Annotated in this window: 43 protein-coding genes, 6 tRNA genes and 1 other RNA gene (1 of these 50 only partly in view); 29 read left to right on the top strand and 21 right to left on the bottom strand. The window is 41.2% G+C overall.

Features of this window, described 5'->3' with window-relative positions; all coding sequences use genetic code 11:
* Positions 1-198 precede the first annotated feature (198 nt).
* From QXF67_00885 to QXF67_00875, 3 genes are all read left to right on the top strand, one after another.
* Complete coding sequence (locus QXF67_00885) at positions 199-5,745, top strand: PEGA domain-containing protein (GenBank protein ID MEM3060072.1); 5,547 nt, start codon at positions 199-201, stop codon at positions 5,743-5,745.
* 96 nt (positions 5,746-5,841) lie between these two features.
* A complete protein-coding gene (locus QXF67_00880; protein ID MEM3060071.1) occupies positions 5,842-6,660 on the top strand; it encodes a segregation/condensation protein A in 819 nt (272 codons plus the stop codon).
* Complete coding sequence (locus tag QXF67_00875) at positions 6,638-7,090, top strand: SMC-Scp complex subunit ScpB (protein MEM3060070.1); 453 nt, start codon at positions 6,638-6,640, stop codon at positions 7,088-7,090. Before QXF67_00880 ends, QXF67_00875 begins: the two co-directional genes overlap by 23 nt.
* Here the strand turns inward: QXF67_00875 and hisS are convergent.
* Together hisS and trxA are read right to left on the bottom strand one after the other, a co-directional pair.
* Entirely contained in the window at positions 7,065-8,333 is a 1,269-nt protein-coding gene (hisS, locus tag QXF67_00870) for a histidine--tRNA ligase (GenBank protein MEM3060069.1), read from the bottom strand. The genes QXF67_00875 and hisS overlap by 26 nt on opposite strands.
* A gap of 10 nt (positions 8,334-8,343) precedes the next feature.
* Positions 8,344-8,661, bottom strand: a complete 318-nt coding sequence (gene trxA, locus QXF67_00865) for a thioredoxin (GenBank protein MEM3060068.1) — start codon at positions 8,659-8,661, stop codon at positions 8,344-8,346.
* Between the two features lie 280 nt (positions 8,662-8,941).
* Here trxA and QXF67_00860 point away from each other — a divergent pair, with 280 nt between their 5' ends.
* From QXF67_00860 to QXF67_00845, 4 genes are all read left to right on the top strand, one after another.
* Positions 8,942-10,345 (top strand): cation:proton antiporter, encoded by a 1,404-nt coding sequence (locus tag QXF67_00860; GenBank protein ID MEM3060067.1) that lies wholly within the window; start codon positions 8,942-8,944, stop codon positions 10,343-10,345.
* A 21-nt stretch (positions 10,346-10,366) separates the two neighbouring features.
* Complete coding sequence (locus tag QXF67_00855; GenBank protein MEM3060066.1) at positions 10,367-10,924, top strand: HD domain-containing protein; 558 nt, start codon at positions 10,367-10,369, stop codon at positions 10,922-10,924.
* A gap of 70 nt (positions 10,925-10,994) precedes the next feature.
* Positions 10,995-11,465 (top strand): 50S ribosomal protein L11, encoded by a 471-nt coding sequence (locus tag QXF67_00850; protein MEM3060065.1) that lies wholly within the window; start codon positions 10,995-10,997, stop codon positions 11,463-11,465.
* Between the two features lie 5 nt (positions 11,466-11,470).
* Positions 11,471-13,102 carry a PQQ-binding-like beta-propeller repeat protein gene (locus QXF67_00845; GenBank protein ID MEM3060064.1) on the top strand — a complete coding sequence of 544 codons (1,632 nt, stop codon included), beginning with the start codon at positions 11,471-11,473 and terminating at the stop codon, positions 13,100-13,102.
* Positions 13,103-13,133: 31 nt separating this feature from the next.
* On the opposite strand, the gene QXF67_00840 is transcribed toward QXF67_00845, so the two are convergent.
* The 3 genes from QXF67_00840 to ftsZ (QXF67_00830) all read right to left on the bottom strand — a co-directional run bounded on the left by QXF67_00840 (position 13,134) and on the right by ftsZ (QXF67_00830) (position 15,005).
* Positions 13,134-13,583: a transcription elongation factor Spt5 gene (locus QXF67_00840; GenBank protein MEM3060063.1), complete on the bottom strand. Its 450-nt coding sequence runs from the start codon at positions 13,581-13,583 to the stop codon at positions 13,134-13,136.
* 64 nt (positions 13,584-13,647) lie between these two features.
* A complete protein-coding gene (locus tag QXF67_00835; GenBank protein ID MEM3060062.1) occupies positions 13,648-13,812 on the bottom strand; it encodes a protein translocase SEC61 complex subunit gamma in 165 nt (54 codons plus the stop codon).
* An 80-nt stretch (positions 13,813-13,892) separates the two neighbouring features.
* Entirely contained in the window at positions 13,893-15,005 is a 1,113-nt protein-coding gene (ftsZ, locus tag QXF67_00830) for a cell division protein FtsZ (protein MEM3060061.1), read from the bottom strand.
* Positions 15,006-15,100: 95 nt separating this feature from the next.
* Here ftsZ (QXF67_00830) and QXF67_00825 point away from each other — a divergent pair, with 95 nt between their 5' ends.
* A complete protein-coding gene (locus tag QXF67_00825) occupies positions 15,101-16,174 on the top strand; it encodes a tyrosine--tRNA ligase (GenBank protein ID MEM3060060.1) in 1,074 nt (357 codons plus the stop codon).
* On the opposite strand, the gene speB is transcribed toward QXF67_00825, so the two are convergent.
* The gene (gene speB, locus QXF67_00820) at positions 16,156-17,034 is read right to left on the bottom strand and encodes an agmatinase (protein MEM3060059.1); all 879 of its coding nucleotides are present in this window, start codon (positions 17,032-17,034) and stop codon (positions 16,156-16,158) included. The genes QXF67_00825 and speB overlap by 19 nt on opposite strands.
* 88 nt (positions 17,035-17,122) lie before the next feature.
* Between speB and QXF67_00815 the strand changes: the two genes are divergently transcribed.
* A complete protein-coding gene (locus tag QXF67_00815; GenBank protein ID MEM3060058.1) occupies positions 17,123-17,500 on the top strand; it encodes a DUF4870 domain-containing protein in 378 nt (125 codons plus the stop codon).
* 16 nt (positions 17,501-17,516) lie between these two features.
* Here the strand turns inward: QXF67_00815 and QXF67_00810 are convergent, their stop codons facing one another.
* Positions 17,517-17,927, bottom strand: a complete 411-nt coding sequence (locus tag QXF67_00810; GenBank protein MEM3060057.1) for a hypothetical protein — start codon at positions 17,925-17,927, stop codon at positions 17,517-17,519.
* A gap of 61 nt (positions 17,928-17,988) precedes the next feature.
* On the opposite strand from QXF67_00810, the gene QXF67_00805 reads away from it, so the two are divergent.
* The 9 genes from QXF67_00805 to prf1 all read left to right on the top strand — a co-directional run bounded on the left by QXF67_00805 (position 17,989) and on the right by prf1 (position 32,484).
* Positions 17,989-19,176 carry a glycosyltransferase family 4 protein gene (locus QXF67_00805; GenBank protein ID MEM3060056.1) on the top strand — a complete coding sequence of 396 codons (1,188 nt, stop codon included), beginning with the start codon at positions 17,989-17,991 and terminating at the stop codon, positions 19,174-19,176.
* Between the two features lie 37 nt (positions 19,177-19,213).
* Entirely contained in the window at positions 19,214-20,404 is a 1,191-nt protein-coding gene (locus QXF67_00800) for a glycoside hydrolase family 57 protein (protein MEM3060055.1), read from the top strand.
* Between the two features lie 262 nt (positions 20,405-20,666).
* Positions 20,667-23,375, top strand: a complete 2,709-nt coding sequence (locus QXF67_00795) for an AAA family ATPase (GenBank protein MEM3060054.1) — start codon at positions 20,667-20,669, stop codon at positions 23,373-23,375.
* Positions 23,376-23,682: 307 nt separating this feature from the next.
* Complete coding sequence (locus QXF67_00790) at positions 23,683-26,373, top strand: S-layer protein (protein ID MEM3060053.1); 2,691 nt, start codon at positions 23,683-23,685, stop codon at positions 26,371-26,373.
* A 142-nt stretch (positions 26,374-26,515) separates the two neighbouring features.
* A complete protein-coding gene (locus QXF67_00785; protein MEM3060052.1) occupies positions 26,516-28,576 on the top strand; it encodes a hypothetical protein in 2,061 nt (686 codons plus the stop codon).
* A 48-nt stretch (positions 28,577-28,624) separates the two neighbouring features.
* Positions 28,625-29,092: a hypothetical protein gene (locus QXF67_00780; GenBank protein ID MEM3060051.1), complete on the top strand. Its 468-nt coding sequence runs from the start codon at positions 28,625-28,627 to the stop codon at positions 29,090-29,092.
* Between the two features lie 5 nt (positions 29,093-29,097).
* Entirely contained in the window at positions 29,098-30,366 is a 1,269-nt protein-coding gene (locus QXF67_00775) for an argininosuccinate synthase (GenBank protein ID MEM3060050.1), read from the top strand.
* Positions 30,367-30,564: 198 nt separating this feature from the next.
* Positions 30,565-31,251 (top strand): carbonic anhydrase, encoded by a 687-nt coding sequence (locus QXF67_00770; GenBank protein ID MEM3060049.1) that lies wholly within the window; start codon positions 30,565-30,567, stop codon positions 31,249-31,251.
* A gap of 27 nt (positions 31,252-31,278) precedes the next feature.
* Entirely contained in the window at positions 31,279-32,484 is a 1,206-nt protein-coding gene (gene prf1 / locus QXF67_00765; protein ID MEM3060048.1) for a peptide chain release factor aRF-1, read from the top strand.
* Here prf1 and QXF67_00760 read toward each other — a convergent pair.
* Both QXF67_00760 and QXF67_00755 read right to left on the bottom strand, forming a co-directional pair.
* Complete coding sequence (locus tag QXF67_00760; protein ID MEM3060047.1) at positions 32,481-34,250, bottom strand: S16 family serine protease; 1,770 nt, start codon at positions 34,248-34,250, stop codon at positions 32,481-32,483. The genes prf1 and QXF67_00760 overlap by 4 nt on opposite strands.
* Before the next feature lie 20 nt (positions 34,251-34,270).
* Positions 34,271-34,413 (bottom strand) — tRNA-Gly (locus QXF67_00755).
* Positions 34,414-34,469: 56 nt separating this feature from the next.
* Between QXF67_00755 and QXF67_00750 the strand changes: the two genes are divergently transcribed.
* Positions 34,470-35,528, top strand: a complete 1,059-nt coding sequence (locus QXF67_00750) for an ADP-dependent glucokinase/phosphofructokinase (protein MEM3060046.1) — start codon at positions 34,470-34,472, stop codon at positions 35,526-35,528.
* Between the two features lie 57 nt (positions 35,529-35,585).
* Here the strand turns inward: QXF67_00750 and QXF67_00745 are convergent.
* The 3 genes from QXF67_00745 to QXF67_00735 form a co-directional block, all read right to left on the bottom strand.
* Positions 35,586-35,659, bottom strand: a tRNA-Gly gene (locus QXF67_00745).
* 35 nt (positions 35,660-35,694) lie between these two features.
* Positions 35,695-35,768 (bottom strand) — tRNA-Gly (locus QXF67_00740).
* 87 nt (positions 35,769-35,855) lie between these two features.
* Positions 35,856-35,929: transfer RNA gene (locus tag QXF67_00735), tRNA-Phe, on the bottom strand.
* Positions 35,930-35,988: 59 nt separating this feature from the next.
* Between QXF67_00735 and QXF67_00730 the strand changes: the two genes are divergently transcribed.
* From QXF67_00730 to QXF67_00705, 6 genes are all read left to right on the top strand, one after another.
* Positions 35,989-37,707: a glycosyltransferase family 39 protein gene (locus tag QXF67_00730; GenBank protein MEM3060045.1), complete on the top strand. Its 1,719-nt coding sequence runs from the start codon at positions 35,989-35,991 to the stop codon at positions 37,705-37,707.
* A gap of 35 nt (positions 37,708-37,742) precedes the next feature.
* A complete protein-coding gene (locus tag QXF67_00725; GenBank protein ID MEM3060044.1) occupies positions 37,743-38,552 on the top strand; it encodes a hypothetical protein in 810 nt (269 codons plus the stop codon).
* 10 nt (positions 38,553-38,562) lie between these two features.
* A complete protein-coding gene (locus QXF67_00720; protein ID MEM3060043.1) occupies positions 38,563-40,137 on the top strand; it encodes an ATP-binding protein in 1,575 nt (524 codons plus the stop codon).
* Positions 40,138-40,164: 27 nt separating this feature from the next.
* On the top strand, positions 40,165-40,629 hold the full coding sequence (locus QXF67_00715; GenBank protein ID MEM3060042.1) for a hypothetical protein: 465 nt from the start codon (positions 40,165-40,167) through the stop codon (positions 40,627-40,629).
* Between the two features lie 132 nt (positions 40,630-40,761).
* Positions 40,762-41,373, top strand: a complete 612-nt coding sequence (locus tag QXF67_00710) for a hypothetical protein (GenBank protein MEM3060041.1) — start codon at positions 40,762-40,764, stop codon at positions 41,371-41,373.
* A gap of 41 nt (positions 41,374-41,414) precedes the next feature.
* On the top strand, positions 41,415-43,952 hold the full coding sequence (locus QXF67_00705; protein ID MEM3060040.1) for a hypothetical protein: 2,538 nt from the start codon (positions 41,415-41,417) through the stop codon (positions 43,950-43,952).
* Between the two features lie 14 nt (positions 43,953-43,966).
* Here the strand turns inward: QXF67_00705 and QXF67_00700 are convergent, their stop codons facing one another.
* Both QXF67_00700 and QXF67_00695 read right to left on the bottom strand, forming a co-directional pair.
* Positions 43,967-45,109 carry a glycosyltransferase gene (locus tag QXF67_00700; protein MEM3060039.1) on the bottom strand — a complete coding sequence of 381 codons (1,143 nt, stop codon included), beginning with the start codon at positions 45,107-45,109 and terminating at the stop codon, positions 43,967-43,969.
* Positions 45,110-45,114: 5 nt separating this feature from the next.
* Positions 45,115-46,899: a DUF2070 family protein gene (locus QXF67_00695; GenBank protein ID MEM3060038.1), complete on the bottom strand. Its 1,785-nt coding sequence runs from the start codon at positions 46,897-46,899 to the stop codon at positions 45,115-45,117.
* 57 nt (positions 46,900-46,956) lie between these two features.
* Here QXF67_00695 and QXF67_00690 point away from each other — a divergent pair, with 57 nt between their 5' ends.
* Positions 46,957-47,580 carry an NMD3-related protein gene (locus QXF67_00690; protein MEM3060037.1) on the top strand — a complete coding sequence of 208 codons (624 nt, stop codon included), beginning with the start codon at positions 46,957-46,959 and terminating at the stop codon, positions 47,578-47,580.
* Here QXF67_00690 and QXF67_00685 read toward each other — a convergent pair.
* The 4 genes from QXF67_00685 to topA form a co-directional block, all read right to left on the bottom strand.
* Positions 47,570-48,565 (bottom strand): lysylphosphatidylglycerol synthase transmembrane domain-containing protein, encoded by a 996-nt coding sequence (locus QXF67_00685; GenBank protein MEM3060036.1) that lies wholly within the window; start codon positions 48,563-48,565, stop codon positions 47,570-47,572. The genes QXF67_00690 and QXF67_00685 overlap by 11 nt on opposite strands.
* Before the next feature lie 41 nt (positions 48,566-48,606).
* Positions 48,607-48,712: transfer RNA gene (locus QXF67_00680), tRNA-His, on the bottom strand.
* An 84-nt stretch (positions 48,713-48,796) separates the two neighbouring features.
* Positions 48,797-49,453, bottom strand: a complete 657-nt coding sequence (locus tag QXF67_00675) for a hypothetical protein (protein MEM3060035.1) — start codon at positions 49,451-49,453, stop codon at positions 48,797-48,799.
* A gap of 46 nt (positions 49,454-49,499) precedes the next feature.
* The gene (topA, locus tag QXF67_00670; GenBank protein ID MEM3060034.1) at positions 49,500-51,542 is read right to left on the bottom strand and encodes a DNA topoisomerase I; all 2,043 of its coding nucleotides are present in this window, start codon (positions 51,540-51,542) and stop codon (positions 49,500-49,502) included.
* 54 nt (positions 51,543-51,596) lie between these two features.
* On the opposite strand from topA, the gene truD reads away from it, so the two are divergent.
* Positions 51,597-52,814: a tRNA pseudouridine(13) synthase TruD gene (truD, locus tag QXF67_00665; GenBank protein MEM3060033.1), complete on the top strand. Its 1,218-nt coding sequence runs from the start codon at positions 51,597-51,599 to the stop codon at positions 52,812-52,814.
* 71 nt (positions 52,815-52,885) lie between these two features.
* Here the strand turns inward: truD and ftsZ (QXF67_00660) are convergent, their stop codons facing one another.
* Positions 52,886-53,935, bottom strand: coding sequence for a cell division protein FtsZ (gene ftsZ, locus QXF67_00660; protein ID MEM3060032.1), 1,050 nt, complete (start codon positions 53,933-53,935; stop codon positions 52,886-52,888).
* A 132-nt stretch (positions 53,936-54,067) separates the two neighbouring features.
* Here ftsZ (QXF67_00660) and ffs point away from each other — a divergent pair.
* An RNA gene (ffs, locus tag QXF67_00655) (signal recognition particle sRNA) lies at positions 54,068-54,341 on the top strand.
* A gap of 64 nt (positions 54,342-54,405) precedes the next feature.
* Here ffs and QXF67_00650 read toward each other — a convergent pair.
* Positions 54,406-54,520, bottom strand: a tRNA-Ser gene (locus tag QXF67_00650).
* 90 nt (positions 54,521-54,610) lie between these two features.
* On the opposite strand from QXF67_00650, the gene mgtA reads away from it, so the two are divergent.
* A complete protein-coding gene (mgtA, locus tag QXF67_00645; protein MEM3060031.1) occupies positions 54,611-57,184 on the top strand; it encodes a magnesium-translocating P-type ATPase in 2,574 nt (857 codons plus the stop codon).
* Here the strand turns inward: mgtA and QXF67_00640 are convergent.
* A protein-coding gene (locus QXF67_00640) for a carboxypeptidase regulatory-like domain-containing protein (protein ID MEM3060030.1) crosses the window boundary here: on the bottom strand, positions 57,147-57,556 show its 3' portion. 1,888 nt of this gene lie beyond the right edge of the window; the window shows 410 of its 2,298 coding nt (coding positions 1,889-2,298); its start codon lies beyond the right edge, outside the window; its stop codon occupies positions 57,147-57,149. The genes mgtA and QXF67_00640 overlap by 38 nt on opposite strands.

Raw genomic sequence — 57,556 nt, 5'->3', positions numbered from 1 at the left:
GGCTGGGGAGATTATGGAAGCGGCTATCCACTGTCAGCCTCAACTCAGGGAGGAAACTGGACAGGATATGGCCAGGACTGGGGACCAAGAGCTTCCTCACAAGCAGCACCACCATCATTGACCCCCTTATATCCGGAGAATAACTCCCTTTTCATAGACACCACACTTATCAACTTCACATTTTATGTTGAAAATCCAGTGGGTGAAGTCTCTTGCGCAGTAATCATAAACGGAACCACTTATAATGAATCCACTCCAGCGCAGCACAATTCAAATCTTACAATATGGCGAAATCTCCCAAATGGCAATTATTCATGGCAACCTTATTGCAACAATTCATTCAGTCTCTCCTCAACCGGAGCGCAATCCATATTTTCAATAAACATATCCGGTGGCCAGATTCCTGAAATAAGCAATCTGACTTGTTCCAATGAAACCGGCATATACAAAAACTGCACGGAATTTGTCTATGGTGAAAAAATTGTAAATATCTCTTTAAGTTGTACTGACCCTAACAACAACATAGTACGCGCAAGCTATCTATTGACAAATGAACCAGACACAATTGCTTTGATCAACACATCAAATGCAACAGTCGTTGTTCTAACTGACTGGATTGCCGAGGTAAATCATACTATAAACGATTCGGGCGACTTCAATCTTACAGCTTCATGCATAGATGAATATGGAAACACAGCAAATATAACTAACAATTGGAGCATACCTTGGGGACACCTAGCGGCAAGCGTTGTTTCACATTCATCAAATGCGAGTGTTGTTCAAGGCGAATTCTTTACCTTTACTGCTCGTGTAACTTGCCTTGGCGGGGAATGCGGTGGAGTTGAAGCGACCCTTGATCCAATAGAACTACCGCTGTTTGGAAATATAACTATACTTGATGACATATCAGAGCTTGCAAGTAATCTAATCCACCAGCTAAAGACGCCGGAAGATGAAAGAAAAGAAGGCTTTGTGATACTAAACGTGATTGGCGAAGAGGTAAATATAAGCAAAAAAGAAACACAAGATCAAAACCACATACAAAATATATCAGCAGAAAACCAACAGATAAAATATGGAAGTATCTTGGTTTACTCAACTCCTGAGAACGCAACCATCTATCTAAATGAAAGTCCGATTGGCGTGACTCCGCTTGTTATTGGAAACCTCTCAGAAGCAAATTACTCGCTAAGATTAGAAAAAAGCGGATTTGCTTCCTATTATCTTCCATCAGTTGAAGTTATCTTAGGTCAGAATACTTCCATAAACGTAAATCTCCAAATACTCAAGTCCACTGAGAATGTTTCTCAGCAACTCACAGTTGTCTTTACCTTAAAAAATACTAGTAAGGGAGGGGAATATACCATAACAAACGGAACTGATGGAAAATTCAACATTACGTTTGTAAAGCGCCAGGACGCAGCAACTACCGGTTCAGCTATCTCCCCCCCACAAAGAGCTGCCCTTTACAGGATTGCTGAAAGCGTGCCACAACCAAAAGTAGAATTATATGGAGTGGTGCCTGGTGAAGTAAAAGTCGTTATAGACTATGTGGACGATTCGCGAATAAAGACCGACGTAGTTGCTGTTTCAAATATTACTATCGAATCAGCAAAAATAATCCTACCCACAGAGGATAAAGTAGACGCTATTCTGCACTGTCCGAACTTTGATCAAGAATCATTCAGCTGTCCAGAGTGGAAAGCAACCCAAATTCCCTTTGTTCAGTATCCCACATACATTGAGTTCAATGTCTCTTCATTTTCAGGATACGCCGGTGGCCTTCTCAATGAGTCTTACTTGGTTATCTGGAGCGAGACAAATCCCAGAATGCCGTATGGAGGGAAGAGCAGAGCAGCTGGCAAAGAAATAAAGTTCTTGGCAAACTACACGCAAGGACAAGTCGGAGACGTAATAGGCCCTTCAGAAGGAACCTGTATCATCCAATTCAAAAAGCAGGCAGATCCAGATTCAGCCTACACCGAGCCACTCCAAATGAGTTTCAATTCCACAAGCTCTTTGTATGAAAACCACTCTATATTGGCTGAGAATACATCCTATACTTTCAGGGTATCCTGCAACTCAAGCGAATACAAGAGTCAGAATACAACTGATAACATAATCCTACCTACCACAAAGACAGGAGCAATCTCGACCGTCCAAGGAGCGATTCCTTTCTATACAATAAGCCCGAATCCGCAGACCAACTGTACCTCTCTAAAAAAGGATGAATCATGTACCTTCAGCTGGAATGTGAATGCAACTGGCAACCTCTTTACCATCCATGCTTTCTTTGTGGATTTCAATACCACTAATTACTCAAGCTTTGTGTCAAACACTAGAACAGAAATAATAAACATAACAATCTCTGTTTATGATATTTCACCCCCAGTTGTCGTCGATACTTCTATAACTCCAAAAATCGCTTCAAACGGATCTCAAGTGTATCTCTACGCCACTGTAACAGATAATGTTCAGGTTGACAAGATGTGGGCAAACATCACACTTCCAAACTCATCAATGGTTGAAATAAGCTCAATACCAACAACCTACGTCACACCGCAAATTTATGGGAGGTATAACATAACCTTCTATGCAAATGATACTGCCGGCAACACAGCAAATGCAAGTGACTACTTTGAGGTCTCCGAGCCTGTACAGTTCCACTTCTCAACGCTAACTGCAAACCAATCCGATTTATACGTCAATATGACCTTCTTATACCCCAATTCTACTGCAATAGTTAAGAATCTTCTTGGAAATTCCAGTTTTGTAGTTGAATTGTCAGAGTCTATTCTTGACCTGAAGACAAAGAGCTTTAACGGGAGCTTCAACATAACGTTTATGGAAATAAACGTCTCAAGAGAAAATGGCGGAAATCTGCAAATGGACCTCTTCGCATACGCTCCTTCTGGAGACCTTAACTTCAAGGGCGGGGTAGCATTCAATACATCACTTAACTTTACAAACGCAGATATTTCGTTTAGCTATTCGTGGCTCAATCTGTCCTTAAGCGATGAACAAAATGCAGTTCTTTATAAATGCTCAAAGTGGGATTTTGAGAAGAGCATATGTCTGTCAAGTTGGATAGTTGCAAACGCAACAAAGGTACTTGAAAATGACATTTATCTTCTCACTGAAACATCTTCTGACCCCGCATACTTAATTGTAATAAAGCCTTATTGCGGCGACGGAGTATGCCATTATTCTGTAGGCGAAAATTGCGCCACTTGCTCAGAGGACTGCGGAATTTGTCCAGGCGAACCACTCAAAACATTCAGCGTTGTAGCAAGGATCGGTTGTGCGGGAACAAAATCAGTCATAATCGTTGAGTATGCTGGTTCTCCGCTTCAAGATGCATCCTACTCTATAAGAGAAGAAGGACGAATTGGCGGAAATATAATTGCTTCAGGAAGAACAGATAAAAATGGAAAGATAGCCTTTGTTCCACCAACGCAAGGGCAGTATTCTCTCTCGCTTTCAAAGACAGATTTCTACCCATTCTCACGAATATATAGTGTAAGCTGTACCAAAGAAAAAGAAGAACCCCAATGTCTCTCAAGTTTGGACTGCCCTTCCGGATACCTATGCGAGGGAAGAAAGTGCGTTCAGATCGTCCTCAACCAGACACTACCTGACCTAGCCTGCCTTGCAGATTCTGATTGCAAGAAAGGAGAGATATGCGTAGGAGGATTTTGCATACGAGCTTCATGCGATGACGATTCTCAATGCTTAGATAATCAATACTGTAGTTGGGGTAGATGTCTACAAATAAGCGGAAAATGCGGCTATGCAGCTAATCACACTTGGATAAATTATGAATGTTGCTCATCACTTGACTGCAAGGAAGGTGAGGAGTGCATCGATAACAGATGCGTCATTTCACCTCTGATTCTCAAGCAGGAGGCGCAGAAGGAAATCGAAGAGGCAAAGAAAGCATTGAACGAAGCCACCGGAAAAGAGACAAGACAGGCTTATGAGGAGCTAAACAACGCATTATATGCATTTTCAAAAGGAAACTATGAAGAAGCCCTAAAACTTGCTAAGGCTTCTAAACTCTCTGCAAAGAACGCCCCTCCCAAAACGCTTATTCCAAAGCCGCCATCCCCAAGTCAGCTTCCCTACTACTCAGTCCTCTTTGGAGCCGCATATGTGCTTGTTCTTTTTGCAGCAATCTCTGTAGGTTCGTTGCTTGCTTTAATGGTCATCTTACTTAGAAAGCACAAGGTCAGCACACTTCAGGTTCGCTACTATCCAGAGCTTGAGATTGCAGCCAAGAGAAAGCTTGAAGTAAAAGTAGAAGAAGCTCCTCCGGAACCACTCTTTCCAACAATAGATCTTGCACAAGTCTTCTGGAGTCATCAGGCAAAAGTCGTTTATGGAATTATGTTTGTTGCTCTGCTTGTTTCAGTCTCATTATTATACCTTTTCCAGACCAAGGAAGGTATCATTAGCATCGAGCAGCAAGAATATATAATTGAAATAGATGCCATCTATTCCGTTTTGTCCATAATTGCAGGTGGACTTATTGTAAGTGTCATTTACCTTACTTCACAATATATCTCACTAAGACCCTACAAACCAATCCACACCACAGAAGCAGTCGCAAGAGAGCCACAAACTCTTCCATCTCAGAGAGTGATAGTACTTCCTCACATATCCATGCCTTCAATTCGTATCTCCCTTCCGCCTATTCACCTCCCCCACATACGGCTCTCTATACCCATACCACGCATTGTAATACCTCAGTTCCACCTCTACGCACCGCTTATAAGGGTTCCTATATTAAGAATTCCAAAAATAAAGGTTAGAGCACCAGTTTTCAGAGTACCAAAAATGAGAATTGAGATCCCTCATCTCTACCTTCCCCACATCAGAATAATACTTCCAAGGATAGTTGTTCCAGAAGTCCATCCCCCAAAGCCTCTAATCCAGCTCTCAGTACCTCGAATTAAGGTAAGCCACATTCTTCCAACATACAGGCTAAATCTGCTTGAACTTGCCTATGAATTACTTGCCTTCGTTCTGTTTGCATTTTCTTCAGGATTGATGCTTATTTCGTCAGTAGTAGGAATGCAACCCATAGTAATTGATGCAGAGTATATGGTAATAGAGCTAAACACCCTCCTCCTTCTATATGCAATTTCGATTTTTGGGATATTTGGTTCAGTTGCAATGTTTGTATCAAGAAAGTTGCTTATAGAAGAAAAGCCATATTGGGTTTTGGCAATTGCACTGGTAGTGTTCATTGCAATAATACTTGCGGTGGCTGCATTTATCTCTGGGACAGAGACATATTCCATAATAGGAACTACCTTATTATCCTCTCTAGATTCTGCTTCAACATATGCAAATAACTTGTTTGCAAGCATTTATTTGGTAAATGCAAATTACACAGGAACAAATCATGAGAAAGCCGAAAGAATTCCGTTTTATCCCCTGAACAGGGACGGACAGGTATTTCCACAAAACCGCTATGCTGTCTCACCATTCACGTATATCTACTATATCGTTCCGCCAAATAAATCGGATAAATTTTTACACTCCGCAATAATCTCTGATGCCTATTTTGCTTCGCAATTTGTCTCATATCCACTTGTTGGAGAGCCACTTTCTTTCTCTCTGGGCTCTTGTCCTTCTCTAACTTATTCAACTCACTCTATTTCGATAAGAGGTGAATCAAACTCAGAGTTCAAATTATGTGTAAAAGAAAAAGATGGCACTTTTCACGAGATTCTACTTTAATTCGGATACGAAAAGGATAGACTCTACCTAATATCTAAGTAAAATTTTCAAGCCAACCATCTCCTTTTTAATATCTTTTCTTTTATCTTATCCTCAATGGCGATCAGAGGACAGGAAATAATTGCAGAGGAGATTAAGCCATCACAATATAGCGAGCTGTCACCATCCCTTATTACCAAAGAGAGCGTAGAGTTGGAAGAGCTTGCATCAAATCCTCTATGGAAAGAGATGCTCTACGAGCTTGTCTATTCGGGTGGTTTTGATCCTTGGGATATAGACATAGAACGCCTATGCGGAGCATACATATCCAAAATAAAATCTCTTAAGCGTCTATCCCTCCATATACCTGCAAATGTAATTCTAGTTGCTTCAGTCCTCTTGCGCCTAAAGGCCGAAGCATTTAAAATTGGTGAGGTTCTAGAAGAGGAAGCCTTAGTGGTATCGGAAGAAAGCATCACTGAGGCTGAAGAGATACCACCGATTTTTCTTGCAGGGAGGATACCCCCAAAGCGCAAGTTCACCCTTGAGGAGCTTACTGCTGCGCTTGAGGAGGTTTTTGCAAAACAGAAAAAAAGGGAGGAGAAGGAGCTTGATAAAAAAAAGCATCAGCTTACCACTCTTTCTTTTCCTGTTTCTGAGTTTGACATAGACAGAGAAATGCAGTCTCTCTTGCAACAAATAAGAAAAAACGTCGATTCAGAAAATATGGCTCTGTTTTCACAAATAGTTGAGGGAAAAAACAGAGAGCAAACAATATTTAGCTTCATTGCGCTTCTCCATCTTGCGCAGGAAAGATTAATCCGAATATCTCAGGACACCTTCTTTGGAGAGATTTTTATCGAGCTTCCATCAAAAGTTAAAGTTTCTAGAGAAAAAACGGCGGGTTTTGGAGATGGAAGGCAAACGAATAATTGAGGCAGCGCTTTTCATTTCAGGAAGGGCCCTCTCCCTAGACGAGCTTGCAAAACTATTGGGAACTCCTGCAAAAGGCTTTGTAAAATCACTTGTAGAAGAGCTTGCAAGTGAATACCAGTCCTCTTCTTCATCACTTTGCATAATAAACGAAGGGGAAAAGTATGCAATGGCAGTAAAAGGGGAGTACTTTCCAAAGGTGAGGTCATTTGCTCAAGAGCTCGAAATATCAAAACATGCTCTCAAAACTCTTGCCCTCATACACAACAAAAATGGAATCACAAAAAGAAAATTATTTGGAATTTTGGGAAGCCAGATATATAAAGACTGCAAAGAATTGGTTGATAAGGGCTTTATTATTCAGAAGAAGGCAGGAAGAACAACAGCGCTTTATGTAACCCCAAAGTTTAAGAGTTATTTTTCTCCTCAATAGCATCTCCTACATCGTCAACTTTTAACATTCTCTCCATTCCACTTTCCAGTTCCCGAAGAGTGACTTTATCCTCTTTCGTCTCTTTCTCTCCAACAATTATAACAAAAGGAATCCCGAGCTTTTTAGCATATTCAATCTGTCGTGCTAAATTTCTTCCCATTGTGTCAGTTTCGCACGGGATACCGTTTCTGCGCAACTTAACAGCAACTTTTCGTGCATAAGAAGAAAACTCCTCTCTTACAGCTGCGACATATACCTTTGCGTATGTGACAGATTCGTCTCTTCCTTTCTTTTCTTCAAGCAGCGTACAAAGCCTCTCAACGCCAAGAGAAATTCCAACAGCAGGGAGATTACGTCCAAATAACCCCACCAGATTGTCGTACCGTCCTCCGCCAGCAACCGAGCCAATCTCTCTACCAAGCTCCATTTCAAACACCATTCCTGTATAGTATGCAAGACCCCTCACGAGGGAGAGATCTATCGCCGGGGAGATTCCGTAATCCTTACAAAGCGCCAACACTCTCTCAATCTCGTCTGCAACTTCCTTTCCGTTTACGACCTGCCTAACAGCTTCGAGAGCTTCCTCGTTTTTCATCTTTGCTCCAATAAACGAGAGGATATTCTCAACCTGAGTTTGGGAAATTCCACAGTCAATCATTTCTTTTTTTATTTGATCATCCGAAACTTTGTTTTTTTTGTCAAGTATGCGAAGGAGACAACTCTTTTTTTTGTCCTCAATCATAAACTTTTTGCACAGAGAATCCAATACTTTTCTTGAATTGATTCTTATCCTTGGCTTTTGAAACCCCAACCTCTCTATGCAATCATTTGCGCAGGAAAGAAGTTCAGCTTCGCATTCTGGGCGAGCAGAACCTACAATATCTATATCAGCTTGATAAAATTCTCTCATCCTCCCTCTCTGCGGCTCCTCTCTTCTCCACACGGGCCCTATTGCATAACGCTTAAATGGTAGGACGAACTGATTGCCCCCACAAACTCTTGCAAGCGGCACAGTTAAATCAAACCGCAGTCCCAAGTCTCCTTCAATTCTGAAAATCTGTCCTTCTATCTCGTCTCCTCCCTTTCTTTCCAGCACATCCAATCTTTCCACAGATGGCGTGTCAAACGGTAGATAGCCGTACGTTCTAAACGTTTCTCTAATGGACTCTATTACTTGTTCCCTGATTTTCATTTCTGAAGGAAAAAAGTCCTTCATCCCTCTTGGCCGTGCAAAACTGACCATCTAATTCTACCTAACCTAAATTTTCTTTAATCCACTCTTTTAGCTCATCCTCGGGAAGAGCACCAGAAATCCTCGCCTTCTCTTTTCCGTTTTCAAACAAAATAAGCGTGGGTATGCCCATAATTCCAAAATCCTCAGCCAGTTCTTGGTTTTCATCTACATTGACCTTTGCAAACTGAACTTTGCCGCTATAATCTTGAGATACTTTCTCAAAAACAGGTGCAAGCATTCTGCACGGACCACACCAGGCTGCCCAGAAATCTACCAGTACTGGAACCTTTGAATTCTTAATTGCCACTTCAAAGTTTCCTAAATTGAGCTCCAACATATACTTACCTCCTCCTAACTATAACTTAGGCTTTCTTTATAATCGCAATACATATTTAAACTTTAAAGGCAAACATTTTCGCTAGTTAGCTAAAGTCGGAAAAATGTAAACATGAAAACTCCTGACCGTATGCGTTTTAGATAACGCCTATAGCTTACAATCCAAAATTTATACTTTTGGGGCAGAACTTTCAGAAAAAATGGGGTACGCAACGCGTAGAGACTAGGTGGTCACTTTTAAGGAAAGTGTCAAATCGAGAACGTTTAATTGAGTGGTAATCATGCCTACTCTCAAAGAGATTCCTGAACTGTTGGATTTCTATTCTGCTGGAAAAATTAAAAAAAAGATTGAGTGGGTATTGCCTGCTACAATCCTTGGACTGACTGCCCTCCTCTTCTTTTCAGCCATACGAGCGAGCCTTTTTTCTGATATCGAGGAAGAAACCCGCATTTGGTTTGACTTACTTTTCTTGCTATTTGCAGCAATACTTGCAGAGTTCATAGTGCTTTACCTCCGCCAACCAACCGTTATGGCTCTTATGCTAGTCGGTGCAATAATTTCCCCTAGCTTTGTTTCATTTTTCTGGCCAACAATGGCTCAAACTGTAAACAGCATTCTTTCGCTTTTTCCTTTAAATTTGCGCATCCCTTTTTCTATTCCTCATGTGGTAGCTCCAGAAGGGGTAGTTGAAGTAGTTGCCCAGCTCGGCGCCCTCATCCTTCTATTTAAAGTTGGGCTTGAGTCAGAAATATCAAGCGTGTTTAATAAAAAAAATCTCCTTGTAGGTCTTGGCGGCGTTATTCTCCCTTTCTTTGTTGGTTTTCTATATGCGGAGATGACCGGCCATTCCTTTTCTTATTCAATGTTTCTCGGAGCTGCCCTCACCGCAACATCAGTAGGAATTACAGTGGCTCTCCTTGCCGAATATGGCATGCTAAAAGAGGAATTTGCAAAAATAATAATAGGAGCAGCCGTAATTGACGACATACTCGGTTTGCTTGTCCTATCAATAGTTACAAACTTTCCATCCACTCTGAGTATAGAAACAATAAGTCCTCTTGGAGGTGTCCTTTTTTCTGCCCTAATCTTTGTGGTTGGCGGAATCTACCTTGGCAGGATTCTTGTCGCTAAATTTATCGATCTAACCATCGGAGATGAGAATGTTTTACCAAAGAAAACCTATCTTTCGGTTATGGTTTTTTTTCTGCTATATGCCTACGTCGCTGAGTTTATAGGTTTGTCCGGAATAGTAGGGACGTTTCTTGCAGGAATAATTCTTGGCAACTCCAAGATAGTAAAGCACATTCATTCATTTATACTGCCACTTGAACTTTTATTTGTGCCAATCTTTTTCATTTCTTTGGGACTGCTGATTGACTTTTCAGGAATAAGCGACCTGCTGATACCCATCCTCCTAATCTCCTCCATTGCTATAATCACGAAAATAGCTGGTTGCACAATTCCAAGCCTCATGCTTGGGCTTAAGGGAATCGACTCCCTTCTTGTAGGAATAGGGATGAGCCCCAGAGGGGAAATTGCTCTTATAATAGCGCTTATGGGCCTGTCAGCTGGCATTCTTACACAAAAGGAGTATACTATCATTGCTTCAATGTCTTTTTTGACCGCATTTCTGACTCCCCCAATAATAAAAATGGCTCTTTCAAAAAGAAGAAGAGAAAGGTGAGCAGCCACGGACAAAAAAGAAATAGCCAAATTTATCTACGAGCTTTCAATGCTCAAAAGAATAAAGCGGGAGGGCTGGCGAGTTGCAGGAGTTGAACGCCCAGAAAGCGTGGCAGACCACTGCCTAAGAGCAGCCCAAATAGGCTTCATCTTAGCAGAGCTTGAAGGATACCCTAACCCATCTGAGGTTTCAGCAATGCTAATTTTTCACGATATTGGAGAATGCAGAATTGGTGATCTCCACTCGCTTGCTAAAGTTTACACTAAAACAAACGAAAAAGAAGCTGTCTTTCACCAAACTCGACGCATTGGAAATATAGGAAAAAAAATTTTTGATTTGTGGAAGAATTTCGAGGAGAGGCTCAAACCCGCAGCAATAATAGCCAAGGATGCAGACTACCTTGAAATGGCAATAAGCGCAAGAGAATACATGTGGTTTGGTTATCCAACAGAAAAATGGATGGAAAATACAAAAAGCAAACTAAAAACAGAGTCGGCAAAGAAAATTTTTGATATCATCTCAAAAACTTCTCCTTCGTCATGGTGGCTAGACTCCATCCAAAAACCCAAAAAGATTTAAAATAGGGTAGCTCATATACATAAAATCTGTAGCTGAGGATTTCTATCTCTTTTATGAGGGGTTTATCTATATGTCAAAGGCGACAATTGAAGCAATAGTAGAAGGAGGAAGAGCTTCAGCAGGTCCTCCTCTTGGACCAGCACTTGGGCCACTCGGAGTCAACATACCGCAAATTATTGCGAAGATAAATGAGCAAACAAAGCACTTGGATGGTTTAAAAGTCCCAATAAAAGTGGTCGTTGACCCTAAAACAAAAAGCTATGAGATAATTGTGGGCTCTCCTCCAACCGGAGAACTAATAAAGGGAGAACTCAAGATAGAAAAAGGAAGAAAAGAAAAAGGACAGATAGCAGGCAACATAACAATTGAGCAGGTCATAAAAATTGCAAAAATGAAAGAGACACTCTCCAAATCCCTCAAAGCAAAGGTAAAAGAAATATTGGGAACTTGCGTCTCACTTGGAGTTACATGCGATGGTAAATCAGCAAAGGAAGTGATTAAAGATATAAACGCAGGCCTTCATGATAATAAGCTTGGTTGATACGCTTGCGCAAACCATTCATAATCCCCTTTCTGTTTGTCCTTTTTGCAGCGTTTTCGTTTTCTCTTTCAAATTGGATTTTTAACTTCCACTCAGAGCCAATTGGATTAGATGTTAGCGAAAGTGCAATTTCCGTTACAACTATCAAAAACGAGCTTTATTCAGTAAACAAAGAAGATGGCTCACTGTTTTTTTTGCTCAGTTTTCCAACCCCACTTACAAATCCTGTTGCATACAAAGATATTATATTTGTGGCAGATGCTACAGCCGTATACGCGCTTGATTCTCTAACAGGAAAAGAAAAATACACCATTCCAATTTCAAATGCGCTAAGACTCCTCATCCATAACGATGCGCTTGTTATCGAAAAAGATGATGGAATCTTTTTTTATAATCCGCGCTCAGGCTCACTCTTTTCGCACATAAATGACACTGATGGAAGCGTTTCTCGCACAGCATTTTGGAGTGGTTATTTAGCTGTTGCATCTGAGTCTTCTCTTTCTCTATACTCTACCGCAAATAACTCCCTTCTTTGGAGAGTTCCCATATCTGGCGGATGGCCCACATCCCTAACGCTGACTGAGCTTGGTGTCGTAGTTTCAACAACAGACTATTCATTAACCCTCTATTCCTTAGAAAGCGGTAAGAAGCTTTGGCAATATCCTCTCCAAGCGCTTGCAGCAGGCGAATTTCTCAAAGACGGGCAGTTACTCTTTTTTGGCACGAACGACGGAAAAGTGCATTGCGTCAACATAAGCAGCGGTCAGGAGGTTTTTATAACAAAAGTAGGAGGGGCAGTACAATCCAAACCCACACTCAGCTCAGGCTTTCTTTTAGTTGGCTCAAATGATGGAAAGCTATATTTCCTAAACCCCGTCTCGGGCAAAGTTATTTCTAGTATCCGCTTTGGAGAGTTTATTCAGCATACAGCAATCTCCAATTATAATCTCATAATTGCAACAGGAGATGGATTCTTACATTCAATCTCTCTTAATTCCTTTTGTTCAATAGAGGAGCCACAAAATGATGAAAAAATCGGGATGGCTCTTCAGCGCATTTTTGGAAAAGCGTTTGCAACCAACGGAGTTAGAGACGTATATGTAAGTGTAAACGAAGGACCATGGAAAAAGGCAAACTTAGACACTAAAAATATAGAAGAAGCTGCCAGTTGGTCATATTTTTTTGACCCCCGACCAATTCTGCAAGGCCCATTTACAATAGTGTGCAAGGTTGTAGATAAATCTGGGAGAGAAGAAAGAGGTCTTTATACCACTATAAAAGTCCATCGTTCTAATTTTGCAATGCCCAAACCGATAAATGTTTCAGCCCCAAGCCAAGTTAGAGTGTCAACTCATTTTTATGTGAATATCACAGATGAGTACGATAATCCTCTAAGTGACTTTTACTACTCATGGGAAGGACAAGAAATTAAAGGTTCAAGTCCGCTTTTGCTATCATCCTCTTCATCCGGTACAAAGACACTTACAATATCAAAAGCAGGCTATGTAACAAAATCCATCAATATAGCAGTTGAGAAGGAAAACAAGAACTTTCAAAGTGAGCTACTACTTCCGATAGCTATCCTTCTTGTTGGTCTGATACTTTATTTCAAGGTCTTTGGAAAAAAGAAAGATTAATCAAAAGAAAGATTCTTGTCTGCTTTTATGCCTACCTATCCTCAACTTTTTGGTAGACACGCAGAACACCTGCCTTCACTGTAACCGGAATGGGAACAGCGACTTCCGTTAGCTCAACAGTAACTTCATCCTTTCCCTCTTCAATTTTCACTACCTTTGCTTTTTCTCCTTTAAATGGACCTGACACAAGTTCAACTATGTCGCCTATGTTTAGTGTCATGACTGCTGGTTTAGAAGCTTCAATTAGCGCATCAATATCTGAAAAATCCATCTGCTTTTGCAAAACGCCTTTGATGTGTGATATCTTCATAGCTGCTTGGCGTGCAGCAACCTCATCAGCAGCCTCAACAATCAAGTATCCTTTAAGGTCATCAAAAACAGCAATTGCATAAACTGGGATGCCTTCCTTCTTTATCCTTTTTATGAGCATCTCTGCAACTACTTTCTCCTGTCCAGCCGTTACCCGGTAAACATAAAGCATGCCATTCTCCTCTTCCTTTTTCAATTTTTCATGTTAACTATCCTCTATACATCTATAAAATTTTTTATATAATATGAAACACAACTGAAATGATGAGGCCAATTAATCCTATAACTATTATTCCTAATCCTGTAACTGTAGCCATCTTTATAAATTCCTTCTTCTTTGGTCTTGAGAACACATTCATAATGCGTGCGCATCTGCTAAAAAACTCCCGAATGTTCAACATTGGCTCTCACGCATCTTTCATCTTTGAATCTTTGACAACTCTTTTTAGCTATTTAGTCCTTATTTAGTTGTTAAATCGAGTTAGTTTATTAAGTCAAGTTCAAGTTCCATCTCTTGCATCTTCAACCTGTCTTCGGGAGTCTCAACATCAACTTTCTTTGATGTATAATCTGGAAACTTTGCTCCTGCAATGACCACCAATACTCTTATAGAAGACTTCTTTGAGCTTTTTTCAATGCGAGCTCCCCATATTATATGTGAAGTTGGACTTATCCGCCTAGATACTTCAGATACTATAAGCTCAGCTTCCTTTAATGTCATATCCTCCCCTCCAATCACATTTATAAGAGCCTTATCGGCTTGAGAGATGTTTACATCAAGAAGGGGAGAGTTGAGTGCGGTTTCAACTGCTAGCATAGCCCGCTGGTCAGCCTTGGTTTCAATGGTTGATTCTCCCATTCCTACAACAGCGCATCCTGCATTTGAAAGTATAGTGCGAAGGTCAGCAAAATCCAAATTGACAAGCCCTGCTTTAGTGACAAGCTCAGCAATCCCCTTGACTGAGCTGGCAAGTACTTCGTCTGAAATTCTGAATGCCATATTAAGCGGAAGATCGGATGCAATTCCGAGAAGCTTATCATTTGGGATAACAATAACAGTGTCGGAATTTTTTCTTAGTTTTTCCAATCCTTCGATGGCATTGTCCATTCTCTGCTTCCCTTCCGAAGAAAAGGGAAGAGTTACTATTGAAACTACAAGAGCTCCATTATCACGGGCTTTTTTTGCGATGATATGTGCAGACCCAGTTCCGGTTCCCCCACCAAGACCACACGTAACGAACACCAAATTTGCGTCAGCAATAGCTGCGGCCACCTCCTCCTCACTCTCTTTTGTAGCTTCTTCTCCTACTTTTGGATTGCTTCCTGCACCCATCCCTCGAGTAGTTTTTTTCCCCAGAAGAATCTTTTTGTCAGCACGCACTCTAACGAGGTGCTGTACATCTGTGTTGAGAGCAACAAATCGCACCCCTTCAATTCCAAGCTGATACATCCTGTTGAGGGTGTTGCAACCACTCCCCCCAGTTCCAATTACATATATTTTTGGGCGTGACTGCTCTATAAACTTCAACAGTTCCTCGTCTTCCTTTGAAACTATAATATCTTTTGGTAGGTCGCTTACTTTTATCTCATCCATACTCATTACCGTCTCTCTTTAGCTTCCACTAATCCAATGTTTTGCCTATTTTGTCGGCGAACATATTTATAACCGCTTCTGTTATAAATCTGACCATGGATATAGAAAAGAAAATAGAAATAGTAAAAAGAAAACCTATCGTTGAGACAATAACCGACTCGGACCTTCTACACCTATTTCAAACCAATCCTCACCCGACCCATTATATCGGATTTGAAATATCGGGCTATGTTCATCTCGGAAGCGGGCTGATAACCGCACTCAAGATTAAAGATTTTCTTGAAGTTGGAATAAAACCACTAATCTGGCTGGCAGATTACCACACATGGATAAATAGAAAGCTCGGTGGCGACTTAAAAAAAATTCAAGAGATAGCAAGAGGCTATTTTAAATCTGCGTTTAATTCGCTTGGATTGAGCGATGACAAGGTAGAATACCAACTTGCAAGCGAGAACTACGATTCAGATTATTGGAAACTCGTTCTCGATATTTCCAACAAAACGACATTGGATAGAATGACGCGATGCCTAACTATAATGGGAAGGACATCCAAGGAAAAACTCTTCTCTTCCTCTCTCATCTACCCTGCCATGCAAGTTGCGGATATATTTAAACTTGATGTGGATATTGCTCATGCAGGGCTCGACCAAAGAAAAGCACACATCCTTGCCCGCGAAATTGGGGAAAAGTTTAAACGAAAGCCCTTCGCCATCCTTCATCACAGCCTCTTATCAGGACTTCTTGGGCCGAAAAGAATGGGATTTGAAGAGGATGAAAAGGCAGATATCCAAATATCTTCAAAAATGAGCAAATCAAATCCTTCAAGTTGCATATATCTCCATGACTCCCCTGAACAAATAAAAAACAAGATAAACGCCGCATATTGCCCTCCAAAAGAGATAGAAGCAAACCCCATAATTGACATTTGCAATCTCATAATTCTCCGTACTGAAAAGGACTCACTTACAATCCAAAGGCCTTCAAAATACGGAGGCGAAGTAACATACACCTCGGCTGAGGAGCTTATTCTTGACTATAAAAAAGGACGCCTTCACCCCGCTGACCTTAAGGAGGCAGTATCGGAATATCTGATAAAAGCTCTTGCTCCATCACGAGAATATTTTGAAAAGAACAAGCATTTGCTTAAATTTCACAACATAAATTTGTAGCCCACCAACTTATATACGAGCTTTGCAGCAGTAAAGGCAGATGCAATGTCCCCAATTGTAGGGCATAGTTCAACAACATCAGCTCCTACAACTTCCTTCTCTTCGTAAACTTTCCTCAATAAAGATATAGCCTGCTTCCAAGAAATCCCGTCTGGTTCAGGAGTCCCAACTGCAGGCATAATTGAAGGGTCAAAGGCGTCAAGATCAAAGGTTACATAAACCCTTTCATTTTCAATTTTACTGACAATCTCTTTTTCGTCAAATTCAGGTCCGAATATGTACGGCTCAAGCCCCTTTTCTTTTATATATTCGGCTTCGTCTTTACTCATGCTTCTGATTCCAACACCCACAGCGTTGGGGCAGAGTTCGCGAACACGCCTCATAACACAAGCATGGCTATATCCTGTTCCCTCGTAACTATCTCGCATATCCGCATGAGCGTCAATCTGGACAACAGAAAGCCTTTCGTATTTTTTTTTGCACGCTTTCAGAGAACCAAGAGTAACTGAGTGTTCTCCTCCAAGCATTAGCGGAAATTTGCCTTCTAAGAGCACCCAACTAACAGCATTCTCTACAGCCTCAACAACTTCCTGTGGGCTTTCTTTACTGCATACAATCTCATCCATAGTAAAGATTGGTGCATCATCTATTATGTCTCTTTTGAGCTCTAAGTCATAGAGCTCCATATTCCTTGAAGCTTCGATTATCTCACGCGGACCACTCCGCATCCCCGTTCTATATGAAGCTGTTGAATCATACGGAACTGGAATTATGACTGCCTTTGCGTCTGAAAGTTTGCATTGCACTGCACCAAAATTAAACGGAACACGTTCTACGGGAACACGTTCTACGCTGTCCATAAAATCAAAACTGCCCCCTCTTTTCCTTCACCTTTTCTTATATTCTTTGGCTAAATTTATTAAATTCTACAGCCATTAAAAAATCATTATGTCCCCCCGTTTACTGCAAAACCCAAGAGAAGATGATTTTCGCGATTCACGGCTTCTCTCAGCTGTTTCATATGCTTCAATTGCTTTTATTTTTCCATTTTTCTTCCTTTTAGTGCCTTACCTTGTTTCAATTCTTATTTACATCTTTGTAAAAGAAGACAAATTTGTCAGATTTAACGCGTTACAATCTTTTCTTCTTGCAACTTCATACACTATCGTCTTTGTTCTTCTATCTCTTACAATATTGGGTCTTATTGTATCGATTCCAAGCATAATCTTATTCTGGATTTTCTGTGCCTGGGCAGCAATAGAAGCCTACAATGGAAAGATAGTCCACATCCCTCTTATTACTGACATTACAAAGACGCATATCTAAAACCCAAAAATGACACTCAGCAGTTTTCTTCTGCAAAATTCCCTATAAATGGAACCTCTATCCATTCCCCTCGCTCTGCATGGTACATCAGGTAAACAAGCCACCCAACAAAAAGCATTATAAATACCGGCACAAGCGAGATGGTTACAATTCCCAAAATAAGGATTAGTACAAAAAATATCCCGGATAGCCAAAAGAGTATAGACTGTATTGCATGAAACCTCACAAATCGGTCTTTCTCTTTTATGAGATAAAAACAGATAGCTCCGACTGGCCCTAAAAGATACGCCAAAGCAGCTATCACCCTCTCTTCTTCATTTTCCTCGACTGGCTCGTAGAAAGTCATCCTTTCCTTGCCTGACTCCCATTCATTTTTGTAGCTTTCAACAACAAATTCTACGAGGGCCCTTTTTATCTCGTCTATCATAAATTCCTTATCTCGCATTAGATATATAAACCATCTCTGATAACCCAAAATGGATTAAATTATGAGAATTGCAATGCTTGGATGGGAGTTTCCACCGTTCATTTCAGGTGGGATGGGAGTTCACTGCTTTTATTTAACCTCAGCCCTTTCACTTCTTGGAGTTTATATAGATTTTTTTATGCCCTCATTTGGTGAAAAAATAACTCGCGAAGCAAACCCCAAATTGCGACTTTTTGAAGTTTCAGACTCACTCTTTAGCCCCTATCTCCAATTACAAAAAAATGTTTCACTCTACGGAGACAACATCATCAGCTCTCTCTCACAATACACTGCTAACGCTGTTTCTCTTGTTAAGAAGCTTCACAAACAGAACCCTTACAACATAATCCACGCCCATGATTGGCTCTGCTTTCCTGCAGGAAAAGTTCTAAGACAAGAACTTGGAATACCTTTAGTGCAGACGTTTCATTCTACCGAATTTGACAGGACTTCTTTTACTTGGGATTTTATATTATCTACCGAAAAGGAGGCAGTCCAAACGGCAGACCGGATAATAACAGTTTCACATCTTATGAAAAAGCGGCTCATAACTAATTTTTCTGCGGATCCAGGCAAGATACGGGTTATCTATAATGCAGTTGCGCATGAGGAGTTTGAGCACCAGATGAATACCCCATCTAAGCCTTTGCCTCCTGTTATGAGAAACAGAAAAAAAGTGCTTTTTCTCGGAAGGCTTACCTCTCAGAAGGGTCCAACATTTTTTCTTGAGGCAGCAAAAAAAGTCCTTACACTTGAACCAAATACCCTATTTATCATTGCAGGAACTGGGGATTTGCTCCCTCACCTAATAAACTATTCTATTTCGCTTGGAATTTCACAAAACGTCCTTTTCTTGGGCTACATCTCAGAAGAGGAGCGAAGGCGTATATACTCAGAGTGCGACGTCTACGTTCTTCCTTCGGTCTCAGAGCCCTTTGGAATTTCAGCACTAGAAGCAATGGCAAGTGGCACACCTACAATAATATCCAAAAATGCAGGAGTTTGTGAAACCATTAAGTATGTCCTAAAAGTTGATTTTTGGGATAAGGACAAGATGGCAGAGCAGATAGTGGCTCTTCTTCGCTACAAGCCCCTTGCAAAAACTCTCTCGGCCTTCTCCTCTTATGAAGCAAGAAAATTCTCATGGGAAAGCGCAGCTAAGCAAACCTTAAATGTCTACAATGAGCTAATTCAGAAACACCATAGCTAATAGGGCTTAGGGGTAGAAAATTAAAAAGTGATAGAAGATGTACGTTTGCTTTTATTTCCAGGTTCATCAGCCAATGAGACTTAAACGGTTTTCTATTTTTTCTTCCCCATCCTCCTCCCCCCTTGAAGACTATTTTAACCATGAGCTTAACGCAAGAATAATGAAAAAAGTTGCGGAGAAGTGCTACTTGCCTGCCAACCAAATTATGCTTGAGCTTCTTGAAAAATTCCCAGAGTTTTACGTTACTTTCTCGCTTACAGGAGTTTTTATTGAGCAATGCAAAAATTTTGCTCCGGAAATTTTGGATTCATTTGCTGCACTTTCAAAAACAGGAAAAGTTGAATTTCTATCAGAAACTTACTACCACTCGCTTGCCTCTCTTTTTTCAACAGCAGCTGAATTCATAGAGCAGATATCCCTTCACCAACAAACAATCTCGGAGCTGGCTACCCCTTCATCTATATTTAGAAACACTGAAGCCATTTACTCAAACAAAATAGCTCGTGTTGTCCATTCACTTGGATTTGAGGGAATCCTAACTGAAGGAATAGAACACATTCTTGGATGGAGGAGCCCAAATTATGTTTACCATGCAAAAGACCTCCCAAACCTCAAACTCCTGTTTAGGAACTACCGCCTTTCAGATGACATAGGGTACAGATTCTCAGCACAAGGATGGAATGAATATCCTCTAACTGCAAAAAAGTACGCAAGCTGGCTCTCATCGCTTAAAGGCGACTGCTGTCAAATATTCATGGACTACGAAACTTTCGGGGAGCATCATTGGAGCGATACTGGCATATTTGACTTTTTAAGATATCTGCCCGGCGAAATTCTTTCTCATAAACACTTGGAGTTTTCTACTCCCTCAAGGATAGTCAAGGCGCTACATGCCCTCGATGAGATAGATGTTCCAAATACAATCTCTTGGGCAGATATGGAAAGAGATACTTCAGCGTGGCTTGGCAATGAAATGCAGAAGAGTTGCTTTTCCCTTCTGGAAAGTCTAGAAGAGCAGGTAAAAGCCACAAAAAACGAAGAGCTTATCCACGCATGGAGGCTCCTCCAAAGCTCAGACCATCTCTACTACCTATCCACAAAAAGCCTCTCTGACCAGGACGTGCACAATTACTTTTCGCCCTATCCAAACCCATTTGAATCCTATATCAACCTTATGAACATACTGCAAGATTTTTCAAGCCGCGTTGCGCAGGAGGAAAAAAAATAATTCCTTGCTCTAACACACTCCCTCCCGTTCTCCAAAAATCATAAAAACCACCAATAGCTTCCTTAACATCTACTACTCAAACCACACGCAAATAATCAACGTTCTCCAAAAATCATAAAAACCACCAACAGTTCCTCCCCTTGAACCTCCCAAGAGTTCCTCCGTTTGAACCTTTCTACTTTTATAAAATCCTGCCCACTTTATTACCTCAACCTCACAGTCATCCGACAACCTTTTAATTATCCTCATAGTTTATTGTTGCATGCAGTTGGAAAAGCTCTTTCGCCACGACCAGCTACTAAAAGAAGAAATAAAGGCTCGCTTGATTCAGGCTGAGGGGAACATATCAATATGGAACAGCATCTTGGTTTTTTTAGGCGCGCTTTCTCTTCTTCTGGCCTTTCCATTCTATCCGTTTGAGCTTTTGGCCCTTATTCCCATAGCCTGCGGCTTAGTAGCATACAAAAATCCGCCAGTTGGAGTTGTCTTTGGTCTTCTGGCAGCTTTTCCTGCAATAGCTTATCAATCTCCTCTTTTGGGCTGGATGTTTTTGATACCGCTCTCCATTGCTCTTTTCTATATCTTTTCATCTTGGGCAATCATTTCATTTCTTGAAATAGTAATACTTGCACCATTTGCTTCGTTTCCATTCTCACTCTTTTCTCCATTCGTTTATCTTGCAATGACTCTTGCTTCCCTCTATGTGGGCTCGCGCGAAAGCGCCGCAATTTCTATTCCAAGCATTTTTCTAATTCTTCTCCTCTCGTCGCTTTGGCATACAGAAAACGCCGCGTTGCTCCCAATAAATATGGGACTATATCCCAAAGAAAGCATTCTTTCAAATTCCCGGTTTGGGCCTGTAGACCTCTTCTCAGTTTTGCCGCAGATGATAAATGCAATATCAAACCTTGGTTTGACAGAGAATTTTCAATACGCCTCACTAGCTCTTCAAATCCTTCTTAACAATATTTATTATCTCCTCTTTGAAGATAGTGCATTATTCCAAATCGGTTTTTGGGCGGCTCTGCTGTTTGTAATAGGCCATGTACCTGCAAGGATTTCAGGCCAAAGAAAGCAGCTTATAGCTTCCTCCCTTCTGCTTCTTGTTCCACTTTTTTATTTCTTTCTTTCTCAGATGTATAACACACCCTATAAACCACACATTGTTCCCTACTCTATTATAACTATATTAATAATAGGCACTCTTGAGCACTTCAATATACACTTTGCGCGTGAAGCACAGATAAAAAGGGCTGAAAAAGTAAAGCAATTTGGCAAGTTTGGACTCCAGGACCTCAGCGACTCGGCAGGCGCTAGTTCCCTTGACGATATAGGCGGATACGACAACGTAAAAAAAGAAATTCGTGAAGCAATCATAACTCCTCTTGAACAAAAAGGGATATCCAGCAAATTCGGGCTCACTCCACCAAAAGGAATTCTCCTCTTTGGGCCCCCCGGAACAGGAAAAACGATTCTTGTGCAGGCCCTATCAAAGGAGCTTTCTTACGGCTTTTACTACGTCAAGTGCTCAGATCTTCTATCCCAATGGTATGGGGAAAGCGAAAAAAATCTCAGCGAGGTCTTTTCCATTGCAAGAAAAAACGCTCCCTGCGTCCTATTTTTTGATGAAATAGATTCTATAGGAAAAAAGAGAACGGCATACTCATCAGATGATGTAGGACCAAGACTCCTTTCACTTTTCTTACAAGAGCTTGACGGCTTCAAAACAACTAACAGCGTGATTACAATAGGTGCAACCAACATTCCCAATCAGCTGGACCCCGCCCTTCTCCGTCCAGGGAGGCTTGACAAGCTTATCTATATGCCACTGCCTGATTTTGAAGCAAGAAAGGCAATCTTCAAAATCCACACAAAGAAGCTTCCGCTTTCAGAGGATGTAGATCTTGCCAGACTCGCCTCAATGACTGAGAGGTTCTCTGGCGCCGATATAGCAAACGCTTGCATGGAAGTTGCCAGACTTGCAGCATCAGAATCAAAGGTAAAAGGCAGAATAGTGCCCATTAACATGACTCATTTTCATACTGTCTTGTCTCAACTAAAACCATCTGTTTCACTAGAGGCATTGGCAGAATACGAAAAATTCAGGCTTGACTTTGAGCGCAGTGTGACAGCAGATAAGAAAAAGGAAAAGAAAACGCAAGTTTCATGGCAGGATGTGGCAGGACTGGAAGACGTGAAGAGGGCCATAAAGGAAGCAGTTGAACTTCCCCTTCTTCATGAGGATTTAATAAAAAAATACAAAATAAAACCATCAAAAGGGCTTCTTCTCTTTGGCCCGCCAGGATGCGGAAAAACGCTTGTTGTAAAAGCTGCCTCTTATGAACTTAATGCAACATTCCTTACGCTTTCTGGTGCAGAACTTACAAAAAAGGGATATGATTACGCAGTGCATGTTATAAAGGAAACCTTCAATAGGGCAAGAGAAAACGCGCCAGCGCTCATTTTCATAGACGAGATAGAGTCAATCGCACCTGCATCTGCCTCGCCTGCCTTCCGCCCCCTGGTATCTCAGCTTTTAACTGAGCTGGATGGAGTTTATGAATTAAAAAACGTGATGCTAATTGGCGCGACCAACAAGCCAAAGATGCTTGACCCAGCAATTTTAAGGCCTGGCAGATTTGACAAAATAATCTACGTGCCTCCACCTGACCAGACAGCGCGTGCTGAAATATTCCGCCTCAACGTAGGTGATTTTCTTTCCGAGACGTCTAAAGATGCGTTCCTTCATCTTGCATCAGTAACCAAGGGGTTCTCAGGCTCAGATATAGCCTCCATCTGCCAAGAAGCAAAGATGGAGCTTGTTAGAAACAAAATAAAAGGCACAGACAAAAAAGAAACCATTGCTGTAACTGACCTTGTCAAAATAATAAAAAGCCGCAAGCCATCAATAACTCCTTCAGACCTGTATGAGTTTGAGGAATTCTTGGAAGAATACGGTGAACGGAAATAGACGCAAAACGAACGAATGCCCCTTTTGCTCTCAAATCTTAAAAAAATTCGTCAGTATACCACCTTTTAGTTCGTCAAATGACTATTCATATCTTTCAATTTATAAATACGACTTTATCTATTTTCATAAGGTTTAAATATCTTTTTATAGAGATAACTCCAACTCTCCAGATTGGAGACCCTACCCGAGGGTTTCTAACACAGGAGAAGGAAATTGTTTGGGCGCAAGAATTTCCGTCGCCGATAATATTTTTGAACAAAAAAGCGCCCGAAAAGAGGCGGCGGAAAGAAAACCACGAGGTGGTTTCGTGAAAGGCATAAATGTGAGGAAAATCGCAGCCCTCGCATCGGGAGTAGCCCTCCTTGGAGCCTCGGTTTCAGTTGCTCAAGTAATGTATGGCAACACCGAGCTTGTAGATGTTAATGGGCAACCCCTTGTGAAGGTTGTGGTTGGCGCGAATGCAGCAGCTTCAGATGGAGTCGCTGCGGCAAACATCGCTGCAAGAATTGCAAACCTCGCCTATAAGAGCTCAACTCTTACAGCTGAGGTTAAAGGTACAGCGACCTGTTCTGTTGGCGGTGTAACCGGAGGCGGAACAGGAGGAGGTACGTGCGCCGTTACAAACAAAAAGGCAAACTTGGAGGTGACACTGCCGGGAGTTGCCGGTGGGGCGTATCAGTTTACAACACTGATTGCAGACTATATTGATAGAAGTCCTGGAAACAGAAATAAGACTTCTTCAGATGACACCTATTCTGCAACAGTTGATACGTCATCTCTCTTCTCAAGCCTATACGGCGACGCTAATGACACCAGTAAGATAAGAAGCACACAGGATGTATACAAGATAAGCGGGGATGTTTTCCCAGCCTTCTCACCAGTGACTCTGACTGACACAGCAGGAGGAGGCGCGACATACACAGAGACACAGGCTCTCTGGGTTCATGGTGAGACAGACTTCAGCCCAACTCTTGACCAAGTAGTTGGAAAGTTTAAGGGAATCGGCTACAGCGTAAAATTTGATTCAGGAGACTACGGAATAGTGGTCTGTTCAGGCACAAATTACGACACCACGACAAACAATTATGCAAGCTGTTCCTCAACAGACAGCGAGCACATAGACACCCACAAGCTGGAGATACAGTTCCTTGGCCAGAGCTGGGTTTTATCGGAAGTCTCAGTTCCAAGCGGCACTCTTGACTCAGCCACTTCAACGTTGTTTGGTGGTTCAATTAAACTTGCAAAAGCTTCCCAGTCAGGAATCATCAACGTTGGAGACGAGCTTGATGCCGGAAGCGTCAAGGTAAGGCTCTCAGACATATCGGTTGCATCAGGCGCAAGCAACCTCCATCCTGCAATCGTTGACATACTGGATGCAAATGGTGCTGTGCTTAAGCAAACCACAATAAACGAAGGAAGCACATACACATACACTGCACCAGACGGCTCAACTGTCAGGATAAAGGTGTACAAAACAGCCCCGGGATTCACCCTTAACGCCAAGTGGGCAGACATGGCAATACTAACAGACGAGCTGTCCCTTAAAAGTGGCGAGAGGGTTTCAACTGAACCGTCTAATCCTAACTACCCATGGTATGTATACCTAAGATGGAAGAACAAGGGCTGGACAAGTGGACTTCCAACAGGAGGAGGCACCGCTGACACCTTGAGAGAGATAATTCTCTATAATGGCGAGACTTACTCTGACATTACTGCAGGGTCAGGTATTGACATTATAGGGAAGCCAGCGTCCTATCAGCTGATGTATGATGGGCTTTCGTTGTCAGGAACTGACTATGACAGGCTGAAATTTGCAATCGTTGACAGCTCTGATATCGGGCTTGTTTCACCCGGACTTCCGAGCTCCACTGTCACATCAAACACTTCATGCACAGGTGCAACATCTCTATCAGGAGAAAAGCTTGTCAAGGTTGAGTCTCAGCAGTCCAATGCCTTCAAGATACCAGGCTCAGGAGGCGAATACGTAAAGCAGTTCTACGTTCGGTACAGACCCCTCGTTAACGGGTCGGGGATAACTCCCGCGGTATCGGTATATTACAAGCCATCTAACGCAGGCTGCTATTACTGGCAAGGGAAACTAGGTGATGAAAACACCACCGCCAACACGACAGCCTCAGGTGCTGTTGAGTACGATGTTGCAGGCACAGGAACAGCTCAAGGATATCTCAGCTTCTTGGGTAAGCCAGTATCTTCCGGAAACCTCTCTATCTATCTGCAGGAGGATGTAGGAAAGGTAAACACAGTAACCCAAAAACACGGTGCCTTTGTCTTCGATGTATCTGGAAGGTCAAACGGCAGCTTCACATTCACGGCGCCCAACGGTGACAACACAGACGCAATCTATTACACCAGTCCAAAGGATTCAAGCATCGACCTTGACCCAGTCACAAGGTACTATGATGCGCCAGTCATTTCAGAGAGGGGTTCAAAGTTTGTCTCTCTCAGCTCTGACGAAGTCATCTTTGACGTTGCAAAGAAGGTGGCAGAGGCAAAGTACGTGCTTAAGAGCAGTGGTGTTGAGACAGCCAATGTTCTTAAGAGGTCTCTTGGCGAAGGCGAAACCTTGGAGGTATCGGGAGGCATAAAGATTAAGGTAGCATCAATTACAGAGACAGTCGGCTCTTGTGTTGCCGGTGCAGTTGGAGGCGCAACACCTGAATGCACGGTAGACTCCAGCGGAGTGTCTGCTGTAATTATGCCAAACAATGCTGCCTCAGTTGAAGTCACAGAACCTTATAGGCTTTCAAGCGACCTTGTTGTCCTTGACAGCGCAGCTGCAGGAGTCGGCAAGAAGATTTCTGTAGGTGGCCCGCTTGTCAACACCGTAACAAGAGAGGCGCTTGGAAACACTGTTGACTTTACCACGACCTCCGTGGTTGTCAAGGAAGTTGGCGACACGATTGTCGTTGCAGGTTATACTGCAGCTGACACCGTGACAGCAGCCCAACAGTTTATAGCTGGAATAAGAAAGCTGTAAACGAAAAGCTGAGGGGAGGCTTGGCCTCTATCTAACCAACAAAAGAGAAGGGAAAAAGCCCTTCTCTCCCTTTCTTTTTTTGCATTTTTTTTGTCCAAAATTTTAGATAAGATTTTAAACTATACTTCCGAATCAAAGCACTATGGTGCGGCCAGCAGCTGCTGCTTTACTTGTACTGATGCTTATTTATCCTGTCTTTTCGTTTAATGCTTCTGATTATCTCTACCCCGGAGAAAGGCCATCTATTATAACCTCAACAAAATTCACTATAAATGGAACATTCTATGAACTTATATCCTTTGGAGGAGTAGAAACGTTCCTTCTTGAAAACGGCACACCTTTAAACAGAACAGAAAAAATAAGAGAGATAATCAGAGCTTACGATCTGTCTACATATTATCCTACCCCCTCTGATATCGAGGACGCAAGACGGGCGTTTCTTGAATTTAACGCAACTCGCGAAACAGTTCTAGCAGGAACTGCCAAAAAGGGCGCAGAATACTATTGCAAGCAATATCTTGGGCTTCTTGCGATTCCCTGCAATAATACACAAAGCTGTTCTGCTACGGTACTTTCTTTCTGCAGCAGGATTGGGAGCTCTGAATGCCTCTCCTATTACACTACCCTTACAAACTACACGACTGAATTTGCAGTTGCAACGCAAACGCTTGATGAAGAAATGAGAAAAGTAGACGAAGCCTTCTCTTCCATCAGCATTGAAAACATAGTCTCAAAAGTAGATGAAATAATAAGCTCCATCCCAAGGATGCGGGAGAGCGCAAAAACCATAATCAACTCAAAGCTAAGCAGAAGCGATCCAACTTGCGGAGACTGCCTTCTCTTGTGCGCCCCTGTTCCTATAAATCTCTCAAAGCTTGACATCGCAAGCTCAAAGATAAATGCTATAAAAACGAAGGTTGTGATAATATCAAACATAAACCAGTCGGCAGCCCAGATTGCAAACTTAACCCAGACGCGCATCTCCTATCGGACAAACGCACAGCTGTCAGGCTCATATGGCGCAACTTTTTCTCAGATGCAAAAAGAAGCTCAAAAGACCATAGATGCGGCAACGGAAGCTCAAACGCTTGTCTACGATGAGAGCTTTAACAAAGATGTCTCTGAACTCGGAACACTCACACTCGACATCCAAGCTTCACTTGCTCAAAATCGCTTCTTCGGACTTAACAGCGCTTTTGAACGGTACAGAATCCTTGTAAACAAACTAAATAACACTCTGAAAAACTTCACAGAACCCTACACCTCAACTTCAGAGATAAAAGAAAACGTAACAGATGAGCTCATACTGACAGGATGGATAGTTGACCGTTCAAATCTTGAAGAGGTCACTACCTACCGCGATTTGCAATTAAGAAAGTACGAGTTAGATAAGCGCTTTTCCCCACCAATGAGCATTGCATCCTACCGCAACCTATACTATAACTACTCCCAGCTACTAAATGAAACCAAGGGATTTGCAAAAGTTCATGGGTCAGTAAAAAACACCGTTTATTGGCTTGTAGGAAATATAGGGAGAGCCACTGTTGATGGCGTCCTCAAGCTCTCTACTCCGTTTATAAGCATCAATTACAAAACACGCAAGACCTATGCTGCAATAATCCCACCAGTTCTCATAATATTAACTGATTTTTCTCTAATCTCTCTTGCTCTTCTCTTATTTGCAGCTTTCATAGTCAGAATGAGAAAATACGTTATAAGGCGCATAGTACTGCTTGGTTGGACTGCTACTGTCCTTGTTTTCATATTTGTCCTTGCCATCTCCTCATTAGGGTTTTATGCACTGCTAAATGAAGCAGCAAACGCTGCGACGTTTCTCGAGTTCAAAAGCGAACTTTATAAGCACAACAGCTCAGTTATAATAGTTGATAACACTAATTCCACTGTTGGAGCGCGGCTTTACCTCTCCTCTTGTGCAGATAAGGTGGGCTCCAGTCTTCAGGCTTTGAATCTTTCTTATATAAGATACGAAATAGAAGATGAGAACTGTTACCTTTCAGGAAACACAACAGCCAAAAGCAAGGACTACTGCTACTCCCAAATAGGAGATGTTCCTATAATTAAACTTTCATATTCTCCAAAAAACCTTACGCCAAAATTTTTTGTTGTATATACTAAAGAGGCGCATATCTCGGGGGACGCGCTTTATATGAAAAGGTGTGATATCTCAAAGGTCATTTCCTAAAAGTAAGATTGGAAATAAAGATGGACCTCGCAGATAGGGGGAGATTAAATGAACGCTGCAGACTTTCAGAAGCATATCCTAATTTTTCTGCTGGCAATAACTTTAACTATTGCACTCGCTGTCATTTTTGCATTTTTTGTTACTGAGCAAGAAGTAAGTATAAATGAATTTAAGCAATCAATAGAAAAGTCCCAAAGCTTTTATGTTGTCATGGATTTAAGAAATGCCCGGACGGCTGAGGGGAGAAGAGCGGTTATGCAATGCGGCGTGGATATAGTCGCTTCCTTAAACCTCCTTGGAAAAAACCAAACATATATAGTTGCGTATGATAATAACAAGTGCATATACGAAAATAGAACCACTAGCGTAGCTGAATGCGAAAGTATCTACTCACGCTATTTTAAGCTTCATATCTCCGAAGGCACTGGTGGTTCAAAATTTTACACAAACCGCGCAGAGATACAAATCCCATCGTTTTACGAAGGCAGCTGCACAATAGTGCAGCGTCAGGGGTGATCGGAGTGCAATCCGATTTACTTGAGCGCATAAGAAAGAGCTTTGAACTGGAATATAAAGATATAAAAAGGTGCGCGATTGCCTACTCTGGTGGAATTGATTCTACAGCAATGGCCCTTATCCTTCAAGACCTGGGCATAGAAATCGTAACCGTGAGTCTTGACCTGGGCCAAAACCTCAAAAAAGCCCGCCAAACGGCCCCTCTTGTGTGTGAAAAAAATCTCTTTTTTGATGCAAAAGAGGATCTTTTAGCTAACATAAAAAAGGGAGTGTGGGCAAACACTCTTCACGAGGGATTCATCAACAGCGAGGGACTTAGCCGGCCAATCATTGCAAAATATCTAGTCAAAGCAGCCGAAATGGAAGGGTGCGATGCAGTCGTGCATGGTTCAAGCGGAAGCGGAAACGACCAATTTAGGATGGAAAACTCAATACGCGTGCTTGCGCCACATCTTCGAATAATTGCCCCTGTGCGAGATTGGAACCTTTCAAGAGAAGATTCAGTTGAATATGTAAAAAAGAAAAATGTCGGGATAAAATTAGGCAAGCAACCTCCATTTTCCATTGATGAAAACCTTTGGTGCCGGACAATAAGATACGGGTTGCTGTCATCTCCTTCCTTTCGCGTTCCAGAACAAGCATATAACTGGACAAAAAGCCCTCAGGAGTGTCCTTCATCCTCCACGAGGCTTATTATTGATTTCAAACACGGTTTTCCTGATAGGCTCAGAATCCTGCCAGACAAGAAATATTACAAAAACAGCGACGTTTTTTTGGCTCTAAATAAGGTAGGCGGCAAAAACGGAATAGGCAGATACAACTCTGTCCAAGATAATCTAATAGGCCTGAAATCCCACAAGGTTTTTGAGTGTCCTGCAGCTACTATCATAACTATGGCTCACAAGGAACTTGAACGCCTTACTCTAACCTCAAAGGAACTTGAGCTTAAAAATTATCTTGACCACGTCTGGTCACGTTTAGTTTATGATGGCGGCTGGTACACAAGACTGCGCCACGCTCTTGAAGGCTTTATCTCCTACACTCAAAATGCAGTTACCGGCACAGTAGAGCTTTCAATCTGCAGGGGCACTATTGAGCTTGTGGAAATGAGCTCTAGCTATGCCCTATATGACCCAAGGCTTTCGTCCAGAGCCAAAAACGCGCTTTTTGACCAGCGAGATTCACGAGGATTTGCAAAACTTTGGGGGCTTCAAGATATAATTGCCTACAGAATGGATGCCTCAAAACTTTTTGAAAAAGAGAAACTATTTTAAACTTCTTTCTCACAAAATTCTTTACCAGAAATCCTTGGGAACAAATGTATTTATCTACGGGGCGAGGATAAGCTATACCAGCATGTCCCGACTCTCGAAGTGTATGCTCTATCTTCAAGCAATCTAAAAAAAACAAATTAGCATATGAAAAATTTCCCATTAAACAAGATAATAATGAAAAGTCATGAGGTGAATTTTATGCAACGAGACTTGACAAGATTCCTTGAAATAAATAAGGGCCCATTGGCTGACAAAGAAAAGCGGAACATTCCTGCCAACGTGGTGGCACCACTGACTCTTCAACATAACCCATTTGTTTTAAAACTACTTGAAGGAAATAAGAGGTTCTGTGCAGACCAAGGCAACGTCAAAGTTCCTGCGGAAAAACGGGAATCCTTGGCTCTTGGTCAGAAACCGTTTGCCTCGATCCTCTGCTGTTCAGATTCTCGCGTAAGCCCAGAAATCATATTTGACTGCTCGCTTGGCGAGATTTTTGTCGTAAGAAACGCCGGCAATGTTGTAGACATAAGTACTCTTGCCTCGTTGGAATACGCCGCAGAGCACCTTGGGGTCTCACTCATACTTGTTCTGGGACACGAGAAATGCGGTGCAGTGATAGCTGCCGCCTCTTTTAACGAAAAGCAACACAACAGCAAAAGCATAGAGCAACTCTTAACCAAAATAGGGTCATTAACCAAAGATTCAAAAATTCATGACCCAGAAGACTTATGCATCAAAAACATCCTAAACTCTGTATCTGAAATCCGAAAAAGCAACATAATCTCGAAGCTTGAATCAGACGGCAAGCTAATAGTCCTTGGAGCAAAATACTTCATATCAACTGGCAGAGTAGAGATAATAGGAGGCATCCCTTCTTTTAAATAAGGCATCTCTAATTATACAAGAGCAAAAATGGAAGACAGCGGAAAGGCAGTATTTAAGCTAAAAAAATTCCTCAAAGAGCTTTCCTCCTATTCTGGAGGCTCAACTGAGCTTATTTCTGTTTATATCCCTCCCTCCTATCCCATTTTTGAGATGTCAAACAAATTGAAAAATGAGGCCGGTCAAGCTTCAAACATAAAGAGCAAATCCACGCGCAAGAACGTCCAGGACGCACTTGAAAAAATAATAGGCTATCTAAAAATTTTTAGAGAAACGCCAAAAAACGGGCTTGTTATATTCTGCGGCAACGTATCTGATAATCCAGCCAAAACCGACATAAAGTTATTCTCTCTTGAGCCCCCAGAGCCGCTCAATATACAGCTTTACAGGTGCGACTCTAAGTTCTTTTTGGAGCCTCTCCAAAATCTACTTGAGGTCAAAGACACCTATGGAATCGTCGTTATGGACGGAAGAGAGGCAACACTTGCAACTGTTCGTGGTACAAATATACAGATTCTCAAGCGACTAAACTCCACAGCGCACGCCAAAATCAGAAAAGGAGGGCAGTCTGCAAGAAGATTCGAGCGCCTCATAGAAGAATCAATAGAAAGATACTACAAGCGTGTCGGAGAAGCAATGGACCAATATTTTCTTTCCGGAATAAAAGGAGTGATAATCGGAGGTCCAGGGCCCACAAAAGAGTTCTTCTATAAAGAAAAGCCATTTAACTACCAGATAAAGATACTTGGAGTGGTCGATACTGGCTACACAGACGAATACGGAATTCGCGAGGTTCTTTCAAAAAGCGAGGAAATTCTTGAAAACCAAGAACTCATCTCTGAAAAGAAACTGATTGACTCATTTATGAAAGAGGTTGCCCACGGCGGACTTGCAATTTATGGCGAACCAGATGTAAGAAAAGCATTGGAAGCGAAGGCAGTATCTCTCTTATTACTTTCAGAAGGGCTTTCTTATCTGCGTGCTAGGTTTGTCAGTAACTCCAAAGAGGAGCTGTTCTTCAATCTGAAAAACGAGCAGGAGCTAAAAGCGAAGGAGGCAGAACTCTCCGCTTTGGGTTTTACTCTGGCAGAATCAAAGCCACTTATTGACGACTTTATGGAAATAGCAGAAAAAAACAATATAGAAGTAAAACTCATCTCCAAGGAGACAGATGAAGGCTTACAGTTTTTGCAATCGTTTTATGGAATAGGCGCATTTTTAAGATACAAACGCTAAATCTTTCTCTTCCCTTTTTTCCTCTTTCTGAATCTTAACAGAAGGAACATGACCAACAATGCCGCTAAAGCCAAAACGGCACCTATAATCAGGACTTCGCGCATTTTGCTATAAAAACTTTGTTCTACCCCCTCCCTCTTTTCTTCTACCTCTAGCCTATCATTTTTATTTTTCAAATTTTCTTTTTTCAAGTCCAAAATTTTTCTCTCAATCTCATTGGTAGCTTTCTCAAGCTCAGATGCAAACCTAAGAGAGTAATAAGCAATAATAAGGTTTGCCTTATTGTCCGCTTCGTAGAGATATTTTCCATGAGAAGCGTATGCACCTGCCCATGTTCCATTATACTCCCATTTCAGAAAATCAAGCACCTTCTTTTCAAGTTCCTCAGGAGCAGTCTTTAATGCTTCTAGACGTGCACTGTGTATGGCATATACATAAGTAGAATCAAAAATGGATGCCAGGTATTCTCCATCTTCATAAAGTATTTCAGCATTTTCCAGTCTCCATAGAGCTTCTTCATCTACTATCCCTCCTTTTCCAACTAGGTTTTTTGCTACATAAATCTTATCAGCTGCCATCTGCTTAAAGCTGTTTTCGTCTATTCTACTACTACTTTGTTCATAGCTAATTGCCATATCAGCGAGCCTATTTGATACTCTGCACCATCCAAATGAGTAAAGCGACTCTCTCAAAAGATAGCCCCTTTCCTCTGAAACTCGCGGTGTTTTATTTAATGTGTCAGAAATCTTTTTTTTGCTCCATCGCTCACGAAGTTTGGATCCCACATAAAACTCCCAGTTAACCTCAGTTGGAGAGATGCTCTTTGATTCAAGCTTGGATAAGCACTCCTCAATACGAGTCGCACTCCATGCAATGTCCCTCCCTTCTTCAAGAAGTTTTAGAAACTCTAGGTCGATCCATAATAAAAAGGCCTCATTTGCAGAGCTGTAATAATAACCTTTTTCAAAGAGAGTCTCCGCATTTTCTTTTCTTATCCTGAAATATTCTTTTGTCTTCTCATTTAGTTCGACGTCAAAATTCTCGACCAGCATCTCCTTTGCAAGCAGTTTGACGGCATCCCTTCTCTTACCTATATCGTTTTCGCTGATGTTTACTGGTAATCGTTCTACGTTCAGCCTACTCTCGTTTTTCTCTATTTTTCCAAATAGTGCTATCTGGACTACCTCATCTATATTAGCCGCTTCAATAATTCGTATACTCGTATTCACGGTACTAAATAATAGTGTCTCAAAAAAACTTCTCTTGGGGGCAATGAGGTACACCAGTCCCCCCCTCCGTGCGGCCTCTGCTTTTTCAATAATCCCACTCACTGAACCAATGCTACCGTCTGGCTCAATTGTCCCTGTTATTGCAATACCCTTCCCGATAGTCCTATTTGTTGCAGCAGCTATAACTCCAAGAGCCATTCCTGCACCACCAGACATTCCATTTATTGAGTTTGCTCCAAGCTCCTCTTCCTTAATTGTGAAAAAGACGTCACATTCCTCTTGGCTTAAATTCAGATATTTAAAACCTACAAAGCTTGCAATTTCTTCAGACAGCTGAACCGTTACATCTACCTTTGGGCTTACTGCAGTATAAACTTTCCCGCTTCCATTCTTGATTTGCACCGTGAATTCGGCAAGCCCTCCTTTCTCCGAATCCCCCAAAACAGCAGGGACAATAACTCGCGACGAACCCTCCGGGCAATGTGGATAAAGCAGAAGAAAGAGAAAAAACAGGGTTACTAAATCCTTAATTTTCATAGAACATCTCCGTAATAAAGTGCATCCGCCGGGATTTCCGGAGAATTTACTCCATTTGAACCCGGGTCTCAAGCTTCTTCCGAAAACCCAAACTATCCATACTATTTGTTTTTGTCGGAGTTTCTTGGGAAGCTCGGATCCTACCAGGCTAGACTACGGATGCACTATCAAAGTGATTATATGCGAATTTATTTAAAATACCCCTGCGTTCGTTTTTCTATGCAACAATTTGTTGAAGCCGTAGCATGCGCAAAGGCAGCATTTCCCAAAAACTCTTTCTTTGCCTTTAATGTCTGCTTAGATGCAATATTGCATACCAGCACAAGCAAAATACTAAACCTGCCCTTTGTCAAGAAAAATACTCGCCTCTCTCTTGATATTAGGTCAGGCATCCAGAGAGAGGTAAAAATAGGAAAACGAGAGCTTTTATGTCTTCAAAACGCCTTTCCCAACCCAACACTTAAAATAGGGGGACAAGCAGGTCAGGCCGCTGAGCTTGCATCTTCTCTGGGAACAAGATGCAACATAATCTGCGCATGTTCAAGCAAACACCTTTTTTCTTTTTTTTCTAATCCCAAACTCATATATGCTCTTTGTGGCAAATCGGCAGTGCGTGCAGATAAGCTAAAAAACCAGCTTCAAAGGTTTCCAATTCATTACATTCTCGAATATTGCGTGCGTCCAGATGTCAGAAATCGCATAATTTTCTCTTATGACCCTTGTCCTATTATTTCTTCAAAAAGCCTACACACAGGAGCTCAACATTTTTCACACCTTTTTGTTGGAGGGTTTCACCTTATGAGCTCTGCACATGAAGCGATGGAGGCATGCAATTTTCTTAAATCTCTAAAAGCCAAAAACAAGAAACTCAAAATCTTCATTGAACTTGGAGACTTTCAGAAAAAAACCGTTATGGAAGTAATAAAAAAGTATGCTTTTCCTTTTGCTTATTGCGTGGGTTTAAACGATGAAGAGCTTTTTCAGCTTACATACACACACGGTATCGGAGCAATAAATAAACTTCCAAAAAGCGTTGTAAAAATTCTTTATCACACCCCGTTTACCTCCTTTACATTTCCAAAAGAACAGGGAGACGATTTGGCTCTTCTTTTTGCAAGAATCGTTTGCTCATACAAAGCAAAATATGGCAAAAACCCAACTTGGACAGCTCTCTTTAAATACGCACAAAAAGCGACGTCGCTTAAAATCTCACATCCAGCCATAACTGTTGGTCTTGGAGACACCTTTTCTTGCGCCTATTTTCTTGCTTCCGCCTAACAAACCAACCTAGCAAACCAACATTATCAATCTAATAAAATAGCCGCAAAGATTAAATGCGACTGCCGGGATTTGAACCCGGATCATGAGCTTGGAAGGCTCGCATCCTAACCAGGTTGAACGACAGTCGCACCTTCATAAACTATAACGCATTTATGTGCATCTATGCGACCACCGGGATTTGAACCCGGCTCTCGAGATTGGCAATCTCGTGTCCTAACCAGGCTAGACTATAGTCGCTTTTTTTGATTTTCTAACATCAAAATTCTATTTATACCTTTGCAAGAGCAGACAAACTCCTAATTTAATATGCCTAATTGTTTGATATGCCGCGTGCCGGATTTGAACCAGCGACACTTCGGTCTTCAGCCGAATGCTCTCCCAGGCTGAGCTAACGCGGCAGAACATCTTTGCTTTTCTCAAACTACTTTTAATAATCTTGCTTACCAATCATTTTCCAATGAAAGGAAACGTTCACTATTTCATCTTTTTTCTTGCCTTCGTTCTCTCCCTTGGCCTTCGCCTTTATACACTTTATACTACTGAGCCTTGGTGGGACGAAAATCTCTATACTGTGCGTCCTTACAATTTCTTTAATTCCGATCACATCTCTACAATTGACCAATCACCGCTTTATTTTTATATGGCCGACTTGGTCTATAAAATTTTTGGGCTTTCCATTCTTTCTTCCAGATTTCTTTCATTGGTATACGGCCTTCTATCAATCCCACTTCTCTATCTTTTAATAAAGGAGTTTTCATCCCCCACTCAGGCCATTCTTTCATCGCTCTTTCTCTCATTTTCAGGGTTTCATATTTCGTATACAATAGGCGATATGGGACTTACATGCAGTTTTTTCATCCTGCTTTTCCTCTATTTCTCCGTGAAGCTGATAAAAACCACAGAACCCAAATATCTTTTTCTTTCATCTCTAACTCTGGGAATTGCTACTCTGATAAAGTCATATGCGCTAGCATTTGGTTTTGTATCTGCAGCTTTTCTAGTTTGGCGGATATACAAAAGCAAAGTCCAAAACCAGACCTTCGCTCTTGAACCAAAAAATATGATTCTATCTGCGATTTTGTTAATTCTCCTAATATCCCCTCTCCTAATATACAACTTTCTTCTGTTCAACGAGAAGGGACAAATGGATATAATCTTTACAAGATTCTTTCGACTTGACCCGGGTATCTATGAGGGCCTTGGCATGCCGGAGTTTGACATTGGGGTTTTACCAGAGCACTTTTCAAGAGTAGTCATTGAACACCTCTTCAAATACGACCCTGCAATCCTATTAGCAGGAACTATAGGTCTCGGAGTATTGCTCATCCGTAGGCCAACTCATTTTCACATGCTTTTGGCTTCTTGCTTTGTTTTTCCCTTCATATTTCTTCTGGCGTCGACCGGCCTTCCAAAAAATTTTACGGTTTTTGCTCCGCTTCTTTCCTTTTTTGCCTCCGAAGCAGTGTTAGCTTCTGAGCGTGCCATTTCTCGGTTTATCAAATCGCCGCTAGTTCTCCCCTCCATCTCTCTTTTGATTGTGATCTTTTCCGTTTACGTAATAGTGCTTAATTATGAAAGGTCGCATCCGACACTAGAACTTAGAGAAGAAATTGAAAAGCATTCCCCTCAAAATACTCTTTATATTGCAGATACTCGTATATACAGAGGAAAAATAGCATGGGCTCTGATGGATCGTCACTATCTTGAGACAGCAGAGCTTAATTATTTTCCCCAGCTTCGCGACCCAAATAATTATGTACTTGCAAAAATGGTTCTTATAGAGTGCGTACCGGGAGATTGTGGATGGGGAGAAAGCAAGGCCGATAAAACTCTCTATGAAAAAGAAATAAACAGCTTAAAAAGCAACCTTGCTCTTGTTAGAGAGATAAAAAAGGAAGAGACGCCCTATTACCGCATTTACGTTGGAACAGCAAGATTAGAACCTTATTCGCTTCTTGCAATTGACTATCTACATGTCTTCTATTTCTATCCTGTGGGGTGGAAAGATAAGCGCTTAGCCTGGGATAACTACAATACAGACAACCCTCTCCATCAACTTGGAAGGCTTGTGCTGTACCTATCGCTCTTATCTGCGGTGTCTCTTTCTGGTCTTTTTATCTGGCTTTTTTTAAGAGAGGCAAACCCAAAAAATCTTTCCCCTCTTAATAAACTTTAAAAATAGCCTCTTTGTAAGTTTTGAAGGGGATCAGTATGATAGTTGATACAAAGCAGATGGGATACGGTTCTGCTTTAATAGGATTGCTTGGAGTTATAGGCGCATTCACAGGAGGCGGAGGGCCTCTTTCCCTCATAGGAGGCATATTTGCCGGTCTAGGTGCGGTAGGTGCAATAGCTTTCTACAAGTATGGCTACGTTCTATTCCCTTTCTTGACTAGTGGTGCAAGGATAGTACAGATAACTGATACAGGCTATGAAATCCCACCAGAGCAGGATGCTATCTTAAAAAAAGTCGGCTCAACTTACTATGCATCCATGTTCTTGGGAGTCAGGATCTACGAGTCAACAACAGACAAAACACCTGAAGAAAACATAATTTACTCAGAATATTTTGAGCGGGCAATATCCTCAGTGCGGTTTGTTACCAAATTCTGCCTTCTTATCTATCTAAAAGATTTAAACGAATTCCGCGAAAAAATGGAGACGAAATATGCAGAGGCTCAGCTTAGACTCTCCAGAGAACGCGACAAACCTGAGCCTGACATCCTCAAAATAGACCGCTACGAGCGCGAAGTTGCGATGTGGGAAAACCAAATAGCAAAACTCACACGCGGTATTAAGCCAATGGGGTGCGTAGCTTATGTAATGACAACAGCAACCGGTGTCTCAAAGGAAGCGGCACTTGCTGCAGTAAAATCTCAGGCAAACGAAATAAGAGCTACGGTGTCAAACGCACTAAACGTTGATGTAATCGTTCTAACCGGAGAGGAAATGAAAACATGTTTTGATTGGGAGTACATGATACCTCCCAACGAAAAGGAGCTCGAGGCTCGCCTCTCATAAGGTGGTAAAAATGGGAAGGCTAAAACTATCTCACGTCTTTAATCGCGATGTAGCTAGGCGCAATTTTTTTGTCAGGCCGCCAGAGCCGCCAGAGGATTACCTCATGGCAGACCCCACAAATTCCATTTATATAGGAAGAACAAAGATTTTTCACGTTCCTTTTTATTGGACATTCCAGCGAATCACTAATCCACATATCTGTGTGGTTGGAATAACCGGCTCTGGAAAAAGCTATTTTGTAAAAACTTTTCTAACTCGAGCCAGCTTTGTCTGGGGAACCAATGCGTTTATAATTGACTGGGCAGGAGAATACAAGGAGTGGGTAAAACAAACAGGCGGCATTGTAATTTCACTTGGCAAGGGCTCTTATATAAATCTCCTTGATTTGGGCGGAATGAAACCAAATGATAGGATAAAACAGATTATCCGAACGTTGGAGATACTCACAGACATAAGTCATTACCCTGAACAAAAAAGACTTACCGAAAATGCCATAGAAAAAGCTTATGTTGAGGCTGGATTTAAGCTTGATAGAAAAGTCCAGCGTGACCGTGCAGGTCGCCCACTTCAACCGCCAACATTGCGGGATGTACAACACATCCTTGAAGATCAGCTTGCAGCAGGAACATACGAATTTCCGGCAGAACTTGAAAATGCAATCTATCGAATAAAGCAGTTTACTCGCGAAGGCGAAGATTATTTTGCACAACAATCAACCGTTAACTTAGAGCAACTTTTAAATGCTGGTCTTGTAGATTTGGACCTATCTGGACTCCCTGATGAAGTCTTCAGAGGCTTAGCTGCTCTATCTATGCTCCAGTTCATAAAGGAAAAGATGCGTGAGTCAGGTTGGAGCTCAACGGCTGGCCTGCGTCTTTTGGTTGTGCTTGATGAAGCATGGAAAATTGCAAAGGACGATAATTCAGATGCAGTTATGATTGTCCGGGAAGGAAGAAAATACCAGTTTGGGCTTATTGTTGCTTCACAAAATCCTACAGATATCTCAGAAGCAATCTTCTCAAACGTTGGGACCACATTTATTTTTAGAGTGAAATTTGAGCGCTTTTTGAACTATCTGCAAAACACTCTCAATTTTTCGGATTTTATGAGAGATGAGATTGCAAAGCTGGGGCTTGGGTCCTGCGCAGTAAATATGGCTTTTCAGACAACAATGCAGTTTTCAGAGACATTTATAATGGAGCGCGTTGACGGTGAAGAACCTCTGCAAGAGCTTTTCTTGGATCTCTCTTCTGCTCTTTCAGAGGAGGAACGGAGGGATGAGCTTATGGCTAAAGTAGTCTCATTTGAGAGAGGAGAATTAAAAAAGAAGTTGCTGTCTTTTGGCCTCGACACAGTTCATATAGAAGAAATAGTCTCTTTATTTTCAAAGAAAAACAACCATCTTGATGTGATCTCATTTGTTATCCTTCTTGAACGCTACGGCCTTGGAAGAAATAATATAACTTCCCTTCTCAAAGATATGGGAATCGACGACTTAACTATAATAAATATATTCTCCAAAACAGATTTCAAAAAACTTGGGATGACTGGACGAGATATAACCCAAGTTATATTGGAGGAGTAGACACACATAAAAGAGGTGTTTTGAGATATGGAAAGAGGGATTTGCATAATGTCAGGAAATGAAGGCGTTGGCTATCCAGTCAAGGAAGACATAGTGATACGCTCAATAAGAAAAATAAAGCGTTTTTTTGGAATCGCAAAAAATAACAGACTTATTGTGAGCGAAGAGATGTATGAAGAATATAAGAAAAGAAGGACTAAATTTGAAAAGACACTGGTTCAGTACATTGCCCTTGCAGTCATCATCTTCATTGCCTTTGTTGGTCTCTCTCTTCTTAGCGGGACACTGTCCCTCGGAACTTTTATTATATCTATCTTCATCGGAGCTTTTCTTGTGCTGTTTTCTCTTACCTCATACGTTCCTGCAATTGAAGAGACTCCTCAACCACCGCCGTCTCTGTCTGAGCAGCCTTCTTTAGAGAAAAAGACGTCTAAACAAGCCATTCTTGCCACTAAATCTAAATCAAAAAAAATCAAAAAGAAAAAAAGGTGATATCATCTGCCTCCACAAAAACAGCAAAAAGCAACGACTCCGCCAAAGGTTAGCGGAATATTCTTAGAGGCTTCAAGGGTAGGCAGCAAAAAAGACGTTTTTGAATCACTTTCTCAACTTTCGTTTTTAAAGTTGGTAGAAGAAAACGAAACCATCATTGGAATAAACGTCGAGAGTAGAGATATCCACAAAAACCCATTCTTGTTTTCACTAACCTACTTCCATCCAGACAAAATAGAGCTTCTCTACACCTATACAGCCGGAATGAGTCCAAAAAAAAGAAAACTTGATATGTTAAAGTATCTCCTCAATCTTCTTACGCTGTTGGGATCCAACTATAGCATTGACAATCGAAAGATATACCAAATGCTGGAAAATGCTCTATCTGAAATGGAGGAATACGTTACTAGCGATTACGATAAACTCTACTCTCTCTACGACAGCCTAAAATCAGAGGTTATTTCTCTTCAAAAGAGAGTTCGAGACCTACAGGAGGCAAATACTCTCCTTTCGCGGGAAAACTATGAACTAAAAGTGTCAAAAGATGAGCTTGCAAATAAGCTTGCAGAGTTCCAGTCCATTTCTGACGAAGTTCTTGCATCAAAAATACAAAATTGGATTCACGAACACAACTCAGAGATAAACATAACTGAATTTTCAAAAACTTACGGCGTTCCAGAAAGTCGGGTAGAGGCAGTGTTAAACAGGCTTGTATTGGAAGGCTACCTCGCAATCAAGGAATGAGTTGATTTAATTTTAAACTTGGGCTGATGGGATCTGGTCCTATGGTGGATGAAGAAACGCTCAAATTTCGCATTTCAAAAAAGGCATATATCTTTACAATAAGAAAGAAATATGAGAATGTAAAGAGATTTGTTCAGAAGAAGCCACCATTATCAAAAAATCTGATTGAACGCGTTTCGTCTTTTCTTTCCACTCCCCAAAAAAAAGTTCCGGTTGCGCAAAAGGCAGATGAAAAAAAAGCAGAAGAAGCTCCTAAAACTTCACCCACCATCAAAACCATTCTTTTGCCCATAGCTGCATTTGCTTTTTTTCTTCTTTTGGCGGCTTTCTACTTTTCATTTTCACAAAACCAGCCACCGCCACCACAAAAAGCGCCGTATACTCCCTGGGTTGATGTCGAAGTCAAAGACTTTCAGATTCTTGATTGGGGCGAGACCCCTCAATTTCACACAGCCTATTTCGAGATTTCCTATAATCAAAAGGACCTTTCATCAGCAAAAATTCTTGCAACATTTTTCCCAAATCCCCTTCCAAGACAAGTTTTTATTCTTCAAACAAAGAGCCATCAAGCAGAAACTTACCAGACCTTTAGGTCAAAGCTAGAAGAGCTATTAACTCTCAACGAAATATCCGTCAATGATGTTACATATGCGCAACTTAAGTCACTTCCGCCTCGCTCAGTTCTAATAATACCAACTGGTTATTTTCCCACTAAATTATTTGAAAGCAGTTTTTTTTATCAGGATCTCCTTTCAAAAGGGATAATAATTATTTATATAGGCCTTCCATTTGACCGCATTCTTAATGATGAGGGCATTCCAATCGTATCGTCAAAGGAACTGCTTTCCTCCCTGCCATTTATATTTGAACGTCCGACACCATCTGACGAGGACTTTCGATTGTTCGACCCACAATACAGCGTCGCACCCCGAATCGCGTCTCAGATCGCAAAAACCAAAATTTATGGGTCAATATCAGCACTCGCCTTAAACTCGAGTTATTTCGTCTTCCTACCCCAAACACTCGATGGAGGATGGCGAAGAAACGGCGAAACCGCAGCTGAGGACATTTCTCGACTAATCTCCAATTATGCATGGCAGAATGTTTTGGCAAAAACAGAAGTGCAACTTATGGTCGAGAATTCAACCTCTGATACCGTTTATATCTACTCCCCCCCTCTTCTGCCATCAGAAATCTTCTCAATAATACGCTTTGAAGGCGAATCGCCAGACGGACAAAAGATAAGCCGACGAGTTGATTTAGCATTAAGCAAGAAGCAAAATTCAAACATCTATGTAAAAGGAGGAAGCTCATTCTTGCCAACCTATCTGACTGGGCAAAAGATTCGTTTAATACTCGATTTTAAAGAATCCGGGGGAGGTCAAAGAAAGCTATTCCTTCAGACAATAAAAGATGGACAAGTAATAAAATCTGAGCAAGTACAAGAAGGATTAACCAATCTCCAATCACCGCTTCCATTTGATTATGACTCCTCTCTTCCTTCTGGAATTTACATACTCCGGGTAGTTGATTCTACGAACCGAGTTTACGCTCAGGCGCAGGTAGAGGTAGAAGACTTTTCTGTCTATGTAGCCAATCAAGACTTTAAAAACGGGAATTTCTCATTTTCCTTTACATCATCCAAAGAGGAGAAAATACCATTCCAGCGCCTAAAAGTCTCGGTGGATGGCAAATTTGAGAAAGAAATCCAACCATCAACCGTTCTTCTCTATTATGTTCCGAATCTTCCACCCGGTACCCATAACTTCACCTTCGAGTTCGACGGCGGCTTTAAAAAATCTATTCAAATCGAGTATATACTTCAAAAGCAGTTTTATGAAAATCCACTAATCATCTTCATGGGAATGCTGACTATTCTGTTTTTTGCAATAGGCACCTATCTCCGCAAGCCAGAAAAACAGCTTCTTGTTATAGATATACCTGAATTTCCACCAATATCACAAATAAAGATTCCAATAAAGAAAGATCAAGTACTGGAGCTCTTTGATACCGTAAATAAAACGTACCAATGGCGATACATGCCACTTTCACTTGAAGACCTCAAAAGCGGGTTTAGGAAGTTGAAGCATAACGGCAGTCCAATAATCATTGGTGATTACAATCTTGAGCGCATTTTGCTCCAAATCCAAAACCGTACTGGCGAGGTAAAAGAAGTACTAGGCTTCTGGTGTCTGAAAAGATGGGAAACCGAAGCAAAAAGAAGCCTCAAGAATCTATCTCTATTCAGACACGTTAGAGATGTACTTATAACCAAAGCAATCAAATTTTCAAGACCAACAAGCAATGAAGAGGCAGACGTAAAATTTTCTATATCTGGAAGAGAATACGCTATCTGCTTCTTTGAGGATGATTCATCTGCTTATCGCGCACTATGCTCCATTTCCGAATACCCAACAATCCTCCTTTTTGAAAATTCAATAGTGCTTGAAGAGTTTTCTAAGCGACTCACCTCTACAACTCCACTTGCAGTAAGAATCAAACTTGAAGTTGCTTCAAAGAGACTCTTTCTAATATCTCTTGAGCAGTTGCCATCATTTATAGATTCAATAATTATCTAATCTGAGGTATTTAATCAGATGAGCTGCTTATAAAGCTCGAGGAGCTTTCCAACCATTTTTTCGTTTGAGTATTCCAACGCAGTTTTTCTTGCAAATTCTTTCATCTTGATTTTTTGAGTAGAAATCTTTAATATGCTCTCTGCACACTCTTCCGCATCTGAAAACAAACCCCCATTTTTTCCATTCTTGACGAATTCTGCAGTGGCAGAATCCCTCTCAACACATATCGGAACCCCACAAGCAAGTGCTTCCAGAGCACTTAAACCCTGTGTCTCAAAGGATGATGGCATAATGAACACGTCAGCTGCATTATAATACGCCGAAAGTTGGTCCTCAGGAACAAATCCTGTGAAAATAACCTTTCCAGAGATGTTCATCCTCTCTGCCATTGCCCTGTAGTAATCCAAAGCTGGTCCCTTCCCTGCAACAACAAAAAAGATTTCAGATTCCTTGTTTATTTTGCTTGCAGCCTCAAAAAAAATCTCCAACCTTTTTTCTCGAGCAATTCTTCCAAGATAAAGAGCAACTTTCTTGCCACAAATTCCCCATTTCTTTTTTATCCTTTCCCCTAACTTTTTATTAGGTGTAAATCTTGCTGTATCCACACCACTTGGCAAGACAACAGCCTCTATTCCATGCTTTTGAAGGATCTTTTTTGTATAATTGGTTGGAGATATAACGCGCTCAAACTGACTATAATACCACTCCAAATATCTCCATATTGCTCTTTTGGTTATGCCTTCAAGAAACCAGCTTCCACCTATGTAACGCGCAGCATTTGGCAAAAGAGTGTGGAACGTTGCAACCGACCCAACCCTAAGCATGCGCGCAGTCTTTAAAGCCGCAATTCCCATCGTTGCAACGCCGTGAGAATGCACTATCTCCACTCCAACCTTCTGTGCCCTCTTATAAGCAAAAAACGGAAATAGTGCAACTCTGTAATCTGGATAGGGAAAAAAACTTGCAGAATGATAGTAAAATACGTCGTTATCTTCATCGACGTTCGTTTTTTCATTTCCATAAGGTGCAAACGTGTATACTCTATGTCCTTTTCTTTCAATAACTTCCTTCGTGTTTAATATAACCCTAACTACGCCGTCTCTATTTGGAAGATAAGTATCTGTAAAAAATCCAAGCTTCAGAAAATCCCCTCTCACTTCTTTTACTTAATTTTTGTAAGGCTCCATAAAATCAAGATAACGGTGCCTATAAGTATCACAGGTATAGCTATCCTTGCGATTGCAATTACTGCACTTATAGTTGCAACTACTTCAGTGGAGACTTTCGCTCCCAATACAGTTGTGGTGAATCTGTCCACAGAAACGCCCGCGCTTACTCCTTCCATGTTCCTTTTAGCTTCTTCTAGGCAATTAACAATAGCAGAAATAACTTCCTCACCCTCTTCACGCCTCTTTCCTACAGGATTCAAGACTCCCTGAACAATATTCACCTCATGAGTATCTGTAGTAAAAATCTCGGCTTCTACTTCCATTTTTTTCTTCTTTCCCCATTCTTTTACCTCTCTTATTACCTCATCTCTAAAAGAGGGAACGACTCCATTAGAGTCTAACAAAATTAACGCAAAAAACTTTTTTCCAAATCCAAAGAGAGCAGTTTTTATCCCACCTCCCCCTACCGATTTGCACTCAAGTTTTTGTGCACCGCATCCAAGTTCCAATCTCTCCATCCTTTTATTTTTTTCCAGAGCGTCCAAAAGCGCCTCTTCCATTTCAAATTGGATGTGAGAACCCGGCTCAACCGAAGTTATGTCTCCTGTTTCAGAATTATGTTGGTCCACTAAAACAGCTTCCCTAACAAATCTATTTGCAAGCATCTGCAAGCTTCTACCAATCCCGAAATTTACATCCTCAGTCGTAAGAGGTGCTCTGGAAAATCCGACAAATGCAAAGTCGTTTATTTTGAGGCAGAGGGCATGTGAATTTCCGCCACGTCCTCTACAAATGTTCCCAACCGCAGGCGAAAATTCCATTTTTTTATATTGTCCCTCAAAACAGGCGATTATCTTCTCAATTTCACGCGATGAGACAGGATTCATGTCATTTGTAACGAGAGAATGAAATACAAACACGTCTCTGTTCTCACCTTCCAGTCTATTTGCAAGCAACTTTGAAAATTCACTGCCGCCGAGATTTCCAAAAGGTCCAAAATGCACTCCCGGCACCAGGAAAACCGTTTCTTTTTTTGAGCCCTTAAACACAATAGTCCCCAATAATGTCTCAACTTCTTCCCCCATAGATTCAAAAGTTTCTTCAAGCTCTTTTCCGCCTTCAAGCCATTGAGCTGCAAACATAGAGATTGCTTGCGTACTATCTACACCAATGTTTCTCTTCATAGGCGCATTCAATACGAAAAAAAGAGAATATAGCGCAATCAAAAACAGTAATGATGAAAAATACATCTTTAAGATGATCGGCATCCAGCCTTCGTCAAAGGAGATGAGGTGGGTAGTCATAAGAAATATTGCGTTATAAAAGAGCTGGAGTGTTGCAAAAACAAAAGAAATCTTTCCAAGACCAAACACAAGCTTTGCAATCAAAAACCATATTACAAAGATAAGCCCAAATCCTACGAGAATCACTTCCCCTCCAAAGGAAACTCCACTCTCTAAAAGCAAAATCCCTATTACATAAAATACCCCATAGCTCATTGCTCCAAAAAGTGAAAGAACTAGCACTCGCTTTAGAGGTATCCACCTACACACTAGATAAACTGTAAAAGCTGAGAGGAAAGCCGGGAGAGAGATGAGAAACACACCCATCCCGACACTTCCTATAATTTCTATTTCTGCAATTTTTTGAGTTGAAATGCTAACTATAAGCCCGAAGAGAGCACCAACCAAAATAAGGTACGCTCCAATCGTTCTTGCTCGCGGCAAGCTAACAAAATACTTTGTAAGTCCAATCGCTCGTTCAGCTGAACCCATCATCTCCCCTTCTTTTTAGCAATGTAAATATTTATAATTTAACTAATCATCAATTTTAAAATGCACAAAATATGCCCAAAGTGTGGTAGGTCATCCTCCCAGGCAGAGTTTGCAGGAAATTTTTGCACAAGCTGCTATCCTATCTCTTTTTTGCCACCAGATTCTGTCAAAATCCCTCTTTGTAAAGTCTGCAATAAAATAAAAGGCCGAGGCTGGGTTCCCCCTACGACACACAATATAGCTGAAATAATCATAAAAAATAGCAAGGGTCAAGCCTCATCATTTCATTTTGATAAGAACACATCAAGTTTAATTGTATCCATACATATGAGCGACGCGAAGATTATGCGCTCTTACAATGTTGCTGTTGAGTATACGAGAACTACCTGCCCCACATGTTCAAAATCTCTTGGACATTATCACGAAGCTATAATCCAGCTTAGAGGCGATCCAGCTAAAGTTCAGAAATATGCCTCTATTTTTAAGAAGCAACTTGCTCCAATCACGTTTGTTTCTCGCGAAATAAAGCTAAAAGAAGGTATAAACCTTTGCGTCGGAAGCAAGAGAGTGACGCAGAGTGTAATCCAGGCATCTGGTCTTTCTTATTTACGGACAGAGAAAATAGCAGGGCAGAGAAAAGACGGAAAAAGGCTATACCGCTCAACTTTTAGAATCAGATTTTAGGCGCTTTAATTTGACTCATTTTCTTCTCATTTCTGAAAATTAACCTCAAGACCTCACCAATACCTATAATATCCACCATTACCATCACAAAACGAGTCATCAAGGTAAATGCAACAGAGTGAGGAAAGCTCACACCAAACTGCATAAGCAGAATAGATGCCCCACCTTCAGCCAATCCTACCCCGGCAATAGTCGGAAATGGCATAAATTGCAAGAGAGTAACTATTGGTTGAATAAAACCCCAAAATATTATAGGCGGGAAATTTATATTTGGCTCTATCCCAAGTCCCATTGAGATAAACCACCATTCTATTGCTTTGAGAACCCACGTAACAAACAAGAGGACCAATATCTGCGGTGTTAGGCTAGAAATAGCATGCGAATTCTGCTGCATATTTAAAAGAGTCTCGTATGCATGCTTCCCTGCGGGAAGGTTTCTTATAAATGAAATTAACTCTAAAAACTTCTTTGAAAAGAGCAAGAGCCATATACACAAAATCATGCCCCCAAGAACGACCAGCCCCATAATGAGATTTAATTTAGTTCCTTGCCAAAAAGTAAGAATGAACGTAGATAGGTACCAGATTCCAATTCCTCCAGCCACAAATTTGAATATGAAGTCAAACATCTGCGGGCCAAGAATAGAAACGAGCGATTTATTTAAGTCAACCCCCTGATTTCTTGAAATCAAAAAAGCCGTTAACAGATAACCCGCACGAGCAGGAGTAAAATCAGATGCAAGCATACCTCCAAAATGAGAGGTTAGTATCCTCCGATAATCTGTTTTTTCTCCCAGATAATCTAGAATCATCCCAATTCTAAATACCATTACAATATTTATGGAAAAGTAGAATACAACAGCAACTGCAAGATAGAAAAGATTGGCCTCATAAATAATCTGAGCAACTTTTTCAAAATCCGCCAAATACATAATTAAAGCAAGGATGACCAGCGAGAGTAGCATCTGAAGAACTATTTTTTTCAACCGGATACGCTCCTATTTCATCTTCTTATATAAAACAAATGGGCCACAGCCGAGATTTGTTCTTTATAGCGCCGTTAATTGGCGTTAGTTTGAACTCGGGCCCGGGGATCCACAGTCCCCTGTGCTGCCTAGCTACACCACCGTGGCCACAAAAATAATTGTAGCTTAGCTATTATAAATAATTAAGATAAACAAATCAATTTTAAAGTAAACAACTTTAAAGCAAAAAATCTAACTCTTCTTTACAATAACCATAAACCCAACTGCCAAAATGGCAAGGGCACTTGCACAACACAATCCTACTTTTCTTGGTTCATAAGTAATAAGCTCAGGTGGTCCCTCCTCCTCTGTCTCAGGTGCTTCAGTTTTGGTTGGCGGAGAAGCAGAAGGTGATTGCGAAGGTTGGGCCGTTTCTATTTCCAATGCCGAGATGCATGTATTGGTAACTGCATTGCAAACTTGTCCTAACGGACATGGGGGGTTGTTGAAAAGACAACCGCTTTTAATTACACACTGGTTATCTACACATTCCTGTGTCGGAGGACACGGCGGATTGCCATATTGGCATCCTTTCTTTTTCTCACACTTGTTGTTTATACATTCCTCATATTCCTTACATGGGGGATTGTTGTTTGCACATCCGGCCTGAAGAGCTATGCATCTATCAGGGTTAGACGGGTCCGTAGTGTATCCTGGCACAGAGCTACACTTGCACCGTATTGCGTTATCCTGAAGTGTTGGATTAGTTATTAACCCAGTACAAAACTTACCTGCAGTAACATTAGAACATTTCCCATACGGCGTTCCATCACTACACGAACCAGGAGTTATCTGGGGATAAAACACTCCAAACAAAAATAAGAAAATCACAAGAGTGCCTATCCTCATGTTACATCGCCTTACGGAGTAGTTTGGAGCTTCTCTTTTTTAACTTTTATCCCTCTTTTTTCTTGCTCTTCCACTCCCCCCATCCCTCCTTTGTGGCACAGTTTGGGTCTAGGCACATAATAAATGCCTTCCTTCGTTTTCTACTAACCTTTATTTGAGGAGTCCCACAAGTTTCGCATACACTTCCAAGTGGTTCAATTTTACCTTCTTGGGGAAGCGGGTAAGTTATACTGCAGTTTGGATAATTGGAGCAACCTGCGAATCTTTTGTTTGATTTTGATGTTATTTCTTTAATATCATGCCCGCATCTACATTTTCCTAAAATAGAATCTGCAGCCTTCTTTTCAACTAACCCCTCTGACAAAGCCTTGCCTACTTCATTTTGAAGGGAGTTTAGATGAACTATTGCTTCTTCCAACAGCCTTTTTCCATTTTCGATTACTATCTCTTCTTGAATTTCCCCATTCTGTATCCTCTCCATTTCATATTCAAGTTTTCTTGTCATCCCCTCATCCATTATTTCAGGAACATTCTCAGAGAGGGTTTCATAAACTGACATTCCAAATGGGGTTACCCTTATCTGTTTTCCGTGGATATACCCTCTTTTAAATAGAGTGTCTATAATCACAGCTCTCGTGCCCTTTGTGCCAAGCCCCATCCTCTCAAGCTCTGCTATTATGGATGCAGGCGTGTATCTCTTTGGAGGCTTAGTCCTTTTTTCCACGATTCTAAGTCCTTCTACCTTAACTATTTCGCCTTCTGCAAAAGAGGGTAAGCTTACTTCTTCCATTCTCAAGTAAGGCTTGTAAATCTCAAACCATCCTTCAAACAAAGTTCTGTTTCCAGAAGTCCTATACCTCTGACTGCCGGCTTCAATTATTATTTTTTGGCTTTCCCTTCGTGCAGGTTCGGCAAAAGTAGAAAGAAAACGCCTTACTATAAGGTCATAGAGTTTTTCTTCTGTACCCTCCAATTTGCTAATAATGCCGGTAGGGTGGATAGCTGGGTGGGCCGCATCCTCCTTTTTTCCCTCCTTTGGCGTAAATCTTTTATTTGCAATTAACGCCCTAGCGTGTTCGGAATATTTGGGATTTTGAGATAGCCGTTGTATTATAAGCGGCAACCTGAGCTGTAAGGGAAGTTTTTGGGAACTTGTGCGCGGATAGGAGATAAGAGACGCCTCATACAGCCTCTGAGCTATATCAAGTGTTCGTTTTGGGTCAATACCGAGACAGGCATGAGCCTCAATCTGCAAGCTTGTTAAATCAAAAGGAGACGGCGCAGGTTGTAAATACTCTTTCTTTTCTATTTTTATAACTCTTCCTTCTTTACTTGTTGTTTCATACGCCTTTTTTGCTTCCTCTCTTTTTTCAAATCTTTCCTTTTCGTGAGTAAATGTAACTCCTTTTGCTTCAAATAATACCTCCCAGTAAGGTGTAGGCTTAAATTGTAATATCTCTTTCTCCCTTTTTGCAAGGATTGAGAGAGCGGGACCCTGTACACGTCCTATGCTCATGATCTTGAAGCTTCCTCTTTTTCTTATAGCCTCCATCAAGGCGCGGCTTAAATTTATCCCCCATATCCAATCCAAGATATGCCGTGCCTCACCAGATTTGGCATTAAGAACATCTACCCCTGTGCGTTTTTCATAAGCTTCAATTAGCTCTTCAGAGGTGAGAGTCGAAAACTTCATTCGCGCTCCTTCGCTTCGTCCACAGGCAAAGCGAAGTACATTATACCCTATAAGACTTCCTTCTATGTCATAGTCACAAGCTATTATTATCTCATCTGCCTTTTTTCCCAGCTCCTCAAGAAGTTCAATATAATCTTTTGTGTAATGAGCTTCTTTTTCAACCTCATAAGCTTTTCTCCAATCTACATCAAAAACAGGATAGCTATTCTTTTCTCCTGATTTTTGGTCAAGAGAATAGACGTGCCCAACTGCAGGTGCAACACAAATCTCTTGCCCCTCTCGCTTTAAGATATAATATTTGACCTTCCTAAACTTTCCTATTCTAATCTCTCCTTCAGCAAGCGCAGAGGCTATCTTCTGTGCTACTCTTGGCTTTTCGCAAACAATAAGCTGCATACTTCATTTCCCTCAAACCCTCTCTTTATTTATTAATAATGTTTAAAATAACCCATGATGCGTCGCCTTGCAAGTCTCCCCTCTCTAAATATTCCATTCTTCCCCACTCCTCAAACTTTCGTTGTCGAGGAGATAACCCCTACTTGTGAAGTGCTTGAAGTAGGAAAAAAGATTGAAAAATCTTCCTCCGATGGGAAGTTTGCACACTTTGTCCTCCAAAAATCAGGTTGGAGTACAATACAAGCCGAGCTTGCGATTGCAAAAGCACTTCATATAACTCACAAGCGCTTCTCTCACGCAGGAATAAAAGATAAAAACGCCACCACAACGCAACTTTGTAGCGTATTTGCTATAGAGCCAGAAAAACTCCTGTCACTCAAAATCCAGGATATTCAGATAAATGGTTCATGGGCTTGCGAAGAACCGGTAAGAATGGGCGAACTGTTGGGAAACAGGTTTACAGCTCTCATTCCTCAAACCTCAGGCAAGGAGGAGGCAATAAAAGAAATCGCAAGTGAAACCAGACTTTTGTTCCCTAATTACTTTGGTTCTCAGAGGTTTGGCTCACTTAGATCAAATACGCATAAAATTGGAAAATTACTTCTTCAAGAGAAATTTAAAGAAGCAATCATGAGCTACCTCTCCGATTCAAGCAACGAGAAAGACCCGCAGGCAGTACAAGCAAGAAAAGAATTGGCAGAAACCCACGATTTTAACTTAGCACTAAAAAATTTTCCCTCTCACCTCAAGTATGAGAGACTTATGCTACACCATCTAACAAAATACCCGAATGACTTTGTAGGAGCCGTCCAGCGACTCCCTCGGGCACTATCAATTATGTTCCTTCATGCCTATCAATCTTACTTATTCAACAAGGCTCTTGAAGTACGTGTCCATACGAGAGATTTTGTTGCAAGAGAAGGGGAATTCTACTGCGGAAGAGGAAAGTTAGGCTTTCCAGACCTCTCAATCAAAAAAGATGGGTCGCAGAATAACTCTTTTTTGGTCTGCAAACTGCTAGGATACGAAACAAAAGAAAGCGAACTAACTGAGATAGAAAAGAAGCTTTTAGAAGAGGAAGGAATAACTCTCTCACTTTTCAAAATTAAAAAGTTCCCAGCTCTTTCAGTAAAAGGCGCTTATAGGTCTGCTCTTGCGCCTATGGTGGACTTCTCATTTGTAAGAGAGAGTGGACTCTTCAGGTTCTCACTACAAAAGGGAGCCTACGGAACAGTAGCACTCCAAGAATTCATCGGCTCGGGAAATCACTAAAAGCTCTTCCTTCCCAAATAAAAATGCCCAGATAAACGGAAAGCTAGCTCCTTACACTCTTATCTGGACTTCTAAAATAACAGATCTTCGATTCTTCCTTCTCCTTCGTCGTTCTTTTTACCCATCAGGCTTTCTGATTTTACTCCGGTAAAGATTGCGATTACTTCAATTCTATCTCGCATTGCGGGGTCAATTCTTGCTCCCAAAGTTACATTGGCACTTTTGTCAACCATCTCAGTAAACCTCTCTCCAACAGCTGTTGCATCACCAAGAGTAAGGTCCTGTCCACCAGTTATGTGAAGCAGCACCCCCTTAGCGCCTTCATAATCAACATCTAGTAATCTATGCTTTAGAGTGTTTTCTGCAATTGTATTTACTCTATCCACTCCCGAAGCCTCACCAACAGCAATCATAGAAACTCCGCCTTCATTCATCACTGACCTGACGTCAGCAAAATCCAGATTTATAAGTGAAGGCACAGATATCGTCTCTACAATCCCTTTAACTGCTTTTGAAGTAATCTCGTCTACAAGTTCAAAAGCCTTCTCAATCGGGATATTCGGGGCATAATTCAATAATCTATTGTTATCTATCAAGACTAACGTATCTGAACTCTTGCAAAGTTCATCTACTCCTTCTTGCGCTATTTTCAATCTTGATCGCTCCAGATTAAATGGATAAGTAACCATTGAGACAACGATAGCGCCAGCTTCCTTTGCTATTTGAGCAATTACTGGTGCTGCACCAGTTCCTGTGCCGCCTCCCATTCCTGCAGTAATGAAAAGGAGATCAACACCTTGAAGTATGTTCTCAAGCTCTTTTTTTGCTACCATTGCGCATTTCTTTCCTATTTCAGGAAACCCTCCTGCACCAAGTCCCTTAGTTACTCCCTTTCCTATAAGTATTCTCTTTGCTTCGTTTGAGACTGTAGACAAATGGACCTTATCGGTATTTATAGCAAGAAGCTCAGCGTATGCTCCTCCCCCTCCTCTAATTATTCTATTTATTGTATTGCAACCTGCTCCACCCACACCAACTACCATTATCTTTGGGCCGATGTTTTCATTTTCTACATACACTTTGTCCTGCCCTTTAAACCCCTCTCCCTCATCAGCCTGCATTCCCATCACCCTTCCTATCAACGCCTAAACATCCTTAATCACCTCTTATATATAACTTTTTGGGTAATCCTGTTTTTGTTTATTTGAAAAAGCCATAATAACGAAATCTTATAAATGAAATAATCCCTAAATTTATGGGATAGGTCGGGGGGCTAGGGGTCCCTTGTAACTGCATGTCCCCTCAAGGCAGGACCGAAAATCCGGTTGCGTCGCTTTCGCCCAAGTCAGGCGGCTTGGGCTCTAGTGCGTAGATGTCTTGACCTGCAGGGCGAAGCAAAAATCGAACCGGGTCAGGCCGGAAGGAGCAGCCCTAAGATTTTTGTATTTGTGCTTGGAGGAGCCAAGGCGGAGCACGGGCCCAAACAACCCCTACTTGTGCGTTCGGCAATACCGGACCCTCCCATTCTCTAATCCTTCTCAATACTCTCCTAATTTCCGAAGAAAGTAGAAACTATAAAAACAATAAAAAACGCTGAGGGCAGGATTTTCCCCACGAAGCTTGATACATTTTTTTGCTTTGAACCTGCGCGTCTTTCGACACTGGATTAGCAATCCAGCGCACTAACCAGGCTATGCGACCTCAGCTTGATAAAAATAATGCCATCCTATATTTAAATTATTTTCAAGCACTCTTACTCAAATATATTTTTAACCTTTTTTATAACATCCATCTCTGTGAACTCAACCATATGGTCTTTAGAGGCGAATGCTCTATTAGCTGAGCTTGCAAGCTCCCCATACGGTCTTTCCGAAAAAGAAGCAAAAAATAGACTGGAAAAATACGGACCAAACATAATTCCTGACAAAGATAGACGCAACAGCCAAGAAATCCTGCTATCTCAACTAAAGACTCCCCCCATTCTAATACTTCTTTTTGGGTGCCTCATATCTATCTTCCTTGGAGACCTACTTGATTCTCTTGTGATTTTTTTACTTATCCTTGCAAGCGTCGTTTTTGGCTTCTTTCAAGAATACAAAGCAGAAAAGGTTTTGTCCGAACTCAAAAAATATTACAGCTATAAAGCTACCGTAATAAGAGGAGGTAAGAAGTTCCAAATATCCTCCTCCGAGCTTGTCCCTGGCGATGTCGTCTCTGTCGGTCTTGGAGACATAGTCCCAGCTGACTTGCGTATTTTGGAGTCAAGGTCAGGCATTATTGTAGACCAAAGTATCTTAACTGGAGAATCAAGACCGGTTGAAAAAAACGTCCGTCCCTCCCCCCCATCATCAAACACTCCTCAAGAAATATCAAATGGACTCTTTATGGGAACAACGATCCTTGAAGGCTATGCCATAGGCGTAGTTGTATTCACTGGTAATAATACGTTTTTTGGGAAGACTACTGCAGTCTTTTCTTCGCGTGTGCCCGAATCCGATTTTCAGATTAGTGTAAGAAAGTTTGGATTTATGCTTATGAAGTTAATGGCTGCAATCACTCTTTTTGTATTTATTACAAACTATTTGGCAGGTCATGGAGAGAAAAATCCTCTTCTTGACTCAGCCCTCTTTGCGCTTGCCTTAGCTGTTGGCATAACTCCAGAAGCGCTTCCAGCAATAATTACTATAGCGCTTTCAGTAGGTAGCCTAAAACTTGCAAAAAATAAGGTTGTTACAAAAAAGCTGGCAGCAATAGAAGATTTAGGAAACATGGATGTTCTTTGTACTGATAAAACAGGGACTCTTACTGAAGAGGGACTTCGCTTCTTCAAGTATGTTGACCTTGATATGCAAGACAATCATGATGTCTTTGAATACGCTCTTCTCTGTAACTCAGCGGTTGGTTCAACAAGAATTCGTGGAAACCCAATAGATATTGCAATAAAAAAGGAAGGAAAAAAGGCCGGTGCAGATATATCCAGATTTGAAAAGCTCTATGAGATTCCTTTTGATTTCAAAAGAAAAAGAATGTCGGTGATAGTCAAAGAGGGAGCAAAGAAATATATAATAACAAAAGGAGCGCCGGAATCCGTCTTAGACGTCTGTTCAAGAATCAAGATGAAGTCAACTGTCCTCCCAGTTGAGAAGAAAAAAGAGGAGGTATTGAACGCAATCTCTCAATATACAAAAGATGGGTTAAGTACAATAGGAGTTGCATATAGCGAGATAGAGTCCAAATCCGATTATTCCCTTCACGACGAAAAGAACCTCATATTCATAGGCTTTGTTCTTTTTTCAAATCCCCCAAAAGCGACTGCTTCACATGCGATAAAACGCTTAAATCAACTCAACATCCAAGTGAAGATTCTCACAGGTGACGACCCAAATGTCACGAGAAAACTATGCAATGACATTGGTCTTCCACTAAAAGACAACAGAATAATCCTTGGAAGCGAAATTTCAGAGATGAGCGAAAAAGAACTCTTGGAGGCTGTGGAAAAATATGACGTTTTTGCACGCGTTACCCCTGATCAGAAACTAAAAATTGTTGAGGCTTTGCGCTCCAACGGACATGTTGTTGGTTTTTTGGGCGACGGAATAAATGACGCTCCTGCTCTCCGGGCAGCTGATGTTGGTATATCCGTTGATACCGCAGCAGACGTAGCAAAGGGGGCATCTCATATAATCCTCCTACAAAAAAGTTTGGATATAATCTCAGAAGGCGTTGAAGAGGGAAGAAAAATCTTTGGAAACATTTTCAAATATGTCCGTTATACGGTTAGCGCAAATCTTGGAAATATGCTGACCGTTAGCCTTTCGTCAGTCATTCTTCCTTTCATCCCTTTACTCCCTTCACAAATACTTCTTACAAATCTCATATCCGACGTTCCAATGTTTGCAATATCTACAGACAATGTTGATTCATCATACACTAAAAAACCTCAAAGATGGGATAACTCATTGATTTTTCGCTTTATGCTCTTTTTTGGGCTCATTAGCTCATTTTTTGATGTTCTCTTAATTCTTCTCATGTTGCTTTTCCTTAATACCCCAGTATCACAGTTCAGAACGTCTTGGTTCTTACTCTCCATTCTCACAGAGATAACGATAATCTTCTCCCTCCGCACAACACTCCCTGCCTGGAAAAGCCAACCTTCCCTTTCATTGATCATCACTTCGCTTTTTGCAATAATTCTTACGTTTGCTTTCATCTATACGCCAATAACAGCCGAAATTTTCAGGTTTTCCCCTCCAAACCCTACGCTTCTTTTAATTATACTTTTTTTGGTTCTTGTTTATTTTGTTACAAATGAAATAGGAAAAAAAGTATTCTTCACTTTTTTTTCAAATAAATATAATAAAACAGAATAATCAAAACAAGAACAATACCTGCAGCTATAAAAACTAACACTAATCCAGCGAGTCCAAACGAAAAAATCTCGCTTGCGTTTAGCTGTATCTGACCAACCTTTATCCCTGAACTTATATTTATATGTTCAACGTATTCCTTTACAGACATCGTTTTTCTTACAGATTCTATAAGTTGCCATCCTTCAACCGAATACGTATACTCGCCTTCTATGCTCGCTACATATTTCACCATTCCATCGTCATTTGAGATGAGTATCATATTCTGTCCGTTTGGTGCAGAAATTATAATCCCAACATTAGGGATAGGCGTACCATCAATGTCCTTCAGTGCGAGTGTAACTTGTTTTCCCACATTTATCCTTGCTGGCGCAA

The sequence above is a fragment of the Candidatus Anstonellales archaeon genome, from assembly GCA_038869735.1.
In the GTDB taxonomy this organism is placed as follows: Archaea; Micrarchaeota; Micrarchaeia; order Anstonellales; family CG1-02-47-40; genus JAWCQO01.
This window is presented reverse-complemented; position numbering and strand designations above follow the sequence as displayed.

Excerpts from the sequence above, each read along its gene's own strand:
- QXF67_00880 (MEM3060071.1), top strand. The coding sequence starts at position 5,842 with ATGGCGATCAGAGGACAGGAAATAATTGCAGAGGAGATTAAGCCATCA.
- QXF67_00875 (MEM3060070.1), top strand. The coding sequence starts at position 6,638 with ATGGAAGGCAAACGAATAATTGAGGCAGCGCTTTTCATTTCAGGAAGG.
- hisS (MEM3060069.1), bottom strand. The coding sequence starts at position 8,333 with ATGGTCAGTTTTGCACGGCCAAGAGGGATGAAGGACTTTTTTCCTTCA.
- trxA (MEM3060068.1), bottom strand. The coding sequence starts at position 8,661 with ATGTTGGAGCTCAATTTAGGAAACTTTGAAGTGGCAATTAAGAATTCA.
- QXF67_00860 (MEM3060067.1), top strand. The coding sequence starts at position 8,942 with ATGCCTACTCTCAAAGAGATTCCTGAACTGTTGGATTTCTATTCTGCT.
- QXF67_00850 (MEM3060065.1), top strand. The coding sequence starts at position 10,995 with ATGTCAAAGGCGACAATTGAAGCAATAGTAGAAGGAGGAAGAGCTTCA.
- QXF67_00840 (MEM3060063.1), bottom strand. The coding sequence starts at position 13,583 with ATGCTTTATGTTTACCGGGTAACGGCTGGACAGGAGAAAGTAGTTGCA.
- QXF67_00835 (MEM3060062.1), bottom strand. The coding sequence starts at position 13,812 with ATGTTGAACATTCGGGAGTTTTTTAGCAGATGCGCACGCATTATGAAT.
- ftsZ (MEM3060061.1), bottom strand. The coding sequence starts at position 15,005 with ATGGATGAGATAAAAGTAAGCGACCTACCAAAAGATATTATAGTTTCA.
- QXF67_00825 (MEM3060060.1), top strand. The coding sequence starts at position 15,101 with ATGGATATAGAAAAGAAAATAGAAATAGTAAAAAGAAAACCTATCGTT.
- speB (MEM3060059.1), bottom strand. The coding sequence starts at position 17,034 with ATGGACAGCGTAGAACGTGTTCCCGTAGAACGTGTTCCGTTTAATTTT.
- QXF67_00815 (MEM3060058.1), top strand. The coding sequence starts at position 17,123 with ATGTCCCCCCGTTTACTGCAAAACCCAAGAGAAGATGATTTTCGCGAT.
- QXF67_00810 (MEM3060057.1), bottom strand. The coding sequence starts at position 17,927 with ATGATAGACGAGATAAAAAGGGCCCTCGTAGAATTTGTTGTTGAAAGC.
- QXF67_00805 (MEM3060056.1), top strand. The coding sequence starts at position 17,989 with ATGAGAATTGCAATGCTTGGATGGGAGTTTCCACCGTTCATTTCAGGT.
- QXF67_00800 (MEM3060055.1), top strand. The coding sequence starts at position 19,214 with ATGTACGTTTGCTTTTATTTCCAGGTTCATCAGCCAATGAGACTTAAA.
- QXF67_00795 (MEM3060054.1), top strand. The coding sequence starts at position 20,667 with ATGCAGTTGGAAAAGCTCTTTCGCCACGACCAGCTACTAAAAGAAGAA.
- QXF67_00785 (MEM3060052.1), top strand. The coding sequence starts at position 26,516 with ATGGTGCGGCCAGCAGCTGCTGCTTTACTTGTACTGATGCTTATTTAT.
- QXF67_00780 (MEM3060051.1), top strand. The coding sequence starts at position 28,625 with ATGAACGCTGCAGACTTTCAGAAGCATATCCTAATTTTTCTGCTGGCA.
- QXF67_00770 (MEM3060049.1), top strand. The coding sequence starts at position 30,565 with ATGCAACGAGACTTGACAAGATTCCTTGAAATAAATAAGGGCCCATTG.
- prf1 (MEM3060048.1), top strand. The coding sequence starts at position 31,279 with ATGGAAGACAGCGGAAAGGCAGTATTTAAGCTAAAAAAATTCCTCAAA.
- QXF67_00760 (MEM3060047.1), bottom strand. The coding sequence starts at position 34,250 with ATGAAAATTAAGGATTTAGTAACCCTGTTTTTTCTCTTTCTTCTGCTT.
- QXF67_00750 (MEM3060046.1), top strand. The coding sequence starts at position 34,470 with ATGCAACAATTTGTTGAAGCCGTAGCATGCGCAAAGGCAGCATTTCCC.
- QXF67_00730 (MEM3060045.1), top strand. The coding sequence starts at position 35,989 with ATGAAAGGAAACGTTCACTATTTCATCTTTTTTCTTGCCTTCGTTCTC.
- QXF67_00725 (MEM3060044.1), top strand. The coding sequence starts at position 37,743 with ATGATAGTTGATACAAAGCAGATGGGATACGGTTCTGCTTTAATAGGA.
- QXF67_00720 (MEM3060043.1), top strand. The coding sequence starts at position 38,563 with ATGGGAAGGCTAAAACTATCTCACGTCTTTAATCGCGATGTAGCTAGG.
- QXF67_00715 (MEM3060042.1), top strand. The coding sequence starts at position 40,165 with ATGGAAAGAGGGATTTGCATAATGTCAGGAAATGAAGGCGTTGGCTAT.
- QXF67_00705 (MEM3060040.1), top strand. The coding sequence starts at position 41,415 with ATGGTGGATGAAGAAACGCTCAAATTTCGCATTTCAAAAAAGGCATAT.
- QXF67_00695 (MEM3060038.1), bottom strand. The coding sequence starts at position 46,899 with ATGATGGGTTCAGCTGAACGAGCGATTGGACTTACAAAGTATTTTGTT.
- QXF67_00690 (MEM3060037.1), top strand. The coding sequence starts at position 46,957 with ATGCACAAAATATGCCCAAAGTGTGGTAGGTCATCCTCCCAGGCAGAG.
- QXF67_00675 (MEM3060035.1), bottom strand. The coding sequence starts at position 49,453 with ATGAGGATAGGCACTCTTGTGATTTTCTTATTTTTGTTTGGAGTGTTT.
- topA (MEM3060034.1), bottom strand. The coding sequence starts at position 51,542 with ATGCAGCTTATTGTTTGCGAAAAGCCAAGAGTAGCACAGAAGATAGCC.
- truD (MEM3060033.1), top strand. The coding sequence starts at position 51,597 with ATGATGCGTCGCCTTGCAAGTCTCCCCTCTCTAAATATTCCATTCTTC.
- ftsZ (MEM3060032.1), bottom strand. The coding sequence starts at position 53,935 with ATGCAGGCTGATGAGGGAGAGGGGTTTAAAGGGCAGGACAAAGTGTAT.